Origin of the sequence: Crossiella sp. SN42, assembly GCF_023897065.1 — a bacterium.
Lineage (GTDB): Bacteria > Actinomycetota > Actinomycetes > Mycobacteriales > Pseudonocardiaceae > Crossiella.
This window is the reverse complement of the sequence record NZ_JAMHIV010000042.1, coordinates 1-57070: the sequence shown is the minus strand read 5'-3', so window position 1 is coordinate 57070 and position 57070 is coordinate 1. Positions and strand designations below refer to the sequence as shown.

General features: G+C 72.2%; 52 protein-coding genes (1 of these 52 cut by a window edge). 32 read left to right on the top strand and 20 right to left on the bottom strand.

The annotated features are described in order from the left end of the window. Together M8C13_RS38005 and M8C13_RS38000 are read right to left on the bottom strand one after the other, a co-directional pair. Window positions 1-81, bottom strand: the 5' end (the start) of a protein-coding gene (locus M8C13_RS38005; protein WP_252485647.1) for a putative quinol monooxygenase. It extends 204 nt beyond the left edge of the window; the window shows 81 of its 285 coding nt (coding positions 1-81); the start codon lies at window positions 79-81; its stop codon lies beyond the left edge, outside the window. A 12-nt stretch (window positions 82-93) separates the two neighbouring features. Next, on the bottom strand, window positions 94-675 hold the full coding sequence (locus M8C13_RS38000) for a macro domain-containing protein (protein WP_252485646.1): 582 nt from the start codon (window positions 673-675) through the stop codon (window positions 94-96). Window positions 676-816: 141 nt separating this feature from the next. Between M8C13_RS38000 and pheA the strand changes: the two genes are divergently transcribed. Both pheA and M8C13_RS37990 read left to right on the top strand, forming a co-directional pair. Continuing rightward, window positions 817-1737 (top strand): prephenate dehydratase, encoded by a 921-nt coding sequence (pheA, locus tag M8C13_RS37995; protein ID WP_252485645.1) that lies wholly within the window; start codon window positions 817-819, stop codon window positions 1735-1737. After that, on the top strand, window positions 1734-2360 hold the full coding sequence (locus M8C13_RS37990; protein WP_252485644.1) for a histidine phosphatase family protein: 627 nt from the start codon (window positions 1734-1736) through the stop codon (window positions 2358-2360). The genes pheA and M8C13_RS37990 overlap by 4 nt, the downstream gene beginning before the upstream one ends. Here the strand turns inward: M8C13_RS37990 and M8C13_RS37985 are convergent. Together M8C13_RS37985 and M8C13_RS37980 are read right to left on the bottom strand one after the other, a co-directional pair. Continuing rightward, on the bottom strand, window positions 2357-2707 hold the full coding sequence (locus tag M8C13_RS37985) for a metallopeptidase family protein (protein ID WP_252485643.1): 351 nt from the start codon (window positions 2705-2707) through the stop codon (window positions 2357-2359). The genes M8C13_RS37990 and M8C13_RS37985 overlap by 4 nt on opposite strands. A gap of 2 nt (window positions 2708-2709) precedes the next feature. After that, entirely contained in the window at window positions 2710-3777 is a 1068-nt protein-coding gene (locus M8C13_RS37980) for a septum formation family protein (RefSeq protein ID WP_252485642.1), read from the bottom strand. 200 nt (window positions 3778-3977) lie between these two features. Here M8C13_RS37980 and M8C13_RS37975 point away from each other — a divergent pair, with 200 nt between their 5' ends. The 6 genes from M8C13_RS37975 (at window position 3978) to M8C13_RS37950 (ending at window position 9700) form a co-directional block, all read left to right on the top strand. Continuing rightward, entirely contained in the window at window positions 3978-4514 is a 537-nt protein-coding gene (locus M8C13_RS37975; protein WP_308202904.1) for a hypothetical protein, read from the top strand. Between the two features lie 2 nt (window positions 4515-4516). Continuing rightward, a complete protein-coding gene (locus tag M8C13_RS37970; RefSeq protein WP_252485640.1) occupies window positions 4517-5686 on the top strand; it encodes a glutathionylspermidine synthase family protein in 1170 nt (389 codons plus the stop codon). Between the two features lie 64 nt (window positions 5687-5750). Next, the gene (locus M8C13_RS37965) at window positions 5751-6206 is read left to right on the top strand and encodes a DUF350 domain-containing protein (RefSeq protein ID WP_252485686.1); all 456 of its coding nucleotides are present in this window, start codon (window positions 5751-5753) and stop codon (window positions 6204-6206) included. Window positions 6207-6288: 82 nt separating this feature from the next. Beyond that, the gene (gene serS / locus M8C13_RS37960; protein WP_252485639.1) at window positions 6289-7557 is read left to right on the top strand and encodes a serine--tRNA ligase; all 1269 of its coding nucleotides are present in this window, start codon (window positions 6289-6291) and stop codon (window positions 7555-7557) included. A gap of 59 nt (window positions 7558-7616) precedes the next feature. Further along, on the top strand, window positions 7617-8168 hold the full coding sequence (locus M8C13_RS37955) for a TetR/AcrR family transcriptional regulator (RefSeq protein ID WP_252485638.1): 552 nt from the start codon (window positions 7617-7619) through the stop codon (window positions 8166-8168). Next, a complete protein-coding gene (locus tag M8C13_RS37950; RefSeq protein WP_252485637.1) occupies window positions 8165-9700 on the top strand; it encodes an MFS transporter in 1536 nt (511 codons plus the stop codon). Before M8C13_RS37955 ends, M8C13_RS37950 begins: the two co-directional genes overlap by 4 nt. On the opposite strand, the gene M8C13_RS37945 is transcribed toward M8C13_RS37950, so the two are convergent. After that, on the bottom strand, window positions 9697-10305 hold the full coding sequence (locus tag M8C13_RS37945; RefSeq protein WP_252485636.1) for an endonuclease: 609 nt from the start codon (window positions 10303-10305) through the stop codon (window positions 9697-9699). The two genes, M8C13_RS37950 and M8C13_RS37945, sit on opposite strands and share 4 nt — an antisense overlap. 28 nt (window positions 10306-10333) lie before the next feature. Next, window positions 10334-11209, bottom strand: a complete 876-nt coding sequence (locus M8C13_RS37940; RefSeq protein ID WP_252485635.1) for an LLM class flavin-dependent oxidoreductase — start codon at window positions 11207-11209, stop codon at window positions 10334-10336. A 24-nt stretch (window positions 11210-11233) separates the two neighbouring features. Here M8C13_RS37940 and M8C13_RS37935 point away from each other — a divergent pair, with 24 nt between their 5' ends. The 3 genes from M8C13_RS37935 to M8C13_RS37925 are packed head-to-tail and all read left to right on the top strand — an operon-like array spanning window position 11234 to window position 14306. Next, on the top strand, window positions 11234-12070 hold the full coding sequence (locus M8C13_RS37935; protein WP_256510387.1) for a Cof-type HAD-IIB family hydrolase: 837 nt from the start codon (window positions 11234-11236) through the stop codon (window positions 12068-12070). A gap of 34 nt (window positions 12071-12104) precedes the next feature. Further along, window positions 12105-12986 carry a glycosyltransferase family 2 protein gene (locus M8C13_RS37930; RefSeq protein ID WP_252485633.1) on the top strand — a complete coding sequence of 294 codons (882 nt, stop codon included), beginning with the start codon at window positions 12105-12107 and terminating at the stop codon, window positions 12984-12986. A gap of 15 nt (window positions 12987-13001) precedes the next feature. Continuing rightward, the gene (locus M8C13_RS37925) at window positions 13002-14306 is read left to right on the top strand and encodes a lipopolysaccharide biosynthesis protein (RefSeq protein ID WP_252485632.1); all 1305 of its coding nucleotides are present in this window, start codon (window positions 13002-13004) and stop codon (window positions 14304-14306) included. On the opposite strand, the gene M8C13_RS37920 is transcribed toward M8C13_RS37925, so the two are convergent. Next, entirely contained in the window at window positions 14299-15243 is a 945-nt protein-coding gene (locus M8C13_RS37920) for an NAD-dependent epimerase/dehydratase family protein (protein WP_252485631.1), read from the bottom strand. The genes M8C13_RS37925 and M8C13_RS37920 overlap by 8 nt on opposite strands. Window positions 15244-15327: 84 nt before the next feature. Here M8C13_RS37920 and M8C13_RS37915 point away from each other — a divergent pair, with 84 nt between their 5' ends. Together M8C13_RS37915 and M8C13_RS37910 are read left to right on the top strand one after the other, a co-directional pair. Beyond that, entirely contained in the window at window positions 15328-16014 is a 687-nt protein-coding gene (locus M8C13_RS37915) for a glycosyltransferase family 2 protein (protein ID WP_185001135.1), read from the top strand. 3 nt (window positions 16015-16017) lie between these two features. Further along, window positions 16018-16527, top strand: coding sequence for a DUF2304 domain-containing protein (locus M8C13_RS37910; protein ID WP_252485630.1), 510 nt, complete (start codon window positions 16018-16020; stop codon window positions 16525-16527). Window positions 16528-16533: 6 nt separating this feature from the next. Here M8C13_RS37910 and lhgO read toward each other — a convergent pair whose 3' ends face one another. Further along, complete coding sequence (gene lhgO, locus M8C13_RS37905; protein WP_252485629.1) at window positions 16534-17721, bottom strand: L-2-hydroxyglutarate oxidase; 1188 nt, start codon at window positions 17719-17721, stop codon at window positions 16534-16536. 105 nt (window positions 17722-17826) lie between these two features. Between lhgO and M8C13_RS37900 the strand changes: the two genes are divergently transcribed. Further along, window positions 17827-19791: a DUF6541 family protein gene (locus tag M8C13_RS37900; RefSeq protein ID WP_252485628.1), complete on the top strand. Its 1965-nt coding sequence runs from the start codon at window positions 17827-17829 to the stop codon at window positions 19789-19791. 78 nt (window positions 19792-19869) lie between these two features. Next, a complete protein-coding gene (locus M8C13_RS37895; RefSeq protein WP_252485627.1) occupies window positions 19870-21840 on the top strand; it encodes a DUF6541 family protein in 1971 nt (656 codons plus the stop codon). Here the strand turns inward: M8C13_RS37895 and M8C13_RS37890 are convergent. Then, entirely contained in the window at window positions 21738-23465 is a 1728-nt protein-coding gene (locus M8C13_RS37890) for a PIG-L family deacetylase (RefSeq protein ID WP_256510400.1), read from the bottom strand. The two genes, M8C13_RS37895 and M8C13_RS37890, sit on opposite strands and share 103 nt — an antisense overlap. Window positions 23466-23672: 207 nt before the next feature. On the opposite strand from M8C13_RS37890, the gene M8C13_RS37885 reads away from it, so the two are divergent. From M8C13_RS37885 to M8C13_RS37845, 9 genes are all read left to right on the top strand, one after another. Beyond that, window positions 23673-24704: a glycosyltransferase family 2 protein gene (locus M8C13_RS37885; RefSeq protein WP_252485626.1), complete on the top strand. Its 1032-nt coding sequence runs from the start codon at window positions 23673-23675 to the stop codon at window positions 24702-24704. After that, complete coding sequence (locus M8C13_RS37880; protein ID WP_252485625.1) at window positions 24701-25084, top strand: GtrA family protein; 384 nt, start codon at window positions 24701-24703, stop codon at window positions 25082-25084. Before M8C13_RS37885 ends, M8C13_RS37880 begins: the two co-directional genes overlap by 4 nt. Continuing rightward, window positions 25081-27354: a hypothetical protein gene (locus M8C13_RS37875; protein ID WP_252485624.1), complete on the top strand. Its 2274-nt coding sequence runs from the start codon at window positions 25081-25083 to the stop codon at window positions 27352-27354. The genes M8C13_RS37880 and M8C13_RS37875 overlap by 4 nt, the downstream gene beginning before the upstream one ends. Further along, window positions 27351-28562, top strand: coding sequence for a UDP-galactopyranose mutase (gene glf / locus M8C13_RS37870; protein WP_252485623.1), 1212 nt, complete (start codon window positions 27351-27353; stop codon window positions 28560-28562). The genes M8C13_RS37875 and glf overlap by 4 nt, the downstream gene beginning before the upstream one ends. Before the next feature lie 4 nt (window positions 28563-28566). Continuing rightward, on the top strand, window positions 28567-30543 hold the full coding sequence (locus M8C13_RS37865) for a glycosyltransferase (protein WP_308202903.1): 1977 nt from the start codon (window positions 28567-28569) through the stop codon (window positions 30541-30543). 181 nt (window positions 30544-30724) lie between these two features. Then, the gene (locus M8C13_RS37860) at window positions 30725-32629 is read left to right on the top strand and encodes a glycosyltransferase (protein WP_308202902.1); all 1905 of its coding nucleotides are present in this window, start codon (window positions 30725-30727) and stop codon (window positions 32627-32629) included. Then, entirely contained in the window at window positions 32626-33138 is a 513-nt protein-coding gene (locus tag M8C13_RS37855) for a phosphatase PAP2 family protein (protein ID WP_308202901.1), read from the top strand. The genes M8C13_RS37860 and M8C13_RS37855 overlap by 4 nt, the downstream gene beginning before the upstream one ends. After that, on the top strand, window positions 33135-34046 hold the full coding sequence (locus M8C13_RS37850) for a decaprenyl-phosphate phosphoribosyltransferase (protein ID WP_252485621.1): 912 nt from the start codon (window positions 33135-33137) through the stop codon (window positions 34044-34046). The genes M8C13_RS37855 and M8C13_RS37850 overlap by 4 nt, the downstream gene beginning before the upstream one ends. Window positions 34047-34130: 84 nt before the next feature. Continuing rightward, window positions 34131-35129, top strand: coding sequence for an ATP-binding protein (locus M8C13_RS37845; protein ID WP_252485620.1), 999 nt, complete (start codon window positions 34131-34133; stop codon window positions 35127-35129). Here the strand turns inward: M8C13_RS37845 and M8C13_RS37840 are convergent. The 10 genes from M8C13_RS37840 to M8C13_RS37795 form a co-directional block, all read right to left on the bottom strand. Then, window positions 35126-38032, bottom strand: coding sequence for an arabinosyltransferase domain-containing protein (locus M8C13_RS37840; protein ID WP_252485619.1), 2907 nt, complete (start codon window positions 38030-38032; stop codon window positions 35126-35128). The two genes, M8C13_RS37845 and M8C13_RS37840, sit on opposite strands and share 4 nt — an antisense overlap. Then, the gene (locus tag M8C13_RS37835; RefSeq protein ID WP_252485618.1) at window positions 38029-40896 is read right to left on the bottom strand and encodes an arabinosyltransferase domain-containing protein; all 2868 of its coding nucleotides are present in this window, start codon (window positions 40894-40896) and stop codon (window positions 38029-38031) included. Before M8C13_RS37835 ends, M8C13_RS37840 begins: the two co-directional genes overlap by 4 nt. After that, window positions 40896-41930 (bottom strand): NAD-dependent epimerase/dehydratase family protein, encoded by a 1035-nt coding sequence (locus M8C13_RS37830; protein ID WP_252485617.1) that lies wholly within the window; start codon window positions 41928-41930, stop codon window positions 40896-40898. Before M8C13_RS37830 ends, M8C13_RS37835 begins: the two co-directional genes overlap by 1 nt. A 172-nt stretch (window positions 41931-42102) precedes the next feature. After that, window positions 42103-43134, bottom strand: coding sequence for an NAD(P)-dependent oxidoreductase (locus M8C13_RS37825; RefSeq protein WP_252485616.1), 1032 nt, complete (start codon window positions 43132-43134; stop codon window positions 42103-42105). Then, on the bottom strand, window positions 43104-44573 hold the full coding sequence (locus M8C13_RS37820) for a GMC family oxidoreductase N-terminal domain-containing protein (protein WP_252485615.1): 1470 nt from the start codon (window positions 44571-44573) through the stop codon (window positions 43104-43106). The genes M8C13_RS37825 and M8C13_RS37820 overlap by 31 nt, the downstream gene beginning before the upstream one ends. After that, complete coding sequence (locus M8C13_RS37815; RefSeq protein ID WP_252485614.1) at window positions 44570-44908, bottom strand: hypothetical protein; 339 nt, start codon at window positions 44906-44908, stop codon at window positions 44570-44572. Before M8C13_RS37815 ends, M8C13_RS37820 begins: the two co-directional genes overlap by 4 nt. A gap of 48 nt (window positions 44909-44956) precedes the next feature. Further along, entirely contained in the window at window positions 44957-45232 is a 276-nt protein-coding gene (locus M8C13_RS37810; RefSeq protein WP_252485613.1) for a hypothetical protein, read from the bottom strand. Between the two features lie 96 nt (window positions 45233-45328). Next, window positions 45329-46252: a glycosyltransferase gene (locus M8C13_RS37805; protein ID WP_252485612.1), complete on the bottom strand. Its 924-nt coding sequence runs from the start codon at window positions 46250-46252 to the stop codon at window positions 45329-45331. Further along, complete coding sequence (locus M8C13_RS37800; protein ID WP_252485611.1) at window positions 46249-47040, bottom strand: ABC transporter ATP-binding protein; 792 nt, start codon at window positions 47038-47040, stop codon at window positions 46249-46251. The genes M8C13_RS37805 and M8C13_RS37800 overlap by 4 nt, the downstream gene beginning before the upstream one ends. A gap of 15 nt (window positions 47041-47055) precedes the next feature. Further along, window positions 47056-47916 carry an ABC transporter permease gene (locus M8C13_RS37795; RefSeq protein WP_252485610.1) on the bottom strand — a complete coding sequence of 287 codons (861 nt, stop codon included), beginning with the start codon at window positions 47914-47916 and terminating at the stop codon, window positions 47056-47058. Window positions 47917-48107: 191 nt separating this feature from the next. Here M8C13_RS37795 and M8C13_RS37790 point away from each other — a divergent pair, with 191 nt between their 5' ends. From M8C13_RS37790 to M8C13_RS37775, 4 genes are read left to right on the top strand one after another with little or no spacing between them, the layout of a single operon-like run. Further along, window positions 48108-49130 carry an ABC transporter substrate-binding protein gene (locus tag M8C13_RS37790; protein ID WP_252485609.1) on the top strand — a complete coding sequence of 341 codons (1023 nt, stop codon included), beginning with the start codon at window positions 48108-48110 and terminating at the stop codon, window positions 49128-49130. After that, complete coding sequence (locus M8C13_RS37785) at window positions 49127-50110, top strand: iron ABC transporter permease (RefSeq protein WP_252485608.1); 984 nt, start codon at window positions 49127-49129, stop codon at window positions 50108-50110. The genes M8C13_RS37790 and M8C13_RS37785 overlap by 4 nt, the downstream gene beginning before the upstream one ends. Further along, window positions 50107-51120, top strand: a complete 1014-nt coding sequence (locus M8C13_RS37780; protein ID WP_252485607.1) for an iron ABC transporter permease — start codon at window positions 50107-50109, stop codon at window positions 51118-51120. The genes M8C13_RS37785 and M8C13_RS37780 overlap by 4 nt, the downstream gene beginning before the upstream one ends. A gap of 1 nt (window position 51121) precedes the next feature. Next, the gene (locus tag M8C13_RS37775; RefSeq protein ID WP_252485606.1) at window positions 51122-51898 is read left to right on the top strand and encodes an ABC transporter ATP-binding protein; all 777 of its coding nucleotides are present in this window, start codon (window positions 51122-51124) and stop codon (window positions 51896-51898) included. On the opposite strand, the gene M8C13_RS37770 is transcribed toward M8C13_RS37775, so the two are convergent. Next, window positions 51880-53139, bottom strand: a complete 1260-nt coding sequence (locus tag M8C13_RS37770) for an MFS transporter (protein ID WP_252485605.1) — start codon at window positions 53137-53139, stop codon at window positions 51880-51882. The genes M8C13_RS37775 and M8C13_RS37770 overlap by 19 nt on opposite strands. Before the next feature lie 88 nt (window positions 53140-53227). Here M8C13_RS37770 and amiA point away from each other — a divergent pair, with 88 nt between their 5' ends. From amiA to M8C13_RS37750, 4 genes are all read left to right on the top strand, one after another. After that, window positions 53228-53332, top strand: coding sequence for a streptamidine family RiPP (gene amiA, locus M8C13_RS37765; RefSeq protein ID WP_252485604.1), 105 nt, complete (start codon window positions 53228-53230; stop codon window positions 53330-53332). A 74-nt stretch (window positions 53333-53406) separates the two neighbouring features. Then, entirely contained in the window at window positions 53407-54192 is a 786-nt protein-coding gene (locus M8C13_RS37760; RefSeq protein ID WP_252485603.1) for a hypothetical protein, read from the top strand. Then, window positions 54189-55655, top strand: coding sequence for a CocE/NonD family hydrolase (locus M8C13_RS37755; protein ID WP_308202900.1), 1467 nt, complete (start codon window positions 54189-54191; stop codon window positions 55653-55655). Before M8C13_RS37760 ends, M8C13_RS37755 begins: the two co-directional genes overlap by 4 nt. Beyond that, the gene (locus M8C13_RS37750) at window positions 55652-57019 is read left to right on the top strand and encodes a YcaO-like family protein (RefSeq protein WP_308202899.1); all 1368 of its coding nucleotides are present in this window, start codon (window positions 55652-55654) and stop codon (window positions 57017-57019) included. Before M8C13_RS37755 ends, M8C13_RS37750 begins: the two co-directional genes overlap by 4 nt. The last annotated feature ends 51 nt before the right edge of the window (window positions 57020-57070 follow it).

Sequence of the window (57070 nt, the reverse complement as noted above, 5' to 3'; positions counted from 1 at the left end):
CTCGATCGCGGGCAGGCAGTCCCGCAGGTAGGCGTCCCTGGTCTCCGGATCGACGTCCAGCCAGCCCGCGATGATGATCATGGGCCTAGCCTGTCAGTTCCGGGAGCCGAAGACCTCGTCCCACGCCGCGGTGACCTGGCGTCCGCAGGTCGAGGGGTCCACGCCGCCGACCCCGGTGCCCAGTCCGGGCAGCGCGATCGAGCGGACCGCCTGGCGCACCGGGGTGCCGTCCTCCAGCCTGCCCTCCCGCCAGAGCCGGAACACCGCGCGGGCGGCCAGGTACGGGTGCACGGTGTCCTTGGGCAGCAGCTCGCCGGGCACCCGCATGGTGGGCGCGCTGATCAGCCACTGCGGGGCCGCCTCGCCGGTGGGCACGATCAGCGCCTCGCCGACCGGCAGCTCACCGCCGTGCAGGGCCAGCACCGCGCTGCGCACGTACTGCTCGACCTGGGGGAAGGCGGTGGCGTAGACCGCGTCGATGCCGCCGCGCATCCAGCCGTAGGAGTTGGCCGGGCTGACCACCGCGTCCACGTCGAGGTCCAGCACCGAACCCTGGTGCACCTCGACCCCGGCGCGGCCGGCCGCCGCGCGCTCCCACTCCCAGCCGAGCGGCCCGGCCACGGCGCACAGCACCAGGCGTGGCACTGCCGCCTGTGGTTGCACTTTCCCGGTCACGCCCCAAGCATCGCCGGTCACGGGGAAAGCATTGCAGCAAACCAACACGGCCGGTCACCGGGTCTTCCACCAGTCGGGTGGGTGTTCTCACGGTTGAGAGCAAGGACACAGCGGCCTCCCGCTACCGCGTTAGGGTGAGGTATGCCGCGCATCGCCTACTTGGGGCCGGAACGAACCTTCACCGAACAGGCGACCCGGCGCCTGTTCGACCCGGCCACTCACGAGCTGGTCCCGGCCACCACGGTCGCCGCGGCACTGGAGAGCGTCCGGCTGGACAAGGTCGAGGCCGCGGTGGTGCCGGTGGAGAACTCGGTGGAGGGCTCGGTGCCGCCCACCCTGGACGGCCTGGCCCTGGGCAGCCCGCTGGTCGCGGTGGCCGAGACCGTGCTGCCGGTGCGCTTCACCGTGCTGGTCCGGCCCGGCACCACGGCCGCCGACATCCGCACCGTGACCAGCCACCCGCACGCGCTGGCCCAGGTCAGGGAGTGGCTGGCGGCCAATCTGCCGGATGCGGCCGAGCTGGCCACCACCTCCACCGCGGCCGCCGCGGTCGCGGTCGCGCAGGGCAGCGCGGACGCCGCGATCACCGCGCCGATCGCGGCCGAGGGTTCCGCGCTGACCGCGCTGGCCACCGACATCGGCGACGTGGCCGACGCGGTGACCCGGTTCCTGCTGGTCCGCAAGCCCGGCCCGCTGCCCGCGCCGACCGGCAACGACCGCACCTCGATCGTGGTGGTCACCGAGAACCGGCCGGGCTCGCTGTCGGCGGTGCTGGTCGAGCTGGCCCTGCGCGGGATCGACCTGTGCCGGATCGAGTCCCGGCCGACCAGGGAGAAGCTGGGCGTCTACCGGTTCTTCCTCGACTTCGCCGGGCACATCGCCGAGCCCAGGGTCGGCGACGCGCTGGCCGCCCTGCACCGGAGTTGCTCCGACGTGCGCTTCCTCGGCTCCTTCCCGCGCGCCGACGGCCAGTCGCCGCCGCCGGCGCCGGGCACCGGCGCGGCCGAGTTCACCGAGGCCGGCCAGTGGCTGGCCCAGGTGCGCGCGGGCGAGCAGGCATGAGCTCGTTACGACTGATGCTGGTCCGGCACGGCCAGACCCCGGCCAACGTCCGGCACGCGCTGGACTCCAAGCCGCCCGGCCCGCCGCTGACCGCCGAGGGCCGCCGCCAGGCCGACAAGCTGGCCGAGGAACTGGCCACCGAGCCGGTCACCGCGGTCTACGCCAGCGTCGCGGTGCGCGCCCAGATGACCGCGGCCCCGGTCGCGCTCCGGCACGGGGTGCCGGTGCGGGTGATCGAGGGCGTGCACGAGACCCAGGTCGGCCCCGAGCTGGAGGGCCGCAACGACGACGCGGCGATCAGGGAGTTCAGCCGGGTGGTGGACCGCTGGCTGGACGGCGACCTGGCCGGCTCCGCGCCCGGCGGCGAGACCGGGTTCCAGGTGGTCGAGCGGTTCGGCGCGGCCGTGCGCCAGATCGCCGCCGAGCACAGCGACGGGGTGGTGGTGCTGGTCAGCCACGGCGCGGCGATCCGGCTGATGGCGGTGCACCTGCTCGACGGCAGCACCGACGTGCTCGCCGGGCACCCGTACCTGCCCAACACCGGCCGGGTGGTGCTGGAGGCCGACCCGGACAGCTCGGGTGGGTGGCGGTTTGTGGAGTGGCTGGGGATCGAGCGGTTCTAGCCCCAGCCCAGCTCGTGCAGCTTGGCGTCGTCGATGCCGAAGTGGTGCGCGATCTCGTGCACCACGGTGATCGCCACCTCCTCGACCACGTCGTCCTCGGTCTCGCAGATGTCCAGGATGGCGTCCCGGTAGATGGTGATCCGGTCCGGCAGCACGCCGCCGTAGTCGGTGTTGCGCTCGGTCAGCGCGATGCCCTCGTACAGCCCCAGCAGCCCGGACTCCTCCGGGTGCCGGGGCTCGACGAAGACGGCCACGTTGTCCATCGCCCTGGCCAGCTCGGGCGGCACCTCGTCCAGCGCCTCGCCGACCAGCTCGTCGAACCGGCCGGGCGTCATGTCCACCGGCACGGCTAGCCGCCGGTGGAGGTCGGGGTGGCCGGCGCTTCGCCGCCGGGCGTGCCGCCGGGGTGCTCGGAGTTGGCGTTGGTGGGCACCACGGTCTCCTCCGCCTTCACCTCGGTGCCAGGGCTGCCCGCGGGGGCCGGGGCGCCTGGCGGCAGCTTGGACAGCAGCACCGGCGCCTGCTCCTTGCCGACCAGCACATCACCCTTGACGCTGCCGTGCACCGGGGCCAGCCCGCTCTTGTCCGGCAGCCGCGCGCCGACCTTGCACTCCACCCGGCGCGCGCCGGCCAGCCAGCTCTCCTGCTTGAGGGTGTCCCAGAAGACGATCAGGCCCTTGCGGCTGACCACGTCCTGGCCGCCGGCGAACTCGGCCGCGGTCTTCGGGCACTCCGCGGCCAGCAGCTCGTCCTGCTTGGCCTCGGCCGGGAACTCCTGCGGGAACCGGGCGCCCAGGTTGACCACGCCGACCACCTCGTAGGCGTGCGGCCGGTCGCACTGCACCGGGTCGTAGACCTGCTTGCCGCTGATGCCAAGGCACATGCCCTGCGGGTGCACGTTGGACGGGTCGGCGGTCTTCGCGCTGCCCGCCGTCGGGTACAGCAGCCCGGACGGGCCCGCGTCCTGCATGCCGCACCAGACCTTGCGCTCCCCGGAGTTCCAGCTCTTCTCCCCGGAGCGCAGCAGGTTCACCCCGAGCTTGCCGTTGGGGTCGAACCGGCCGTCCAGGTACTGCACGGACATCTCGGTGCAGCGGTCGGCGGCGATGCCCTCCCAGCGGATCGCGTCCGGGAACGGCGAGCCCGGCGGGAAGTCCGCGGAGAGGTCGACCGAGCCGGTGATCTCGAACAGGTGTGGTTTGTCGCATTCCACCCGGCGCGCGTCGCCCGCGTCCTGGCGGGTCCAGGTCAGGCAGGTGCCGGGCGGCGCGTCCCGGACCGCGCTGGCCGGCCCGTCGGTCTCCCCTGCGACCTCGGGACCGACGTGCCACCCTAGGACGGTGCTCAGCACCAGGACCATCAGCGCACCGGCGAACGCCCCTGCCATGACGCGGCGGGTGCTTGCCGTGTTGTTCATGAGGCGAATCCGATCAGCGGTCGACGTCCGGGGCTCTGGCATCCTCTCCATCATGCCGTGAGGTCCCCATTCATACGGCCATCCGGGTGACGTGTATTGCTATTCAGCCTTCTTGCTCCGTCACAGGGACGACGTAGGTACGGTGCCGCCGGGAGTGGTCGATGACTGAGAACGTGAATCCGGGTAACCAGCAGCCTCCTGTGCCTCCCAGGCGAGGACAGGTTAGCCACCAGGACCCGAGTACGACGAGGGCCCGTCCGCCGACCCTGGCCGAGCAACGTGCTCGCCAGGAGGCCGAGCAGGCGGAGCTGGCACGCCGTCAGGCGGAGATCGCCGAGGCCGAGCGCAAGGCCAAGCTGCGCAAACGGCTGCTCATCGGCGGCGGGGTGACTGTGGGCGTGGTCGCGCTGGTGGCCATCTGGTACGCCGCGCAGCAGCCCGATGACGTCACCGCGCGCTGCGTCGACCAGAACGGGGTGGTGGTCGACGACGACTACTGCGACGACGACTACGCGCGCTCGCACGGCGCCTCCGGCCACAGCGGCGGGGTGTTCATCTACAGCGGCGGCCGCCAGTACAGCTACAACTACGGTGGCACCGGCAGCTACGGGCAGAAGATCACCGGCGGCAGCTCGGTGCGGCCCAAGGACGCCAACATCACCACCGCCAGCGGCAAGTCCATCCAGCGCGGCGGCTTCGGCATCCGCGGTGGCGGCGGCTCCAGCGGAGGCAGCTGACCGTGCGTCGCGAGACCTCAGCGCCGCGTCCCGACTGGGAGTCGCGGATCGCCGGGCAGGGCCTGGTCTATGGCTCCCCGGCCACCTACGCCGACGGCAGCCGCCGCCCGTACTGGGACGAGTCGGTGCACTACGTCTTCGAGCTCGACGAGGTGCTGGCCATGGAGGCCGACGTCGAGCTGCTGCACTCGATGTGCCTGGACGCGGTGGACAACGTGGTGACCACCGAGCGGTTCAAGGACTTCGGCATCCCGGAGTGGGTGTGGCCTGCCATCGCCGAGTCCTGGCGGCGGCACGACCCGCACCTCTACGGCCGCTTCGACCTGCGCTACGACGGCTCCGGACCGGCCAAGCTGCTGGAGTACAACGCGGACACCCCGACCTCCCTGCTGGAGGCCGCGGTGGTGCAGTGGAACTGGCTGCAGGAGACGCACGAGGGCCACGACCAGTGGAACTCCATCCACGAGAAGCTGGTGGAGCGCTGGGGCGAGCTGGCCGACAAGCTGCCCTCGCCGCTGGTGCACTTCACCTTCTCCGGCGCGGACGCCAGCGGCGAGGACCACATCACCGCGGCCTACCTGCAGGAGACCGCGGCCGAGGCCGGGCTGGACACGGTGGGCCTGGCCATCGAGGAGATCGGCTGGGACCCGGTGCTGCACCGGTTCGTCGACCTCCGCGAGGACCCGATGGGCACGGTGGCCAAGCTCTACCCGTGGGAGTGGCTGGTCGACGACCCGTTCGGCAGGCACGCGGTGGAGACGCTGCCGGGCACGCTGTGGATCGAGCCGCTGTGGAAGATGCTGCTGTCCAACAAGGCGCTGCTCGCGGTGCTGTGGGAGATGTACCCGGGGCACCCGAACCTGCTGCCCGCCTACCTCAACGAACCCGGCTTCCTCACCGAGTATGTGAAGAAGCCGCTGCTCGGCCGGGAAGGCGCCAACATCGACATCGTGGCGCCCGGCATGGAGCAGCGCACCGGCGGCGTGTACGGCGCCGAGGGGTTCGTCTACCAGTTGTTCTCGCCGCTGCCGGAGTTCGACGGGATGCGGCCGGTGCTCGGCGCCTGGGTGGTCGGCGACCACGCCGCGGGGCTGGGCATCAGGGAGACGGTCGGTCTGGTGACCGACGACGGCGCGGCGTTCGTGCCGCACCGGATTCCGCAGTCGTCGTAGTCCACACTGGACCGTCCAACGCAGACGGTCGGGTAACTAGGAGGAACCCCAAGTGTCCAACCTGATGACCGTGTCCAGCCTCGCGCTGGAGCCCGGCTTCGGCGCCAACGTCGTCCGCGGCATCGGGGCCATCGCGCTGTACGCGGTGGTTGGCCTGCTGCTCATGCTGGTCGGCTTCTACGCCATCGACCTGACCACCCCCGGCAAGCTCAACCAGATGGTGCGGGCCGGCTCGCCGAACGCGGTGGTGATCACCGCCTCCGGACTGCTCAGCATGGCCTTCATCGTGGTGGTGGCCATCTACAACGCGGCTGGCAAGCTCACCGAGGGCCTGCTGCTGGCGCTGATCTTCGGCCTGGTCGGCATCGTCGTGCAGGTGCTCGCGGTGCGGCTGCTGGAGTGGGCCACCCGGATCGACATCGGCGCCATCCTGCGCGCGGACCAGTTCACCCCGGCCAGCCTGGTCGTCGCCTCGGCGCACCTGGGCCTCGGCCTGGTGGTCGCGGTCGCCATCAGCTGATCTCCACCGGCGCGGCGGGCGGGGTCCGGCTGGACCCGCCCGCCGCGTTGATCACCCTGGTCAGCCGCTAGGCTGACCGACTGTGATCGACCTCAAGACCCTCCGCGAGAACCCGGACCTGGTGCGCGCCTCGCAGCGTGCCAGGGGAGAAGACCCGGCGCTGGTGGACGCGCTGCTGAGTGCGGACGAGCGGCGGCGGTCCGTGGTCTCCAGGGCCGACACCCTGCGCGGTGAGCAGAAGGCCTTCGGCAAGCAGGTCGGCCGGGCCCAGGGCGAGGAGCGCGCGGCGCTGCTGGCCAAGGGCAAGGAGCTGGCCGCCGAGGTGAAGGCGGCCGAGGCCGAGCAGAACGAGGCGGAGGCCGAGTTCCTCGCCGCCCAGCGCCGGATCTCCAACATCATCGCCGACGGCATCCCGCACGGCGGCGAGGACGACTACGTCGTGCTCAAGCACGTGGGCCAGCCGCGCGAGTTCGACTTCACGCCCAAGGACCACCTGGAGCTGGCCGAGGGCCTCGGCGCGGTCGACATGGAGCGCGGGGCCAAGGTCTCCGGCTCGCGGTTCTACTTCCTCACCGGGGTGGGCGCGCAGCTCCAGCTGGCGATGCTCAACCTGGGCGCGCAGCAGGCCGTCGCGGCCGGTTTCAGCCTGATGATCCCGCCGGTGCTGGTGCGCCCGGAGATCATGGAGGGCACCGGTTTCCTGGGCGCGCACGCCAGCGAGGTCTACCGGCTGCGCGATGACGACCTGTACCTGGTGGGCACCTCCGAGGTGCCGATGGCCGGGTACCACGCGGACGAGATCATCGACCTCACCCACGGGCCCAAGCGGTACGCGGGCTGGTCGACCTGCTTCCGCCGCGAGGCGGGCTCCTACGGCAAGGACACCCGCGGCATCATCCGGGTGCACCAGTTCGACAAGATCGAGATGTTCTCCTACTGCCAGCCGCAGGACGCCGAGGCCGAGCACCAGCGCCTGCTGGCCTGGGAAGAGGAGATGCTGGCCAAGGTCGAGCTGCCGTACCGGGTGATCGACACCGCCGCGGGCGACCTGGGCGCCAGCGCGGCCCGCAAGTTCGACTGCGAGGCCTGGCTGCCCACCCAGCAGACCTACCGCGAGGTCACCTCGACCTCCAACTGCACCACCTTCCAGGCCCGCCGCCTCGGCGCCCGCTACCGGGACGCCGACGGCAAGCCGCAGGTCGCGGCCACGCTCAACGGCACGCTGGCCACCACCAGGTGGATCGCGTCCATCCTGGAGAACCACCAGCAGGAGGACGGTTCGGTGCGCCTGCCCGAGGCGCTGCGGCCGTTCTTCGGCGGGGCGGACGCGCTGAAGCCGGTCAGTCGCTAACAGTTTCGGGTTAGTCTCGGAATGAGACAGTGCTGTCTCACCGGTGGTAGCGTCGTCTCATGGTGGCAGACCGAGAACGGGTCCTGCGCGCGGCTGCCGCGCTGCTGGTGCGGCGGCCCAACGCGGCGATGGCCGAGGTCGCGCAAGCGGCGGGAATCAGCAGGGCGACACTGCACCGGCTGGTGCCCAGCCGGGACGCGCTGGTGGTCGAACTGGCCAAGCTGGCGCTGACCGAGGGCGAGGCCGCGCTGGAGGCGGCCAAGCCGGAGGACGGTGACGCGGCCGAGGCGGTGCGCCGGGTGGTGCGCGAGCTGATGCCCATCGCCGACCTGTACGCCTTCCTCACCGGCGAGCACCTGCTGATCACCCGCCCCGAGCTGGACGCCGGGTACGACCTGCTCGACCGCAGGCTCACCGCGCTGATCCGGCGCGGCCAGGAGTCCGGCCAGTTCCGGGTGGACCTGACCGCGGAGTGGCTGGTCGAGGCGCTGGTCGCGCTGCTCACCGGCGCCGGGTTCGCGGTGCTGGACGGCAAGCTGGCGCCCAGGGACGCGCCGCGCGCGGTGTCCGAGCTGCTCATCGGCGGCATGCTCAGGGGAGGGGTGCAGTGAGCGAGACCGCCGCAAGCCAGAACACCGAGGTGCCCTCGAGGGCCCGCTGGATCGCGTTATCCGCGCTGGTGCTGGCGGTGCTGCTGATCGCGGTGGACGGCACCGTGCTGCACCTGGCGCTGCCCATGATCACCGAGGAGCTCAAGCCCACCAGCCAGGAGCTGCTGTGGATCGGTGACATCTACTCCTTCGTGCTGGCCGGCCTGCTGGTCACCATGGGCACCCTCGGCGACCGGATCGGCCGGAAGAAGCTGCTGCTCATCGGCGCGGTGGCGTTCGGCCTGATCTCGGTGCTGGCCGCGCTGGCCACCACCTCGGCCATGCTCATCGCCGCCCGCGCGCTGCTCGGCCTGGCCGGTGCGACGATCATGCCGTCCACCCTGTCGATCATCCGGAACCTGTTCACCGACCCCAAAGAGCGGGTCATGGCGATCGGTATCTGGGGCGCGATGACCTCGGCTGGCGCCGCGGTCGGCCCGGTGGTCGGCGGCGTGCTGCTGCAGAACTTCCACTGGGGCTCGGTCTTCCTGATCAACGTGCCGGTGATGATCGTGCTGCTGATCGTCGGCTGGAAGGTGCTGCCGGAGTCCAAGGACCCCAAGCCGGGCGCCTGGGACCTGCCCAGCGCGGTCGCCTCGCTGGTCGGCATGATCGCGCTGGTCTACGGCATCAAGGAGATCGCCGCGGTCGGCTTCGGCCTGCCCGCCGCGATCGGCCTCGGCGTCGGCGTGGTGGTGCTGGCCTGGTTCGCCCGCCGCCAGCTGAAGCTGCCGGTGCCGCTGGTCGACGTCCGGCTGTTCCGCACCGGCAAGTTCAGCGGCGCGGTCTTCGCCGACCTGCTCGCGGTGCTCGCGCTCTCCGGCGTGGTGTTCTTCGGCGCCCAGTTCCTCCAGCTGGTGCAGGGCTACCAGCCCTTCGACGCCGGTATCCGGGAGCTGCCGGTCACCGTCGGCGCGGTCATCTCCGGCCTGCTGGCAGGCGCCTTCGCCGCCCGGCACTCGGCGCGGGCGGTGTGCGCCAGCGGCCTCGGCCTGACCGCGCTCGCCCTGGGCGCGATCGTGTTCATCCAGGGCGACACCCCGTACCTGTACTTCGGCCTGATCCTGCTGCTGGTCGGCTTCGGCTGCGGCGCCTCGTTCACCATCTCGGCGAACGTGGTGCTCTCCGCGGTGCCCAAGGAGAAGGCAGGCGCCGCGGCCGCGGTCGCGGAGACCGCCTACGAGCTCGGCACCGCACTGGGCATCGCGCTGATCGGCTCGATCATGACCGCGGTCTACCGGGCCAACGTGATCCCGCCGCCCGGCCTGCCCGCCGAGGCGGTGGCCGTGGCCAAGGACTCCCTCGGCGGCGCCACCGACGTCGCCAGGAGCCTGGGCGAGCTCGGCCAGCAGCTGGTCACGGTGGCCCAGCAGGCCTTCGTCGACGGCATGCACTGGGCCAGCGTCGCCTCCGCGGTGGTGATCGGCGCCGCCGCGGTGTCCGCCTGGTTCATGCTCAAGGGCGTCTCGGCCGACTCCACCGTCCAGCACTAGAGGTCAGCCAGCTCGGCCCGGACCAGGGCGGCCGCGAGCCGCGCCTGGTCCGGGCCACTGACCAGCTCGCCCAGCTTCGCCGGATCCTTCGGCAGCCCGGCTTTCTCCGCGCCCTGCAACGCTTTCCGGTCGAAGTAGGGCCGCAGCTCCGGCCACACCGCCTGCGCCTCGCGGCAGAAGATGTCCGCGCCCACCGGCCCGATCCGCGGGAACTCGGTGAGCAGCCCGGTCAGCTTCCCGGTGTCCCCGTCCGCCTCGGCGCGCAGCTCGCGCAGGTCGCCGTGCCAGCGATCCAGCAGCAACTGGGCGCCCTCGCCGAGCGCGGTCGCGGTGCTCTCGTCGTAGCGGACGTAGTGCGCGCGGCCCAGCGCGTCCACCCGCTTCTGCCAGCTCGCCGCCAGCATCTTCTCCGGGGTGCCGAAGACCTTCAGCTCGCGGGCGGCGTCCACCGCGATGTCCGCGCGGATCCGGGTGGAGAGCAGGGTGGCCAGCACCAGCAGCCGGTACAGCGGGGCCGGCTTGTCCGCCAGCGTGATCCCCGCCTGCTCGGCATAGGTCCGGCCGCCCCGCTCGAGCAGGTCGCGCACGGTGTCCTGGGCACTCATGCCCTTCGGGTGCCCGGCGGCACCGGGTTCATGCCCGCGGCGTGAGGAACTTCCCGGCGACCTCGAACAGCGTCTCCTCCCGGCCCGCGTACCAGTCGTCCGGCCGCGGCCAGTGCGTCACCAGATCGGTGAAGCCCAGCTCAGCGGCCCGCCCTGCCGCGTCGGCGAAGGCTTCGGGACTGGACAGGGAGAACACCGGTCCCGCGTCCAGCTGGAGGTAGCGGTCGATGGAGGCGGGATCCCGGTCGCTGGCGGCCAGCGTCTCGTTGAACTTCTCGGTCACCACCCGCAGGTTCCGCCACCACTCCTCCAGGGTCTCCCCGCCGGTGCCCGTGGTCGACCAGCCCGCCCCGTGCTCGATCGCCACTCCCATCGCCTTGGGCCCGTTGCCCGCCACCAGGAACGGCAGCCGCGCGGACCCCAGGCAACCCGGCAACGTCCGCGCGTCCACCGCGGTGAAGAACTCGCCCCGGTAGGTCACGTGGTCCTCGGTGAGCAGCAGGTCGAGCAGCTCCACGAACTCCTTGAACCGCCGGAACCGCGCCATCGGCGGCAGCACCGAACCCCCGAGCACGGTCGCGTCGAACCCGATCCCGCCCGCCCCCAGCCCGAGCGTGAACCGCCCACCGGAGATGTCGTCGAGGGACAGCAGCTCCCGGACGAAGCTGGCCGGGTGCCGGAAGTTCGGCGAGGCCACGAAGGTGCCCAGCCGGGCCTCGGTGGTCACGGTCGCGGCCGCGGTCAGCGTGGGCACGGTGCCGAACCACGGCCCGTCCGCCAGCGACCGCCAGGCCAGGTGGTCATAGGTCCACAGGTGGTCGAAGCCGAGCTCCTCCGCCGTCCGCCACCGCCGGGCCGCCTCGGACCAGCGGAATTCGGGCAGGATCACAATGCCGAAGCGCATATCCACCGAGCCTAGTCGGGCAGGATGAACGGCGTGCGCAAACCGTTGCTGGTGGCATCTGACGTGGACGGAACCCTGATCGACCCGCTGGACCGCATCAGTGATCGCACCCGGCGGGCGGTGGCCGCGGTGCGTGCGGACGGGGTGCCGTTCGTGCTGGCCACCGGCAGGCCGCCGCGGTGGGTGCACCTGATCAGCGATGAGCTGGAGCTGGACGGGTACGCGGTGACCGCCAACGGCGCCCTGGTCTACGACGTGGGGGAGCGGCGGGTGGTGCGGAGCTGGCTGCTCGAGCCGCCGCTGCTCGGGGATGTGGCCTCGGCGCTGCTCAAGGCGATCCCGGGTTGTGCGTTCGCGGTGGAGCGGGCGCCAGATGGGGCGGCGCCGACCTTTGTGCCCGACCAGCCCTACGGGGCCTTCCTGGCCGAGAACGGGTACACGCACGCGTGGCCGGAGTCGCGGTCGGTGGAGGTCAGCCGGGCCGAGGTGCTCGGGCAGCCGGCGATCAAGCTGCTGGTCCGGCACGAGGGGATGACCAGCGAGGAGATGAGCGCGGCGGCCGAGGCGGTGCTGGCCGGGGCGGTGGGGATCACCTTCTCCACCTCGGCCGGGCTGATCGAGCTGGCCTCGCCCGGCATCACCAAGGCGACCGGGCTGGCCTGGGTGGCCGAGCAGCTCGGGGTGGCGCAGGCCGATGTGCTCGCCTTCGGTGACATGGCCAACGACCTGGAGATGATCAAGTGGGCCGGTTGCGGGGTGGCCATGGCCAACGGGCTGCCGGAGCTGGTCGCGCTGGCCGACGAGGTGACCGCGAGCAACGCCGAGGACGGGGTGGCCGCGGTGCTGGAACGCTGGTTCTGACCGAGCCGGGCTTACCACTAGCATCTGCCCGGTGATGGCGCTCGACGTTCTCATTCCGTACTACGGCGATCCGGACTACCTGATGAGGGCGGTGCACAGCGTCCGCGCGCTGGTGGACACCGACTGGCGGCTGGTCATCGTCGAGGACTGCTACCCCGACGGGCCCGCGGTGGAGAAGCGGATCGCCGAGCTCGGCGACGACCGCATCGTCTACCACCGCAACGAGACCAACCTGGGCACCGCGGGCAACCACTTCCGCTGCGTGCAGCTGGCCGAGCGCGAGCGGTTCGTGGTGATGGGCGCGGACGACCTGCTGCTGCCCAACTACGGCACCCAGCTCGCCGAGCTGCTGGCGCGGTATCCGGACGCCGCGCTGGTGCAGCCGGGCGTGCAGGTCATCGACGAGGCCGACCAGCCGTTCCTGCCGCTGCCGGACCGGGTCAAGGCGCTGGCCGGTCCGGGCAAGAAGGAGACCGAGCTGCTCGGCGAGGCGGCCGCGGTCAGCCTGCTGCGCGGGAACTGGCTCTACACCCCGGCCATCGCCTACTGCCGCGACCTCACCGCGCACCTGCCGTTCCGGGAGGGCACTGACGCGGTGCACGACCTGGGACTGGTCATCGACGTGCTGCTGCAGGGTGGTTCCCTGGTCGTCGGCGAGGAGCCCGCGTTCCAGTACCGGCGGCACCGGGCCGGGCACTCCAGCTCCGCGGCCAAGACCGGGCAGCGGTTCGAGCAGGAGCGGGACTACTTCGCCCAGATCGAGGCCGAGCTGCGCGAGCGCGGCTGGCACCAGGCGGCCAAGGCCGCGAAGCGCCGGTTGTTCTCCCGGTTGAACGCGCTCACCCAGCTGCCCGGCGCGGTGGCTTCGGGGCAGGCAGCGGCAGTGCGGACCCTCCTCGGGCACGCCCTGCGCTGACCCTAGGGTTGGGGCGTGGCTAACTCCTCCGCGCGCACCGCGGTGCTCATGGGACTCGGGCTCGCGGTGCTCGGCGCGTCCGGGTTCGGTTTCCTCGCCGTGGTCGGCGCGACCCTGACCCCGAGCGACCAGGCCGGGGTGCTCGGCCTGTACCTGATCATCAACATCATCGGGCCGGGCCTGTTCGTGGCGCTGGAGCAGGAGACCAACCGGGTGCTCAGCAGCGGGACCGCGGCCGGGGTGGACCCTCGGCCGGGGATCCGGCGGGCCGCGCTGCTCGGCGCCGGGCTGGCCGGGGTGACGGTGCTGGTGGTGCTGGCCATCTCGCCGATCCTGGTGGAGCGCAACCTCGGCGGGCACCCCTCGCTGCTGCTGTGGATTGTGCTGGGCACGCTGGCCTCGGCCGCGATCTTCTTCGCCCGTGGACTGCTGGCCGCCGGTGCGCAGTTCACCGGCTACGCGGCCAGCCTGGCCACCGAGGGGCTCACCCGGTTGCTGCCCTGCCTGGCGCTGGCCCTGCTCGGTTACGCCACGGTCGACGGCTACGGACTGATCTTCGCCCTCGGTGGCGCCTTCGCGCTGCTGGTCGCGCTGCCCTGGCTGCGCCGGGCGCTGGCCGCGACCAAGATCACCGGCGAACCCGCCGACCCGGCCAACGCGGGTGCTGTGCTCGCCGGGCACAGCACCCGGACCATCGCGCACGGGCTGGTGCTGCTCGGCCTGGCCACCCTGCTCGCCCAGCTGGTGGCCAACCTGGCCCCACTGGTGGTCACCGGCCGGATGCCGGAGGCGCCCGAGGTGGCCGTCGCCTTCGGCTTCGCCTTTGTGCTCACCCGGGTGCCGTTGCTGCTGTTCGGACCGGTGCAGGCGATGATGCTGCCCGGGCTGACCGCGGCCGCGGTGCGCGGCGACCTGGCCGAGCTGCGCCGCCGGGTCGGGCTCATCCTGCTCGCCGTGGCCGGGGTCGGGCTGCCCGGCGCACTGCTGTCCGCGCTGGTCGGGCCCTGGCTGGTAGTCACCTTCTTCAGGGCGACAGTGTGGCCGTCTCCGCTGGTCATGGGCCTGCTCGGGCTCTCGACCGTGCTGCTGATGATCGCCCAGGTGCTCCAGCCGGCGCTGGTGGCCGTCGGCAGGCACCGGGTGGTCACGATCGGCTGGGTGATCGGCACCGCGGTGCTGGTCGCGATCATGCTGCTGCCGGGCGAGCCGATCGGCACCGCGGTGGTGGCCCAGCTGGCCGGGCCGCTGCTGGTGGCGCTGGTGACCGCGGGCGGGCTGTGGCGCGCGGTCCGGGACCGCGCGCCGGTCCAGGTCAGCTGACCGCGGCCCGCTGCCGCGCCCAGGCCACCACGTTGGCCACGCCGGTGGCCAGGTCGGTGGCCGGCTGCCAGCCCAGTTCGGCGTGCGCGGCCGAGGAGTCCAGCACCATCGCGGCCAGGTCGCCCGGCCGGGCGGGGGCGAACTCCGGCTCGCGGTCCACGCCCGCGGCCCTGGCCACCACGCGATGCAGCTCCAGGTCGGAGGTCTCCACCCCGGTGCCCAGGTTGAACCGGCGGCCGCCGCCCGCCTCACCACTGGCCTTGACCAGCGCGTCCACGATGTCGCCGACGTAGATGTAGTCGCGGGTGTTGTCGCCCTTGCCGAAGACCTTGGTGGGCCCGCCGCTGGTCAGCGCGCCCGCGAAGATCGCCACCACGCCTGCCTCGCCGTGCGGGTCCTGGCGCGGGCCGTAGACGTTGCCGAAGGCCAGCGCGGTGTAGTCCAGGCCGTGCAGCTGCCGGTACTGGCGCAGGTAGGTCTCGCCGGTGAGCTTGCTGCTGGCGTAGGGCGAGAGCGGGTTGGTCGGCGCGGTCTCGGCCACCGGCAGGTCGGTGGTCGGCCCGTAGATGGCCACCGAGGAGGCGAAGAGCACCTTGCGGGTGCCTGCCGCGCGGGCGGCCTCCAGCACGGCGACCGTGCCCAGCACGTTGACCTTGGCGTCGTGCAGCGGGTCGGCCACGCTGGCCCGCACGTCCACCTGGGCGGCCAGGTGGAAGATCGCCTCGGGCGCGGCCTCGGCGACCGCGGCGGCCAGGCCGGGGCCGGTCACGTCCAGCTCGACGAACCGGAACCGCTCGTTGCCCATCGCCCCGTCCAGGTTGGCCAGGCGGCCGTTGGACAGGTCGTCGAACACGGTCACCTGGTGACCCTCGGTCAGCAGCCGATCGCTCAGATTGGAGCCGATGAAACCGGCGCCCCCCGTGACCAGAACTCGCATAGAACGCCCCTTGTGAACCGTGTCAAGCAGGTTGAACTACCATAGCCCGGTCGTGTCGTCCGCCTGATTTGGAGCCTTACGGCAATGTCTGACCACGACGACGTCTGGGTGGTCGTACCCGTCTACAACGAAGACAAGGTCATCGCCGAGGTAGTCGAGAACACCAGGAAGACCTTTCCCAACATCGTCTGCGTGGACGACGGGAGCGCCGACCGGTCCGCCGAGGAGATCGCCCGCACGGGCGCGCACCTCGTCCGGCACCCGGTGAACCTCGGCCAGGGCGCGGCCCTGCAGACCGGGCTGTCGTACGCGCTGGGCAGGCCGGGGGCGAAGTACTTCATCACCTTCGACGCCGACGGTCAGCACCGCGTGGAAGACGCGCTGGCCATGATCGCCGAGGTCAAGTCGGGCAGCTGCGATGTCGCGCTCGGTTCCCGCTTCCTCAACAAGGCGGTCACCGTCCCGTGGATCAAGCGGGTGGTGCTGCGCACGGTGGTCGCGCTGAGCCCCAAGGCACGCAAGCTGCAGCTCACCGACGCGCACAACGGCCTGCGGGTGTTCAGCCGCCCGGTGGTCGAGCGCCTGCGCATCTCCATGAACGGCATGGCGCACGCCTCGGAGATCGTCTCGTTCCTCTCCGTGGCCAACGTCCGGGTCAAGGAGGTGCCGGTGACGATCCTCTACACCGAGTACTCCATGTCCAAGGGACAGTCCCTGGTCAATGGGGTCAACATCCTGTTCGACCTCTCGGTCAAGCAGCGGGGGAACTAGGCAATGCTCATCATCCAGCTCGTCCTCCTCTTCTCCGTGGTCATCCTGCTGTTCTTCTTCACCCGGCGCAGGCACAGCGTGCGGATGCAGGCGGGCAAGCGGATCGCGTTCTTCGGCTTCATCGCCTTCTGCGTGTACGCGGTGGCCCGGCCGGACGACCTCACCGTGATCGCCAGGCTGGTCGGGGTCGGCCGGGGCGCCGACCTGCTGCTGTACCTGCTGGCGGTGGCGTTCATCTTCCTGGCGTTCAACACCTACCTGCGTTTCCGCGGGATCGACCAGCGCTTCACCGACCTGGCCCGCGCCATCGCCATCCGCGAGGCCGAGCTGGTCAACCGGGAGCGCGGGCTGAACGTGTTCACCGCCGCGGTCGCCCCGCAGCCGGTGCACGAGCCGGAGGACACCGACCCGACGGTCGCCGAGACCGAGGCCGCCGAGTCCACCGCCGCGGAGAAGCCCGCCGCGTCCACGACGGCCAAGTCCGAAGCCAAGATCAGCTCGGTCACCGCGTAACTCACCTCACGGGAGCACGGCCGCCACCTCGTCCGCGACGTGGCGGCCGATCTCCAGCGCGCTGGTCGCGGCCGGGGACGGCGCGTTCAGCACGTGCACCTGCCGGGGCGCGCGGTCGATCAGGAAGTCCTCGACCAGCCCGCCGTCCGGGCGCAGCGCCTGCGCGCGTACCCCTGCCTCGGCGGGCACCAGGTCGGCGGCGGTCACCCCGGGCACCAGCCGGGCCAGGCCGGCCGCGAAACGGCGCTTGGAGAACGAGCGCAGCATCTCCTGCGCGCCGGTGCCCGTGTGCTTGCGGGCCAGCCGCCAGAAACCGGGAAACCGCAGCGTGTCGGCCAGGTCCCTGGGGGAGAGGTCCCGCCACCGGTAGCCCTCCCTGCGCAGCGCGAGCACCGCGTTGGGGCCTGCGTGCACGCTGCCGTCGAGCATCCGGGTCAGGTGCACGCCCAGGAACGGGAACCGGGGGTCGGGCACCGGGTAGATCAGGCCGCGCACCAGGTGGCGGGCCTGCGGCCGCAGCTCGTGGTACTCGCCGCGGAAGGGCACGATCCGGGCTGACGGGCGCCGTCCGGCCAGCCGGGCGATCCGGTCGCTGTGCAGGCCTGCGCAGTTGACCACCGCGTCCGCGCGCACCTCGCCGCCACTGGTCACCAGCAGCACGCCTTCCGGCCTCGGGTACACCGCGCGCACCTCGGCCCCGGTGCGTAGGTCGGCCCCGCGCTCGCCGAGCAGCCGGACCAGCGCCGCGCACACCCCCGGGTAGTCGATGATCCCGGTGGACTCCACCCGCAGCGCGGCCACGCAGCGCGCCGCCGGCTCGTACTCCGCGGCCTCGGCCGGACTCAGCAGCCGGGCGGGCACCCCGTTCGCGGCCGCCCGCTCGTGCAGCACGCGCAACCGGGGCAGCTCCGCCTCCTCGGTGGCCAGCACCAGCTTGCCGCACACCTGCACCGCCACCCCGTGCTCCTTGGCGAAGGCGACCATGGAGGTGTTGCCCGCCACGCACATCCGGGCCTTGAAGCTGCCGGGGGCGTAGTACAGCCCGGCGTGCACCACTCCGCTGTTGTGCCCGGTCTGGTGCCGGGCGAAGCCGTTCTCCTTCTCCAGCAAGGTGATCCGCTGTCCTCGGACGGCCAGTTCGTGCGCCACGGCCAGCCCCACGATGCCGCCGCCGACCACCGCGATGTGTGCCATACCGGACACCGTACGGCCCCAGTCCGGCCTGGTGCGCGGGCCGAACAGGCGGATCCGTAGGCTCTCGGATGACTGTGGCCGGGGGGACGAGACCAGGGACCAAGGGTGCTTTCACTGACGGGCGCGGATATCGCGCTGCTGCTTAGCTACGCGCTGTTGTTGTTCGGGCCCGGCCTGGCCATCGCGGCGGCCGGTGGGCTGCGCGGCTGGCGGCTGGTGGCGGTGGCGCCGCTGCTGACCTACGGCATCGGCGGCGCGGTCGGCCCGATCGCCAAGCAGTTCGGGTTGTCCTGGGGGCCGATGACCCTGCTCGGCGCCGCGCTCCTGGTGTTCGTGCTGGTGCTGGTGATCCAACTGGTCACGGCCTGGCTGCGCGGCCGCCGCCCGCAGCGGCCGGAGACCGATCCGCTGCCGGTCTGGTCCCGGCGCGCGCAGTGGGGCGTGATCGGCGCGACCGCGTTCGCGGTGCTGCTCGGCGGGCTGGTGATCCTGCTCGGCCTGAAGAACCTGCAGGCCATCCACCAGGACTGGGACGCGGTCTTCCACGGCGCGGCGGTCCGGTTCATCGCCGACTCCGGCGACGGCACCCCGGCCGCGCTCAAGGCGATCAACAACTACAACCTGGACAGCTTCTTCTACCCCAACGGCTACCACCTGATCGCCGCGGCGGTCTACCAGCTCACCGACGCGACCGTGCCCGCGGTGCTCAACGCCCAGCTGTTCCTGGTGCCGCTGTTCCTGAGCACCGGCCTGGTCGCGCTGCTGCGCTCGATGCGCGCGCCCGCGCTGCTCACCGCGGTGACCGCGGGGCTGAGCGCGGCGTTCTCCGCGGTGCCGTGGGACATCCTGTGGCGCGGTCCGCTGCTGCCCTACGCCACCGGCCTGGTGCTGGTGCCCGCGTTCCTGGTGCTGCTCGGCCAGGTGCTGGCCACCCGGCGGATCACCCTGCTGCTGCTCACCGCGATCGCCGCGGTCGGCCTGGTGGCCCTGCACCCGAGCGCGGCCTTCATCGCGATCGGTTTCGCCGTCTTCCAGGTCGCCCAGTTCTGGTACCGGCACCGCAGGGACGTCGTGCCCGGCCTGGTCGGGCTGGCCGGGGTCGGCGTGCTGGCCGCGGTGATCGGCCTGCCGCACCTGCTCGGCGCGCTCGGCGCGGCAGGCGCGGACGAGCCGGTGAACTGGGCCTCGGTCGGCTCGCCGCCGGCCGCGATCGCCGAGCTGATCACGCTCAACCACGGCTCGCCGTTCCCGCAGTGGTTCCTGGTGCCGTTCGTGCTGATCGGCCTGGCCGGGATCAAGCGGTTGCGCCGGTTCACCTGGTTCCTGCTGGGCTGTGCGTTCTTCGGCTTCCTGACCATGCTGGCCTTCTCCTACGACCACCCGATCGTCTCCGCGCTGACCAGGCCCTGGTGGGACGACCGGTTCCGGCTGGCCGCGATCGCCACCATCGGCCTGATCCTCGTCGCCGCGAACGGCGTGCTGATCAGCCGGGACTGGCTGCTGCACCAGCTGCGCACCAGGGACCGGCTGACCAGGCTGCGCGTGCTGGCCAAGCCGATGGTGCTGTTGCTGGTGATCCTGAGCGTGGTGGGCGTGGCCAGCCGCGGTTTCTACCTCACCCGCAACGCGACCCGGATGAGCTGGGGCTGGTACAACGGCAAGACGGTGACCCCCGGCGAGGTGGCCGCGTTGCAGCGGATCAAGCCGATCGTCGGCCCTGGGCACGTGGTGATGAACGACCCGTTCGACGGTTCGGCCTGGATGCGCGCGCTGGCCGGCCTGACCCCGGTGTTCGGGCATGTGGTGGCGCCGGAGAGCTACGAGGCGCTGGACCAGCCGCGCAAGCTGCTGCTGGAGAAGTTCAACGAGTTCGACACCAACGCCGAGGTCCGCAAGGCGGCCAAGCAGCTCAAGGTCGAGTACGTCTACGTCAGCGCAGGCTTCATCCGGGCGGCCAACCGGCGGGCCAACGGCCTGCGCGGCCTGGACATGGTGAAGTCGTTGGAGATCGTCGACGACAGCCCGGACGACCGGCTCTACCGGATCAAGCCGGGCGCATACGACCGCTGAGACCCGGCTCACAGCAAGGCAACGATCTTTTCCTTTCCAACGTGACTCATCGGGGATGGGTTCTTTGGGGGGAAACAGATGTCTGTTGTGTTGTTGGCGCTGTCCGCGTCACTGTTGTTCTTGCCCGGTCTGGTGATCGGGCTGGCGGCCGGGTTGCGCGGCTGGCTGCTGGCGGCCGGTGCGCCGGTGCTGACCTACGGGATGACCGGGGTGCTCGGGCCGCTGGCGCCCGCGCTGGGGCTGCGCTGGTCGCCGTGGGTGCTGCTGGGCGGCACCGCGCTGTTCGCCTTGGCACTGGCCGTGATCCGCGGCCGCCTGGCCGAGCCGGAGCGGGTGTGGACCCGGTCGAAGCACCTGGTGGTGGCCGGCTCGGTGACGCTGGCCGCGGGGGTCGGCGTGGGGCTGTTGTTCTTCGCCAGCAAGGGGTTCAGCGCGATCCCGCAGTTCTGGGACGCGATCTTCCACGGCAACGCGGTCCGGTTCATCGCCGACTCCGGTGACAGCGCGCCCAGCGGGCTCAACGTGATCGCCCAGCCCGCGGCGCAGAACTACTTCTACCCCAACGGTTATCACCTGCTGGTGGCCACCGTGCACCAGTTCGGCGCCGGCACCGTGGTGCAGGCGCTCAACGCGATGAACGCGCTGCTGATCGGGGTGTTCGCGCTGTCCATGACCGCCCTGCTGCGCACGCTGCGGGTGCGCGCGGCGATCGTGGCGGTGGCCGCGGTGCTGTGCTGCGCCTTCACCGGTTTCCCCTACGACCTGCTGACCTGGGGCCCGCTCTACCCGTACGCCACCGGGGTGGCGCTGCTGCCCGCCGCGCTCGCGCTGGTGGTCCGCGCACTGGACGCGCCGCGGCCCGCGCTGGTCGCGGTGACCGCGCTGGCGCTGGTCGGCCTGACCGCGATCCACCCGAGCGTGTCCATCGCGGCCGCGGTGTTCGGCCTCGGCCTGCTGGCCCAGCGCTGGCTGACCGCCCGCCGGGTCCCGCCCGGTGAGCTGCTGACCCTGGCCCTGCTGGCCGCGGGCGCGCTGGCGCTGGGCATCGCGCACGTGCTGGGCACGCTGAGCGCGGCAGGCGGCCCCGCCTACGACTGGGCGGTGCAGCGCGGTGTGCCGGAGGCCCTTGGCCGCCTGGTGTTCTTCACCCGCTCCTTCGACGAGCCGCAGTGGTGGCTGATCCTGCCGTTCGTGATCGGCGTGCTGGCCTTCCGCCGCCTGCTGCCGCTGCTGTGGCTGCTGGTCGCCTCGCTGGGCTTCGGGCTGCTGTCGGTGGGGGCCGCGGCCTACGAGGGCCCGTGGGTGGCCCTGCTGACCGCGCCCTGGTGGAACGACGAGTGGCGGCTGGCCGCGCTGTACCTGCTCGCGGTGGTGCCGGTGACCGCGCTGGGCCTGGTCACCGTGCTGGACCTGGTGCGCCGGCCGCTGCCGCGCCGGATCGGGCTGGTGGCCGCCGCGCTGAGCGTGCTGCTGTTCGGCTACCTGAGCAACGGGCTCTACCACCAGCGCAACGGCAACCGGCTGGCGATCACCTTCGGCGGCGGCCCCACGGTCACCGAGCTGGAGCAGCAGGCGATGAACCACCTGGCCGGGCTGGTCCGGCCGGGCGAGATCGTGTTCAACGACGCCCAGGACGGCTCGCCGTGGATGTGGGCGCTCACCGGTGTCCGCCCGGCCTTCGGGCACGCGCTGGCCGGCACCGAGGGCGACGGCCTCGGCAAGGAGCGTCCGCTGCTGCGCGAGCGCTTCCACGCCTACGACACCGATCCCGAGGTGCGCGCCGCGGCCAAGGCGCTGGGCGTGCGGTTCGTCTTCATCGGCCAGGGTTTTGTCACCGGCAGCCAGAAACGCGCGCCCGGCCTGGTCGAGCTGGACAAGGTGCGCTCGCTGCGGGTGGTCTACCAGAACCCGGACGCCAAGATCTACCAGCTGACCGAGCCGGACGGTCAGCGCCCGGCGGACCAGCCGGGGAAGACGCCGCCGGGCGGGCCGGTCGTGGTCAGCAGCTCGCCGGTCAAGCCGAAGCCGACCAGCTCCACCCCGTCCTGACCGGTGATCGCGGCCGCCTGGTCGGCCAGCTCGCCGCGCAGCTCCGACCAGGCCAGGCTCGCGGGTTTGCCGGTGCCCACCACCAGCGAGCCGTCCACCCGCCTGCCGTGCAGCACCACCGAGTCCCCGGTCACCGCCAGGCCCAGTCCGGACAGGCCCTCGGTGCCCGGCCGCACCACCGCCTCGCCGTCGGTGGCGATGGCCAGCGCGCCGCTGTCCTCGACCGGGTAGGCCAGCAGTCCGCCGCCGACCACCGGGGGCCCGGCCGGTCGCGGTCCGCGCACCGGTGGCTCGGCGGCGAAGCCCTCGCCCTGCTGCCGCCAGCGCAGCACGCCGGTGCGAGTGCTCGCCGCCACGGTCAGCCCAGGACCGACCGCGAGGCCATCCTGCACGTCCGTGCCACCCAGATCCAGCCAGCCGGTCGGCCAGGTGTCCGAAGTGGACTGCCGGAGCGCGCTCACCCCGCCGCCGCCGTTCTTCACCAGCACCACCAGCGCGCCACCGGCATCCCGCGCGGCCACCGGCACGCCGACCGAGCCGCGCCTGCCGGGCAGGACGCGCTCGTTCGGGCTGCCCAGCCTGGTCCAGGTCCAGGAGCCCGGCGTGGTCACCACCACCTCGTCGGAGTCGCGGTCGCGGGCGAAGACGTGCAGGCGGCCGTGCCGGTCCGCGGCCACGCTCACCCCGGGGTTCAGCGTGGCCCCGCCCACCGGCGTCGGGCCGGACCAGGTGCCGCCGGTGCGGCGCCAGTAGGTCAGCTCGCCCGCGCGCACCGCGAAGGCGTACCGCGAGCCGTCCGCGTCCAGACCCGCCCAGGTCGAGCCAGTGGGCCAGCGCGGGTACTGGCGGCGCAGCCAGCCGTCGTAGGGCTCGCCGAGGCTGACCTCGGAGTCGTGCGGGACGTAGGCGCCGAAGGTGTCCAGCTTGTCCCGCTGCTCGGCCCCGGACAGGTTCACCGGGGCCTCGGCGACGTTGTAGTTGCGGTAGTTCAGCTCCACCGCCGAGCCGCCGGCCTTCCGGTACTCGCGCACCGCCGCCGCGGCCAGCCGGGCCGCGATCACGTGGTCGGGGTGGTCGTTGAACCGGACCCAGTTCTTGGCGTACCTGGGGTCGGGACTGGGATCCTGCGCGCGCAGCACGGTCGGCTGGAACCGGGCCAGCAGGTCGACCAGCAGCTGGATCACCTGGCCCCTGGTGTACTCGTACGGCCTGGGCAGCTTGCCGCCCGCCGGGGTGAGCGTGCGCAGTTTCAGCGCCTCCGCCTGGTCCAGCCAGAGCCGGGTCAGCGCGTGCTTGCCGCCGTTGGCCCTCGGGTCGTTGTCCTCCGGCAGGTTCACGAACACCAGCTGGACCTCGGGCCTGGCCGCCAGCGTGTACAGCTCCACGCCGTGATCAGGATCACTGTCCAGCCGCTCGGCCCGCCACTCATCCGGCACCCCGGCCATCCGCGCGTATGCGGACCGGGTGCCAGCTTGCCGTCGCGCTGCGTAACCATTCGCGTCTGGCTTGTCTGTTTCGCCTGCGGTGAGATAGACGCCCACAGTCGGCTTCTTTGCCCTGATTCCGGCCGCCAAGTCCGGGTTCATGAAAATGATGTCGTCATCGGCGTGCGCGATGATCTGCATGAACCTTGCTTCCCGCGCGCCGGGTGGCAGAGTGGGCTGCGCAGGCGGGCTCGCGCAGGAAATCAGCGCGACGGTCAGCGCGCCGGCGAGCAGCAGAGTTCCCCAATGGCGGAACGGGACGCGGTGCATGACACCGAACGTAGTCATTTATCGGACTCGTTCCCCATAACGGTGCAACCTGAAGAGGACCTGAAGCGTCCCCGGAGCGTGACACCAACCAGAAGTCGGCGCCTGTCCGTCGTGGTGCCCTGCTTCAACGAGGAGCAGGGCCTGGCCCAGCTGCACGCCACCCTCCTTGAGGTGCTGCCCACGGTGGCCGACGACTTCGAGGTGCTGCTCGTCGACGATGGCAGCAGTGACGGCACGCTGGCTGAGATGCGCCGGCTCAGCGCGCTCAGCCCGCAGTTCCGCTACCTCGCGCTGAGCCGCAACTTCGGCAAGGAAGCCGCCATGCTGGCCGGGCTCAGCGAGGCCTCCGGGCACGCGGTGGCGATCATGGACGCCGACCTCCAGCACCCGCCGCAGCTGCTCGGCGCGATGCTGGCCAAGCTGGAGGAGGGCCACGACCAGGTGGTGGCCCGGCGCACCAGGGACGGCGACGGGCGGGCCCGCACCCTGGTCTCCCGGCTGTACTACCGGCTGATCAACCGGATGGTCGAGGTCGACCTCAAGGACGGGGTCGGCGACTTCCGGGTGCTCAGCCACCGCGCGGTGCGCGCGCTGCTCTCCCTCGGCGAGTACAACCGGTTCTCCAAGGGCCTGTTCTCCTGGATCGGCTTCGACACCGCGATCGTGGACTACGACAACGTGGCGCGGCAGCACGGCAGCTCCAAGTGGAGCTTCGGCTCGCTGCTCAACTACGGCATCGACGGGGTCGTCTCGTTCAACAACCGGCCGCTGCGGATCGCCATCTACCTCGGCGTGCTGGTCACCCTGCTGGCCTTCCTCTACGCCGGGTACGTGGCCGTGGACGTGATCTTCACCGGGGTGGACGCGCCGGGCTACGCCACGCTGATGGTGGGCATCGCCGGGCTCGGCGGCATCCAGCTGCTCTTCCTCGGCGTGATCGGGGAGTACCTGGGCCGCATCTACTACGAGACCAAGCGCCGCCCGCACTTCCTGGTCAAGGAGGCCAGCGAGCCGCAGCCGCCCGCGCTCACCGTGCTGGGCCCCAAGGCGGTCGAGCACTCCGAGGAGCTGCACCAGCGGGCCACCGCGCCGTGGGCGGTCCGGCGGTGATCCCCGGGCGGGTGCTGCGCTTCGCACTGGTGGGCGCGGTCAACACCGGCGTCTACTACGGCCTCTACCTGGCCCTGCACCTGGCGCTGCCGTACCTGGCCGCGCACGTGCTGGCCTTCCTGCTGGCCATGGTCGGCTCCTACTTCCTCAACTGCCACTTCACCTTCCGCACCAAGCCGACGCTGCGGAAGTTCCTGCTCTTCCCGCTGTCCAACGCGGCCAACTTCGCCATCACCTCGCTCGGGCTCTACCTGCTGGTGGACCTGGGCGGCCTGAACTCCACCTTCGCGCCGCTGCTGGTGGCCGCGCTGGCCATCCCGGTGACCTTCGTGGTCTCGCAGCTGGTGTTGGTGGGCAAGGAAAAGGCAGCCGTCCGGTGAAGTCCTGGCTCCACCGCGCCGCCGTGCCGCTCGGGCTGGCCGCCTTCGTCGCGCTGCTCGCCCAGGTGCCCTTGCTGCGCAACCCGAACTTCTACTTCACCGACGACAGCGCGGCCCAGTTCCTGCCGATGTGGCACCGCTTGGGTGAACAGCTGCTGGCCGGGAACTGGCCGCCGCTGCTGGACAACGACTCCTGGATGGGCGGCAACCTGGCCGCCGAGGCGCTCTTCGGCGTGTGGAACCCGGTCAACCTGGCCAACTACCTGCTGGTGGCCGGACTCGACGACCTGGCGCTGTCGGCCGCCGTGGTCAAGACCGAGTTCCTGGTGCTGCTCGCGCTCGGCGTCTACCTGCTCTGCCGGGAGTACGGCGCGGCCCGCTGGGCCAGTGCCGCGCTCGCCGCCGCGCTGCCCTTCGGCGGCTTCACCCTCTACTTCCAGGCGAGCACCTGGGTGGCCGGGCTGATGGCCTTCGCCTGGGTGCCCTACGTCTGGTGGTCGGCCCGGCGCAGCGCGCGTGGCGAGCTGTACCCGTTGTGGCCCTTCGTCTTCGGCGCGCTGTGCGTGACCAACGGCAATCCCTACGGCGTGCTCGGCGTGTGCGCGGTCCTGTTCGGACTGCTGGTGGAGTTCTGGCTGCGCAAGGACAAAACCGCGCTGCGCCGGGTGCTGCTGGTCGGCGTCTGCGTGGCCGCGGTGGTGCCACTGGTGTTCCTGCCGCTGCTGGGCGCCTCCGCGGTGGGCCTGCGCACCGGCAAGGAGCTGTTCAACGTCGGCCAGCTGGTGCCCTCCCTCACCGACCTGCTGAACCTGAGCCTGCCCAGCCACCTGCCCGGCATCCGCGCCTTCAACCCCAGCGCCTACCGGATGACCGTGCCCGCCACCTACTTCGCCTGGTTCGTGCTGCCGCTGCTGGCCTGGCTGGACTTCGGCGTGCTCAAGCGCCGCTGGCGGGAGCTGGCCGCGGTGTTCACCGTGGCGGCCGGCTACCTGCTGCTCAGCCTCGGGCCGTCCAACCTGTGGATGTTCCGCTGGCCGCTGCGGCACGTGGAGTCGCTGTTCCTGGCCCTGGCCGTGCTCACCGCGGTGCTGCTGACCGCGGGCCTGCGCACCGACCGGCTGCGCGGGCGGGTACTGGCCACCGGCGGCATCCTGCTGCTCAGCGGCTACCTGGCCTTCTCGGCCTGGCCCAAGATCTCCGCGCGGCACCTGCTGTCGCTGGCCCTGCTCGCCGGGCTGACCGCGCTGGTGGTGCTGGCCGCTCGCCGCGGGGGCCGGTGGACCGGGCGGCTGAGCGCGGCCGTGCTGTGCGGCGGCACCGCGCTGGTGCTGGTGCTGCAAACCGGCTGGCAGCCGGCCAACGCCGACGTGGCCGCCTACAAGTTCCCCGCCTCCACCGCGCAGCTGCACGAGCAGTTCGCCAAGCGCTACCGCGGCACCACGGTGCAGATCGCCGACCGCGGCCTGCCGGGGCCCAACGGGGAGAACCGGGACGTGCTCTTCGGCAACATGTACGCCGCCGCCGGGGTGGGCACGCCCACCGCCTACACCGGCATGGGCTTCAAGCCGCTGCACCAGGCGCTGTGCCTGACCTTCTACGGCGGCACCTGCCGCAAGGCCTACCCGGCGCTGTTCCAGCCCACCGAGTCGGGAGCGTCACTCGCAGACCTGCTGCGGGTCGAGACCGTGGTGGTGCAGCGCAGCTTGTTCACCACCCCGGAGCAGAAACCGCCCCCGATCCCCGGCGCGAAGGTCGAGCCGGATCTGCTGGCCGGGCTGCCCGAGCCCGCCTACCCGCCGGTCGTGTACCCCGGCTGGCGCGTGCAGGAAAGTAACGATGCGGTCACAGTGCTCCGGCGGGTGCGTCCGCTGGACTGGCCGGAGGGGCGGCTCAGCCACGTCTCCGGCGGGGTCCGGGTGCTCGCCGACCGGCAGCGCGGGCAGCGCACTGAGCTGGTGCGTTTCACCAGATCGGAGCAGTCCGGCGGCAAGGCGGAGCTGACCTTCGCGCGGCTGAGCTGGCCGGGCTACACCGCGACGGTGAACGACCAACCGGTTGCGGTGCGTAATGGGCCGGGAGGCACGGTGGTGGTGGAGCTGCCCGAGGGAGCGCGCTCCGGTGAGCTGCGCCTGCACTGGGACCCGCCCGGCTACAAGATCGGGATTGGTTCGGCGCTGGCCGGTCTGCTCGCCGCGCTCGCGCTGTGCGTGATCCGGTTCCGTAGTCGCCGGGGTACGGCGGGCGACGGCCGATTCGGAGCTTTCAGATGACGTCGGTACCCTGGCTTGCCGTGAGCTTCGCGGGTTACGACCTGATTGTCGTCGGTTCCGGATTCTATGGCCTTACTGTCGCTGAACAGACAGCCAGCAAGCTGAACAAGCGCGTGCTGGTGATCGATCGGCGCGACCACATCGGCGGCAACGCCTACTCGGAGGCCGAGCCCGAAACGGGTATCGAGGTGCACAAGTACGGTGCGCACCTCTTCCACACCTCCAACAAGCGCGTGTGGGACTACGTGAGCCAGTTCACTGAGTTCACCGACTACCAGCACCGCGTCTTCGCCATGCACAACGGGCAGGCCTACCAGTTCCCGATGGGGCTTGGCCTGATCTCCCAGTTCGTCGGCAAGTACATGTCGCCGGAGGACGCGAAGGCCTGGGTGGCCGAGCACGCCGCCGAGTTCGACACCAAGGAAGCGAAGAACCTCGAGGAGAAGGCGATCTCCCTGATCGGCCGCCCGCTCTACGAGGCGTTCGTCAAGGACTACACCGCGAAGCAGTGGCAGACCGACCCCAAGGAACTGCCCGCCGCGGTCATCAGCCGCCTGCCGGTTCGCTACAACTTCAACAACCGGTACTTCAACGACACCTACGAGGGCCTGCCGGTCAACGGCTACACCGCGTGGCTGGAGAAGATGGCCGAGCACCCGAACATCGAGGTGCGGCTGTCCACGGACTACTTCGACATCAAGGACCAGATCCCGGCGGAGACCCCGATCGTCTACACCGGACCGCTGGACCGGTACTTCGACTACGCTGAGGGCTGGCTCGGCTGGCGCACTGTCGACCTGGTGCCCGAGGTCCTGCCGATCGGCGACTTCCAGGGCACCGCGGTGATGAACTACAACGACGCGGACGCCCCGTACACCCGGATCCACGAGTTCCGCCACTTCCACCCGGAGCGGGACTACCCGACCGACAAGACGGTCATCGTCCGCGAGTACTCCCGTGCGGCGGAGAAGGACGACGAGCCGTACTACCCGATCAACACCGCTGAGGACCGGCAGAAGCTGGAGCGCTACCGCGAGCTGGCCAGGGCCGAGGCCAAGGAGCGCAAGGTGATCTTCGGCGGTCGCCTCGGCACCTACAAGTACCTCGACATGCACATGGCCATCGGCTCGGCGCTGTCGGCGTTCGACAACAAGATCGCCCCATACTTCACCGAGGGTCGTCCATTCGACGGCTCCCTGGAGGACTGAGAACGTGACGGAGCAGCAGGTTGGCGGCACCCCAGCCGTCGCAGAACACGCCCAGGACACCAAGCTCAGCGACGTGACCTCCTCGCGCGTGGCGCCCAAGGCCAACGAGGTGCCCGCGAGCCAGATCCTGTGGCGGATCATCCTTCCCCGCGAAGATGACCCGCTGGATGTGCGGCCGCTGTACCTGGACGAGCCGGAGACGGCCGCCAACCGCTGCCACGTCACCTCGCGCCGGTCGGTCCACATCCCGGCCTCGGCCAAGGTGTCCTTCTCCACCTACTTCAACGCGCTGCCCGCCTCCTACTGGAAGCGCTGGACCACGATCACCGAGACCGTGCTGCGCATGACGGTCAAGGGTGTCGGGCGCCTGGACGTCTACCGCTCCAAGCCCAACGGCGACATCGTGCACCTGCAGGGCCGCCCGGTGCGCAGCACCAAGGCGTGGACCCAGCTGGAGTTCCGGATCTCCCTGCAGCCGTTCGAGGACGGCGGCTGGCTCTGGTTCGACGTCTTCACCGACGAGGGCGCGCTGGAGATCAAGGACGCGGCCTGGACCACCGACCAGGAGCTGCCCACGCAGCGCACCGCGGTCGGCATCACCACCATCCGCCCGGCCGACGCGGTGATCGCGCTGCAGGCCCTCGGCGAGGACCCGGCCGTGCTGGACGTGGTCGGCAAGGTCATCGTGGTGGACCAGGGCCCGGCCCAGAAGGTCAAGGACACCCCCGGCTACGACCAGGCCGTCAAGCTGCTCGGCGACAAGCTCGAGGTCATCGAGCAGGCCAACCTGGGCGGCTCCGGCGGTTTCGCCCGCGTGTTCTACGAGTTCCTGGAGAACACCGGCTGCGAGCAGGTCATGCTGCTCGACGACGACGTGCGCCTGGAACCGGACAGCGTGCTGCGCGCCAACGCGTTCACCCGCTCGCTGATCAACCCGGTGGTCGTCGGCTCGCACATGATGAACCTGCAGGCCCGTACCCGCCTGCACACCACGGGCGAGGTGGTCGACCTCAAGGAGTGCTTCTGGCGGCCCGCGCCCGGCGCGCTCACCGACCACGACTTCGCCACCGACTCGCTGCGCGAGACCAAGGAACTGCACCCGCGCATCCACGGCACCTACAACGGGTGGTGGATGTGCACCTTCCCGCGGCAGATCGTGGAGGAGATCGGCCTGCCGCTCCCGCTGTTCATCAAGTGGGACGACGCCGAGTACTCGCTGCGCGCGCTGGAGCACGGCTACCCGACGGTCAGCCTGCCCGGCTCGGCGATCTGGCACATGCCGTGGACGGACAAGGACGACGCCACCGACTGGACGGCGTACTTCCACGTGCGCAACCGGCTGATCATGGCCGCGCTGCACTCGCCGTACGACGTGCGCGGCACGCTGCTCAAGCAGGGCCTGAAGTCCTCGCTGCGGCACCTGTTCTCCATGGAGTACTCCACGGTCGTGCTGCACCAGAAGGCGATCGAGGACTTCCTGGCCGGACCGGACCGGCTGTTCGCGAACCTGCCCACCTCGCTGGCCGAGGTGCGGGAGCTGCGCAAGGGCTACACCGACGCGCAGATCCTGCCGTCGGCCGGTGAGTTCCCGGCCCCGACCTTCGACCCGGTGAAGGCCGAGCGGCTGCTCAAGCCGCCGGTGAACCCGGTGGTGATCGCGGCCCGCGCGGCGCTCTCGCTGGCCCACCACCTGCAGGAGCCCAGCCAGGACGCGCTGGACCGCCCGCAGATCAACGTGCCCGCCCAGGGCGCGCGGTGGTTCCTGCTCGGCGCGCTGGACAGCGCCACCGTGTCCAACGCCGACGGCAGCGGCGTCGCCTTCCGGCGGCGTGACCCGAAGGTCTTCCGCCAGCTGATGGCCCGCGCGGCGGCCAACCACCGCCGCCTGGTGCAGGAGTGGCCGCGGCTCAAGCGCGCCTACCGCAAGGCGCTGCCCGAGCTGACCAGCAAGGAAGCCTGGAAGCAGACCTTCCACGGCTGAGAACCACCCGATGGGCTGATCTTCAGGCCTTGAGGTTCGTCCGAAGTGGACCGATGCCCAAGAGGGGGCGGCGAATGCGCCGTCCCCTCTTGGGTTTTTCTGTGCCGCGCGAGGAAACTGCCCGCGCCCCCGCTCCCAGACGAGGTCCCCCACGATGTCCAGCTCGACCACGGAGCAGTCCGTGAGCCTGCCCCAGCAGCCGACCGCGCCCCAGGCAACGTTGCTGCAGCGGATCATCCTGCCCCGGCCCGGCGACCCGCTGGACGTGCGCGCGCTCTACGTCGATGAGGACCGGACCAACCAGCGCCGGGCGAAACCGTTGTCCCGCACCGCGTTGCGCATCCCCGAGCAGTCCGAGGTCTCCTTCGCCACCTACTTCAACGCCTTCCCGGCCAGCTACTGGCGGCGGTGGACCACGCTGGAGCAGGTCGAGCTGCGGCTGAGCGTGGACGGCGACTGCCGGGTGGACCTGTACCGCTCCAAGGCCGACGGCACCCAGATCCACGTGGGCGGCGAGGTCAGGGAAGGTGGCAAGCGCTCTGACCTGTGCTTCACGTTGGACCTGGCCCCGTTCGAGGACGGCGGCTGGTACTGGTTCGACATCACCACCGAGGAGGAGCACGAGGTCACCCTGCTCGCGGCGAGCTGGCACGCGGCCGCCGCGCCGCTGCGGCCCGGCTCGGTGGCCATCGGCATCTGCACCTTCAACCGGCCGGACGACTGCGTCGGCGCGCTGGCCGCGATCGGCGCCGACCCGCTGGTACTGGCCGCGGTGCAGGCGGTCATCGTGGCCGACCAGGGCAACCGGAAAGTCAGTGACGCCAACGGTTTTGAGGTCGCGGCGGCCCGTCTGGGCGAGCGGCTGCGGGTGCACGACCAGCCGAACCTCGGCGGCTCCGGCGGGTTCGCCAGGGTGATGCACGAGGCGGTGCGCGGCACCGACTGCGAGCAGATCCTGCTGATGGACGACGACATCGTGATCGAGCCGGACTCGATCCTGCGCGCGCTGGCCTTCGCCCGCTACGCCGAGCGCCCGACCCTGGTCGGCGGGCAGATGCTCAACCTGCAGGCCCGCTCGCACCTGCACTCCATGGGCGAGGTGGTGGACCGGCGCAAGTTCATGTGGCGGGCCGCGCCGAACGTGACCTACGACCACGACTTCGCCAAGGAGTCGCTGCGCGAGGCGCCCATCCTGCACCGGCGCATCGACGTGGACTACAACGGCTGGTGGATGTGCCTGATCCCGCGGCAGGTGGTGGAGAAGATCGGGCTGCCGCTGCCGCTGTTCATCAAGTGGGACGACGCGGAGTTCGGGCTGCGCGCCGGGCGGGCCGGCTATCCGACCGCGACCCTGCCCGGGGTGGCGATCTGGCACATGCCGTGGTCGGACAAGGACGACTCCACCGACTGGCAGGCCTACTTCCACCTGCGCAACCGGCTGGTCGCGGCCGCGCTGTACAGCCCGCACCCGCGCGGCGGCGAGCTGGTCCGGCACAGCCTGCGCAGCACGCTCAAGCACCTGCTGTCCCTGGAGTACTCCACGGTCGCCTTGCAGGACATGGCGATCCGGGACTTCCTGGACGGGCCGAAGTCGCTGTTCCGCAAGCTGCCCACCGCGCTCGGCGAGATCCGCGAGCAGCGCGCCGAGTACGACGACGGCCGGGTGCTGCCCTCGGCCAGGCGGCTGCCGCTGCCCTCGATGGACGCGGTGAAGGCCGAGCGGTTCCTGCGCCCGCCGGGCAACCCGCTCACCATCGCGCGCACCCTGCTCTCCGCGCTGGTGCACAACGTGTTGCCCACCAACACCAAACACCTGCTCCGCCCGCAGCTCAACATCCCGGCCCAGGACGCCCGCTGGTTCCTGCTGGCCAGGCTGGACGGCGCGACCGTGGCCACCGCGGACGGCCGGGGAGTGGCCTTCCGCAAGCGCGACCCCAGGGTCTTCTGGCGGCTGCTCAGCCGCGCGCTGGCCAACCACCTGCGGCTGCTGCGCGAGTTCCCGCGCAGCCGCAAGGACTTCCGCCGCGCGCTGCCGGACCTGACCGCGCACGAGGCGTGGCAGCGGGCCTTCGGCGGCCAGCGATGAGGCTGGAACTCCTTGCCCTGCAAAGCATCCAGCGCGTCATGGCGGACCGGCGGGCGATCGGCTCGGCCAAGGCGCTCTCGCTCTTCGGCGAGCACGCCGCGGGCTGGCTGGCGCTCGGCGCGGCGGGCGCGGCGCTGGACCGCGGCCGCAGGCGGCAGTGGCTGGCCGCCACCGCCGGGGTGGCGCTGGCGCACGCGGCCTCCATCGCGGTCAAGCGCGCGGTCCGCCGCCCGCGCCCGGACCACCCGGACGTCGAGGTCCGCGCCGCCACCCCCAGCACGCTGAGCTTCCCGTCCGCGCACGCCACCAGCTCCACCGCCGCTGCGGTCCTGCTCGGCGGCCTGGCGGGCAGGCACGCCACTCCGGTGCTGCTCTCCGCGGTGGTGCCGCCGATGGCGCTGAGCAGGCTGGTGCTCGGCGTGCACTACCCGAGCGACGTGCTGGCCGGCGCCGCCCTCGGCGCCGCGGTCGGCGCAGGCGTGCGCTCGGCCATGGGACTGCTCCGGTGACCGCCTCGGCGATCGCTCCGGCGCCCAGCCTCGGCGTCGGCGTCCAGCTGCGCGGCCTGGCCCGCGCGGTGCGCCCGCGCCAGTGGGTGAAGAACGTGCTGGTGCTGGCCGCCCCGTTCGCCAGCGGCACGGTCGGCGACCCCAGGGTGCTGGCCGCCGCGGGTATCGCCTTCGCCGCCTTCTGCCTGGCCGGCTCGACGATCTACCTGGTCAACGACGTCCGGGACGTGGAAGCCGACCGCGCCCACCCGGTGAAGTGCCACCGCCCGATCGCCGCCGGCATCGTGCCGCCCCGGCTGGCCCTCGCCCTGGCCGCGGTGCTGCTCACCGGCGCGCTGGCCACCGCAACCGTGGCCAGCCTGGACCTGGCCGCCGTGGTCGCGGTCTACCTGGCCGTGCAGTTCGGCTACTGCCTCGCGCTCAAGCACCAGCCGGTGATCGACCTGTGCATCGTCGCCTCCGGCTTCCTGCTGCGCGCCATCGCGGGCGGCGCCGCGGCAGGCATCGTGCTGTCCCAGTGGTTCCTGCTGGCCGCGGCCTTCGGTTCGCTGTTCATGGTCGCGGGCAAGCGCTACGCCGAGCTCCGCTACACCGAACGCACCGGCGCCCGCATCCGCCGCAGCCTGGACCGCTACTCCACGTCCTACCTGCGCTTCGTCTGGGGCAGCTCGGCCACCGTCCTGATCATGACCTACGGCCTGTGGGCCTTCGAGATCCGCGAACGCTCGCACTCGGTCTGGGCCGTGCTCTCCATGATCCCGTTCGTGATGGCCGTGCTCCGCTACGCCGTCGACGTGGACAGCGCCAACGCCGGCGCCCCAGAACACCTGATCCTCTCCGACCGCCCCCTGCAAGCCCTCGGCCTGTGCTGGCTGGCCACCCTCTCGATCGCGGTCTACCTGAGCTGACCCCGCATGAGAACAGCACCCACCCATGCGTGAAAGCGGTACTGGCAGCTGCATAGAACCGGTACTGACCCCTGCGTAGAAGTGGTGCTGGGTGCGGTCAAACGGGCGGTCGACACCGAACGCAGGCCCGGCCGGTTCATCGTCACCGGCTCGGTGCACGCCGACCTGGAACAGCAGACCTGGCCGGGCACCGGCCGCCTGCTGCGGGTCGACATGTCCGGCCTGACCATCCGGGAACTGCTCGGCGCGGATCTGACCAGGCCCCCGTTCATCGACCGCGTCGCCGCCGAGGGCGCGGCCGGGCTGAGCACCCCGGCCACCCGGGTCGACCTGCGCGCCTACCTGCGAGTGGCGTTGCAGGGCGGGTTCCCGGAGGCCGCCCTGCACCTGAGCGAACGAGGCCGCAGACGGTGGGCCCGCAGCTATCTCGACCAGCTGTTCACCAGGGACCTGGCCCAGGTCGACGTGCTGCGCGACCCGGCCCGGCTCAGCCGGTACTTCGAGGCCTACGCGCTGAACACCGCCGGTCTGGTCACCGAGCAGACGCTGCTGGACACCGCGGGGCTGAACCGGAAGACCGGCGAGGCGTACGAGCGTTTGCTGACCAACCTGTTCGTGGTCACGGCTCTGCCGGCCTGGCACTCCAACCGCCTGAAGCGACTGGTCCGCGGACCCAAGCGGTACGTGCTCGACCCCGGCCTGCTCGCCGCGGCGCTGGGCCTGGACGAGGAAGGCCTGCTCCGGGACGGCGACCTGCTCGGCCGGTTCCTGGACACCTTCGTCTTCGCCCAGCTCCGCGCCGAGCTACCGCTGAGCGAGCACGACCCGAAGCTCTACCACCTCCGGGACCAGGGCGGCAGGCACGAGGTGGACCTGCTCGTGGAGCTGGGCGCACACCGGGTGATCGGCATCGAGATCAAGGCCACCGCGGCGCCGAAGACCGACGACGCCCAGCACCTGACCTGGCTGCGCGACCAGCTCGGCGAGAAGTTCGTGCACGGCGTCGTCCTGCACACCGGCCCGCACATCTTCCCCATGGGCGACCGCATCACCGCCGCCCCCATCAGCACCATCTGGAGCTAACGGTTCGCGTGCTCCTCACGCTGCTTCTCCACCGACGGCACGATCGGCTGCCGCCACCCCCACTCCCACCCGCCCATCGACCGTTCCCGCAGCTCCAGCCGGTACCCATCCCCGCCGAACGGGTACTCGTACCGGATCAACGCCCCCCAGTCATCGCCCATCCGCCTGCTCCGCTCCGGCAGCCCGGCGAACCGGGTGGGCAGCTCCGGACGGGCCGCGGCGGCCTGGTGGGCCGGTAGGAACGAGCCGCCCTGGGGTTCCTCGCGGGCGATGCCGGGGACGCCGAAGGGTAGGCAGGCGGCGCCGTAGCGCTTGCAGCGGTCGCGGATGCGGGGGACCAGCACGTACTCCGGGGCTTCGGTGAGGCCGTGGCTGATCTTGGCCGCGCGCAGGCAGGGGAAGGCCAGGGACAGCTGCCAGTCGATCATCACCGGGCGGTCCTGGCCGAGCAGGGCCAGCAGCGGGTGTGCGCTGCGCAGGCGGGGGGCGGTGCCGGCCAGCCAGCCGCCCGCGCCGACCGAGCCGTCCCGCAGCCGGACCCGGACCTGGGTGGCGCCCGGCGGCGGGTTCAGGCCGGACTCGCGCCAGTCCGGGCTGTCCAGCACGTCGGTGAGGGTCTGTTCGGCGAGCACCTGGCCCTGGTGTCCGAAGTGGACGGACGCGTTGTTGCCGCCGGTGAGCTTGCCTGCCAGCTGCACCGAGATGTCCTGGCCCGGCCCGAGTGCGGGCAGCGCGAACCAGGGGGTGATGACCTCGCCGGTGAACCACTCGTGGCCCGGACCGCCCAGCCTGCCGAAGGTGCCCCACACCGGCTGGTCCTCCGGCGGCGGGTTCGGCGCGCCGCCAGGGGAGGGGGCCGTGCCCTGCGGGACCAGCCGCTGGTAGGCCAGGGTGCTGACCTCGTCGGCCATCCCGCAGCTGCGGCCGATCACGTGCCGGACGTTCTCCCCGGCCATGGACCAGGAGTCGCGCAGCCGCCAGGTCGACAGCGCCACCGTGCCGATGGTGAGCAGCAGGCTGGTGGCCAGGCCCAGCACCAGGACCAGCCGTGGCGCGGGCAGCAGGTCGCGCCAGAGCCAGGCCAGGCCGAGGCCGATCGCCAGCCACAGCAACGGGTTCGCCAGGATCGAGGGCAGCTTGGGGTCCACCCCGAACTGCGAGTAGCCGTACCAGGTGTTCGGCCCGGCCAGCGCCAGCGCGACCAGCACCGCGCTGGCCGCGGTCAGTGCCAGCCCGCCGCGCCAGGTGTACCCGGCCAGCCGCAGCGCGGCGGGCAGCTCGGCCAGCACCAGCGCGGTGACCAGGGTGGCCAGTGCGGTCAGCGAGCCGAAGTGGTGCGTCCACTTCGACGGCGCCAGCCACAGCAGGCCGATCCCGGCGGCCAGCGCGATCGCCGGGCCGACCGCGGCGGTCAGCGGCGGCAGCCCCTCGCCCCGGTTGCGGATGCGCAGCCGCAGCACCGGCAGCAGCAGGAGCAGCCCGAGCGCCAGCAGCACCGGCAGCCGCCGGGCGAAGGACCCCATGCTGCCCTCGTCCAGCAGGAAGAAGTACCGGACGATCTCCTCGTACCAGTGCAGCGCGGGGCCGATCTCGCTGTGCACCCTGGTCGCCTCCAGCACCGCGCCCAGGCTGGTGTCGGCGAACACCGCGGTCAGCCCGGTGCTCGCGCAGGCCAGCACCAGCAGCGCGCCCCGCTTGGCGCGCAGCAACCGGCTCAACGGCCGGGCCAGTCCCAGGAACGGGGTGAACGCGATCAGCCCGCTCGGCGTGATCGCCGCGCACAGCCCGGCCAGCGCGGCGGCCACGCCCAGCGGGAACACCCGGCCGTGCGCCAGCCCGCGCAGCACCAGCGCGAGCACCGAGGCCGAACCCAGCGCCACCCACGGCTCCGGCCGCACGCCGATGCCAAACGGCAGCAGCCAGCACAGCAGCACCGCCGCGGTCAGGATCCGCGGCTGCGCCCCGGTCAGCCTGGGCAGCACCCCGCGGCTGAGCACCAGCCAGGTGCCGAAGCAGGCCAGCAGCGAGGGCAGCCGCAGCCACAGCGGCGCCTGGCTGATCAGCACCCACGGCGTGAGCAGCTGTTGCAGCAGGCTGAACGGGGCCTCGGTGACGTTGAACCAGTGGTAGTAGTTGCCCACGTACCCGGTGTCCGCCGCGGCCCGCGCCATCGCCGCGTAGAAGCCGTCGTCGTCGGTCATCGGCCCGGCCACCGCCCAACCGCCGAGCACGGCGAGCATCACCCCGTCCAGCCAGCCCGGCCGCCGGGGCAGCCAGCGCCTGCGCCGCCGGGAGTCATTGCGCCACAACAGGAACAGACAACCGCCGAGCAGTAGCACCTGGGTGCCCAGCAGCAGCGTCTTCAGCAGCGCCGGGCTGCTCTCGAACCGGGCGTCGGTGTGCGCCACCGCGGTCATCCCGCGTGCGGCGGCCGGGGTCAGCGTGGTGGCGAACGCGCTGAGCTGCGGCGGGTCCCGGTGCGCGGCGGCCAGCCGGTCGCCGTCGAGCTCCACCACGGTCTCGCCGGTGCCGGCCCTGATCCGCAGCACGCAGTCCCCAGCGGGGGCCGCGCCCTGGTGCAGCGCCAGCCCGTCCGAGCTGATCCGCACCGACCCGGCCCCGGCCAGCACGGTCAGCCCGCGCGCCGCCCCGTGCGCGTCATCGGGCCGGTGGCTGGCGAAGACCACGGTGTCCGGCTTGGGCTGGCGCAGCGTCGCGCAGGGCAGCCGGACGTCCAGGCTCAGCGGCCGGTACGGCACCAGCAGGGCGAGGCTGGACTCCGGCCGGTCCGGCTCCTTGGGCCAGCTGAGCACCGGATCGTTCACCACCACCGGCGCGAACGGCAGCGCGAGTCCACAAAGGACAGTGCTGAGGGCAAGGGCGAGCACGGCACGGGTGTTCATCTCGGGGCCCTGTTCGGGTCGGTGCGGCCGGAGTAGTCCTCGTTCGCGATGCCCGGCCCGCGCCACCAGCCGGGCCGCATCCGGTGCTCGACGCGCACCGCGTGCCCGTCCAGCCGGTAGTCGTAGGCCAGGTCGGCGAACCGCCCCCACGGCCGCCCCGGCAGGTGGGTGGACACCCCTCGGTACCCGGCGACGGAGAGCAGGTTCGCATACGCCCCGCCCCACCGCGGGTCCCTGGTGATCGCGGCCATGTCCGCGTAGTCCTGCTCCGCCAGCAGGACCCTGGCCGGCGGCTCGGCCAGGCCGTTGGCCAGCACCGGCGGCCGGGCGCAGGGCAGGGCGAAGGAGATCGGCCAGTCCACCAGCGTCGGCCCGTCGTCCGCGCCGGTGTCGGCGGCCAGCGGGTGGGTGTGCTCCCGGCCGGGCGCGGACACCGCGAGCCAACCGCCCCGGCCCACGCTGCCGTCCACCGCCAGCACCCGCACCCTGGCCGTGCCGGGACTGTTCGCGGTGCCCAGCACGAAGTCCCGCCACTCCGGGCGGTCCAGCTCGTCGTCCAGCCGCACCGAGACCGGCGCCGAGCCAGGCAGCTCGACCTCGGCGCGCAGCTCGTTGCCCCGCCCGGTCAGCCCGGCCGCGGACACCACCAGCACGTCACCCGGCGCGACCTCGGCGGTGTGCCAGCCGGTGCTCAGCCGCCCGGTGCCGCGGTCCAGGTCGGCGAAGCTGCCCCACACCGGCCCGGTCCTGGGCGGCGGCGAAGACTCGCCGGGAAACCCGGAACCGGGCAGAAATCCTTGCACCGCGGGCTTTTCCTCCGCGCGCATCGGCTCCCGGTCGGTGCGCACCCTGATCGCGTCCCCGATGCCGCAGGCCGAGCGCAGCGACCACGGCTCGCGCACCGCGGTGAAGGTGAACAGCCCGATCGCCAGCAGCACCGCGAACACCATCGACACCTGGGCCAGCCCGGCGGCCGCCCAGCCGAGCGCGGCCCGCCACCGCCGGGCCATCAGCAGCCCGGCCAGCAGCCCGACCGCCAGCAGCAGCACCGGACTGCCCAGCACCCCGCCGAAGAGCTCCACGTGCCGGAACGGCATGCCGCGGTCGGAGTAGGACCACCACCAGTTCGGCCCGTGCCAGGCCACCCCGAGCAGCAGCACCACCAGCGCCAGCGAGCCCAGCCGCAGCAGCCAGCCCGCACGGGCCTCGGCTAGCAGCCGGGGCAGGCTGCCGAACGCGCAGGCCAGCGCGAGCGCGCCGAAGACCGCGAGCGCGCCGAAGTGCTGGGTCCACTTCGACGGCGAGAGCGCCAGCACGCCAAAACCCAGTGCCAGCCAGACGTAGGGCCAGGTGGCCGCCCCGGCCAGCGCGCTGCCGCGGTACCGGGTGCGCAGCACCGCGATGAGCACCAGCGCGGCGATGCCGAGCAGCACCGGCACCCGGCGCAGCACACCGCCCTGCTCGCCGAGCCCGCCAAGCAGCGCCTGGTACCGCTGGATCTCCAGGTACCAGGGCGAATGCGCGCCGTACCAGCCGTGCACCGCGGTGGCCTCCAGCAACCCGCCCAGGCTGAGGTCGGCGAACACCAGCGGCAGCGCGATCGACCCCGCGCCCACCAGCAGCGCGCACAGCGTGACCCGCTCGGCGGTCCCGGGCAGCCCGCGCAGCACCGAGGGCAGCGCCAGCAGCGGCGGCACCAGCGCCAGCAGCCCACTCGGCGTGATGGTCACCGCGACCCCGCCGACCAGCGCCGCACCGGCCAGCCAGGCGGGCGCCTGGTCCAGCCGGGCGCGCACCGCGGCATAGCCGGTGAGCGCGGTGGCCAGCGCGATCTGCGGCTCCGGCCGCACCCCCAGGTCCAGCGGCAGCCACCAGCACAGGAAGGCCGCGGCCAGCAGCCAGCCGGGCGCGTGCACCGCGGGCGCGGCGACCCTGATCCGGCGCAGGATCCCGCGCAGCAGCCAGAAGCTCAGCACCCCGGCCAGCACCGAGGGCGCGCGCAGCCACAGCGGGTGCGTCGAGATCGCGCTCCACTCCGCGAAGAACCGTTGCAGCGTGCCGAAAGGCGCCTCGGGCACGTTGAACCAGTGGTAGTAGTTGCCGACGTAGCCCAGGTTGGCGGTGTTGCGCGCCATCCACACGTAGAAGCCGTCGTCGGTGGTCATCGGCCCGACCATCGCCCAGCCCGCGAGCACCGCCGGCACCACCAGGTCCGGCAGGCGGGGCTTCGGCCAGGACCTCGGCCGCCGCTGCCGGAACCGCAGCGCCAGCAGCGCCGCGCAGCCCAGCGCGAGCAGCGCGGACAGCCCGAGCAGCAGGTACTTCACCAGCGTCGGACTGGCCTGGAACCGGGCGTCGGCGTGCGCGATGACCTCGATCCGCCCGGTGGCCAGCGCGGGCGGCAGCTCGGTGGCGAACGCGGCCACCTGCGGCACCGGCCCGGCCACCGCGGCCAGCTCCAGACCGTCCCGGCGCACCGCGATCCGCCCGTCCGCCGCGCTCACCCGGTACTGGCACCCGGACCCGCCGACCGGCCCGCCGAAGACCTCGCGCCCGTTGGCCGACACCTGCACCCAACCGTCCACAGTGGACACATACAGGCCGGTCAACCTGGCATCCGCGTCCTGGGGCCGGGAGGTGGCGAACACGGTGGTCTGCTTCGGCTGGTTGAGCACCGCGCAGGACACGGTCAGCTCCACCCGCAGCGGCCGGTACGGCAGGAACAGCGCCACCGTGGACTCCGCAGGCGCGCCCGGCTTCGGCCAGCTCACCACCGGATCGGCCACCCGCACCGGCAGCAGCGGCAGCGCCAGCCCGGTCAGCACCGCGAGCAGAGCCAGCAGCAGCGGCCAGCGCCGGGCCATCACCGCATGATCTTCTTGAGCAGGGTCAGCGCGCCCTGCTTGGCCGGGGACCGGTGGTGCGAGGCTTGTGTCCCGGCCAGCGCGCCCCGGTTGGCCAGGAACCAGTCGTAGGAGTCGGCGAACATCGCGTCCGTGGAGTACTCGGCCCGCCAGCCCAGGTCCCGCTCGGCCGCCGAGGTGTCGAACCACAGCGACTTGGAGTACATGATCCAGTGGTACGGCCCGAACGGGGTCAGCCCCAGCTTGGCCGAGGCCCGCATGCCCAGCGCCGCCGGACCCACCGGCAGCGAGCGCACCTTCGAGCCGGTGCCCGCGTGCGCGCACAGGTTCTCCAGCGCCGCCCGCATGGTGCCGAACTCCCGCGCGCCGATGTTGTAGGTAGCCGGACCGGCCCGCTTCCCGGCCAGCGCACAAGCTTCGGCCAGGTCGTTGGCGTGCACGAACTGGTAGACGTTGTCGCCGCTGCCGAAGACGAAGACGTCCGCGCCGTCGGCGATCCAGTCGAACAGGATGCCGAAGATGCCCAGCCGCCCGTGTCCGAGGATGGTCCGCGGCCGCACGATCGAGACGTCCAGGCCCCTGCTCACCGCGGCCCGGCACAGCAGCTCACCGGCGTGCTTGGCCCGCCCGTACTCCTCCGCCGGCCGCGGCTGGGTGTCCGGGAACACCGGATTCTCTTGCGGCACACCAAAAACCGCCGAGGAGGAGGTGTAGACGACCTTGCGCACCCCGGCGTCCGCGCAGCCGCGCAGCAGGGTCTCGGTGCCGCCCACGTTCACCGACTCGAACAGCCCGGCGTCGCGAGCCAGCGGGACCTGGGCCACGTTGTGGTAGACCACGTCCACGTCCTCGCAGGCGTGCTCCACCGCGTTGGCGTCGCGGATGTCCCCGCGCACGAAGTCCACCTCGGCCGGCCGGTCGTCCGCGTCGTTGAGGTCGAGCACCCGCACGTCATCGCCGCGCTCGCGCAGCCTGCGCACCAGCAGCGAGCCGAAGTACCCCGACCCGCCGGTCACCAGGGCGGTCTGTGCCACGGAAGTTCTCCTAGGGGCTGTGTCGGACGTGTTGCGCGTGAGAGTCGTGATCGAGGCGGCCCTTGGCGGTGCGGCCGGGCCGCCCTCATACCGGGCGTATTCGGGTGGTCCGGCCGTGCCGCCAAGGGCCGCCTCGGCGCGGCTATCGCGTGCGACACGTCCGACACAGCCCCTACAGGTCGATGCCGCGAGAACGGCACCAGCGGATGCTGCGCCGCATGCCCTCGGCCAGCGCGACCGAGGGCCGGTAGCCCAGGTCGGCGGTGGTGGTGGCGATGTCGCAGGCGATGGTCTTGTCCAGCTCGCCGAGCACGTGCAGCTCCTGGCTGTACCGGCCACGGCCCTGCAACAGCCGGTCCGCGCGCTCGGCCAGCTCGCCGAGCACGAGCGGGAAACGCAGCTGCCGCTTGGAGATCGCGTAGCCCTCCTCGCGCAGCACCCGCCGCACGGTGTCCACCACCTCGCGCATGGTGTAGGGCCGCTCATCGGCCACCCAGTAGCCGTTGCCGGGCGCCTTCACGTGCCGGGAGGCCAGCTCAACACCCTGGATCAGGTTGCCCACGTAGGTCATCGAGCGGCGCATCGACCCGTCGCCGAGCAGTGGGAACCGGCCGTGCCTGCACAGGCTGAAGAAGGTGCTCTGCCGCGCGGGCTGCCACTCGCCGTAGAACCACGGCGGCCGCACCACGGTGGTCTCCAGGCCGTCGCCGTTGGCGCTGAGCACCGCGATCTCGGCGTGCATCTTGGACTCGCCGTAGCCCAGGTAGGGCCGGTACGGCTCGGTGTGCCGGAACACCTCGTCGGTGCGCGGGTTCACCCCGAACGGCGAGTTCGAGGAGATGTGCGTCAGCCTGCGCACCCCGGCGCCGCGCGCCGCGGCCAGCAGCGCCTGGGTGCCGAGCACGTTGACCCTGGTGAACTCGCTGGTGCGGCGCGGGTGGATCACCCCGGCCGCGTGCACCACGTCGGCGCCCTCGGCCCCGGCGAGCAGGCGACGGGTCACCTCCGCGTCGGCGATGTCCCCGACGTGCACCGCCGCCCCGGGGTGCACGTCGAGCACGCCCGGCACGTCGGCCGCGACGGGGACCAGCACCCGCACCCGGCGGTCGGTGGTGTCCTTGAGGTGGGCCAGGTAGGCGCGGCCGAACCAGCCGCTGGCCCCGGTCAGCACGGTCAGCTCAGCTGGTGGAACGAGGTCGGACATAGAGGCCTTCTGGAGTCGAGGCGGCCGGCGAGGAAGTGCTGCACGTTCCGCGCGGCGACCGCCATGATGGTGCCCTGAGGGTTGACGCCGGGCGCTGACGGCAGCAGCGAGGCGTCGTTGACGTGCACGTTCACCGTGCCGTGCAGCCGGCCGAAGGAGTCGGCGCCGCAGCGGGCGAGGTCCTCGCCCATCGGCACCGTCCCGCACAGGTGCACGGTCATCAGGCTGGCGCGGGCCGGGGTCATGGCCGCGGTCGCGGCGGCGATGCCCGCGGGGTTGGCCACCACCGGCGCGCCCCGGAAGGACGGGTACAGCACGCTGGCGCCCGCGGCCAGCAGCAGGTGCATCAGCCGGGCCAGCCCGGTGCGCAACAGCTCGTGGTCCCCGCGGGTGAGCCGGTAGGTGACCAGCGGGTCGGTGAAGCCGGGCACGGCCAGCACCCGCCCGCGCCCGATGCTCTGGATCGCCGCGTAGTAGACGAACAGCCGCTCCCAGCGGGTCAGCGCCGGACCGAAGGCCGGCCAGTTCTCGCTCAGCGCCAGCGCCAGCAGCGAGGGCCGGGAGGCCGAGCCGCCGAAGGACAGCGCCGAGCCGAACTCCTTGACCTGGTAGACCGGCACGTCACCGTCGTTGACCGGCTCGTCGAACTCGGCGGTCACCTTCACCGTGGGGTGCACGGACAGGTTGCCGCCGATGTTGCGCCGCAGCCCCGAACGCTGCAAGAGCGCGGGCGTCTGGATCGCGCCCGCGCACACGAAAACGTGCTCGAAGACCACCCGCTCGGTGCGCCCGCTGGCCAAGTCCTGCACCACCGCGGCCACCGCACGCGGCCCGGCCAGCTCCAGCCGCAGCACCCTGCTCTGCTGCCGCAGCTCGGCCCCGGCCGCGATGGCCCTCGGCCAGTAGGTGACCGACATGGTCTGCCTGCGCACCCGCCGCTGCCCGTCGCGCTGCTCGCAGACCGCCCACCTGGGCACCTCGAAACCCCGCCAGCCCAACGCGTCCGCCCCTCGGGCGAGCACCTGGGAGGAGGCGGGCAGCGCCCACGGCAGGGTCGAGACGGAGAGCTCCTTCTCCACCAGGTCGCTGTGCGGGGACAGCTCGGGCACGTCCAGCCCGTCGATCCGCCAGTCCCGCGACCAGCCGGCCAGCAGGTCAGCCGACGGCCGGTGGTACAGCCCCGAGTTCACCTCGGACCCGCCGCCGACCCCGCGCCCCTCGGTGTAGGCCACCGACGGCCGCCCCAGCGCCGCGGTCAGCCCGCCACCCCGGTACTGCCGCCGCATCTGCTCCAGCGAGAACGGCGGCACCGAGCCCGGCTCGGTCCACTCACCCTCCTCGACCGCGAGCACCCGCAACCCGGCCTCGGCCAGCGCCCGCGCGGTGACCGCCCCACCCGGCCCGGTCCCGATGACCAGGGCATCCCACACCCGGCTCACCGGCGCTCCCGCTCAACCGCCCCGGCCAGCCCCAGCCCCCTGGTCAGCCGCACGAACTCGGCCACCACCGGCAGGTTCAACCGGTCCACCCGAGGCCCCAGCACCCGCCGCGCCACCAGGTAGCCCACCGCCGCCACAGCCACCCCGCAGCGGAGCAGATCCGGCATGCCCAGCACCGCCCCACGCACGTGCGCCACGGCCGCCGCGCGCTGCTCCGCACTGGCCTCCGGCAGGTCCACCCGGAGCAACGCCTCGGTGACCTTCGGCGCAAGCGCCACCGCCACCCGGCTCAACAGGCCGGGCAACTGGCGGTGCGGAGATCGGCGAACGGACATCGGGCCGGAGATTACACTCCGCGCCGAAGCGGTTACGCACAGACCCGATCAGGGCGTCAGCGCGGTCTCCTTGGCCCCGGCCGCCGGCGCCTTTCCGTACAACCCACCCGGCGCGTTCACCGGTCCGATATGCGCCGTCGCCACATGCGCGAAGTTGATGACGAACTCCCCGCCGTCCTCGGTCGCCACCACCTGGGTGCTCGCGGTCTCCAGATGACGCCGCAACCGCGGCCCGAGGTCCTCGGCCACCTCGTCGGTCAGCGCGACCCTGACCGGCTCACCAACGCCGGCGATGTGCAGGATGAGTGCTCGTTTCTGTGCCATGGCCCCAAGGTCATCAGCAAAACCCTTGCGCCACAACGCAAGTTCGCCCGTAGCGGATCCGCTACGGGCGAACGAGAGACTTCGGACTGGGAGCGTCTACTTGCGGAAGAACTTCTCCCTGCGCCCCTGCAGCACGAGCTTCACCCACTCCGCGAACGCCTTCGGGTCCTTCTTCTGGCCCAGGAAGTACAGCCCGAAGCGGATCGCCTCCAGCAGCCCCAGCTTGCGCATGCCCGGCTGGGACAACAGGTAGCCGCGGTTGCGGTAGGTGTAGTAGCGCTTGATCGGGTCGCCGGGGTCCTGGGCGTGGAAGCGGCCGCCCAGCATCGGCTTGAACTCCGCGGAGCCGTCCGGGTGCGCATAGGCCACCCTCAGCGTGGTGCCGAAGCGCAGGCCGCTGCGCACCACCCTGCGGTGGATCTCCACCTCGTCGCCGCGGAAGAACAGCCGGTAGTCCGGCACGCCCACCACGTCCAGGGTGGAGGCGCGGAACAGCGCGCCGTTGAAGAAGGAGGCGATGCCGGGCAGGAAGTCCGGGCTGTCCGGGGTGCTCAGCTCCTCGCGGCGGCGCTTCCAGGTCAGGCCGCGGCGCAGCGGGAAGGCCAGGGTGTCCGGGCGCTCGATGTTGACCACGACCGGGCTGACCGCGGCCAGCTTGCGGCGCTTGGCCTCATCCAGCAGCACCTCCAGCACGGTGTCGTCGGCAGGCCTGCCGTCGTCGTCGCCCAGCCACACCCAGTCCGCGCCCATGGCCAGCGCGTGCAGCATGCCCAGCGCGAAGCCGCCCGCGCCGCCGAGGTTGCGCTCGGAGAGCAGGTAGGTGGTGGGCAGCGGGCAGGCCTCGACCACGTCCCGCGCCGGCTGGTCCAGCCCGTTGTCCACGACCACCAGGTGGTCCGGCTGCCGGGTCTGGGCCGCGATCACCTTCAGCGAGTCCGCGAGCAGTTCGCGCCTGCGGCAGGTGACCACCACCGCGATGACCTTGCCCTCTGGTGCCTTCGACCCAGCCCGATCAGTCATGGCGTGCCACCAGCTCCCACCGAAGCGTGCTCGTCGTCATTGGCGAACGGGTCCCTGCCCTTGTACTGCGTCAGCACCTCGCGCAGCGCGCCGTGCGCCTTGACCTGCCCGTGGTCCACCCAGATCGCGGTGCTGCACAGGCTCTTGAGGAACTCGTCGGAGTGCGAGGCGAACACCAGCATGCCGGACCGCTTGACCAGGTCGTTGAGCCGGTCCCGCGCCTTGTCCAGGAAGGCCGCGTCGACCGCGCCGATGCCCTCGTCCAGCAGCAGGATCTCCGGGTCGATCGAGGTCACCACGCCGAGCGCGAGGCGCACCCGCATACCGGTGGAGTAGGTCCGCAGCGGCATCGACAGGTAGTTGCCCAGCTCGCTGAACTCGGCGATGTCGTCGATGCGGGCTTCCATCTGCTTGCGGGTCATGCCCAGGAACAGCCCGCGGATGATGATGTTGTCGTAGCCGGAGATCTCCGGGTCCATGCCGACGCCGAGGTCGAACACGGGCGCGACCTTGCCGATGATCCTGGAGGTGCCCCTGGTCGGCTCGTAGATGCCGGAGAGCAGCCGCAGCAGGGTGGACTTGCCCGCGCCGTTGTGTCCGACCAGCGCGACCCGGTCACCGTGCTGGAGCGAGATGGAGACATCCCGCAGCGCCTCGATCACCGGCACCTTGCTCTCGGTGCCGATCTTGCCGCCTGCCTTGCCGAGCACGGCCTTCTTCAGCGAGCGCGTCTTGGCGTCGAAGATGGGGAACTCGACCCAGGCGTTCTGTACCTCGATGCTGACCATGGGAATTCAGCCCCCTTACACCCAGTAGGACACGCGGGCACGGTAGTTGCGCAGCATGACGAGCGCCGCGCCCCAGCCGACCACGGTGATGATGCCGACGACCAGCCAGTGGTGGAAGAGCTGGTCCTGGCCCAGCAGCGGCCGCCGGATGATCTCGATGAAGTGCAGGAACGGGTTGAACTCGGCCAGGTAGGCGCGCTCCCTGACCAGCTGGTTCTGGTGGTTGGCCAGGATGTTGAAGTCCCACACGATCGGGGTCATGTAGAACAGCAGCAGCACGACACTGCCGATGATCGGCGGGATGTCCCGGAACCGGGTGCTGATGATGCCGGTGAGCAGTGCGACCCAGCCGCCGTTGAGCACGATCAGCGCGAAGGCCGGGATCGCGTACAGCACGGTCCACTTCAGGTCCTGCGGGAAGATCGCCAGCATGATGAAGTAGATCAGGAAGTTGTGCGCGAACAGCAGCACCTGGCGCCACACCAGCCGGAACACGTGGGTGGTCAGCGGCGAGGGCAGCTGCTTGATCAGGCCCTCGTTGGCGATGAAGACGTTCGCGCCCTCGTTCACGCAGTTCGCGATGAACGTCCAGCAGACCAGGCCGACGGTGACGTACGGCAGGAAGAACTGGATCGGCGCGTTCTGGATGGCCGAGAACAGGATGCCCATCGCCAGCGCCATCACGCCGGTGCTGATGGTGATCCACAGTGGACCGAGCACCGAGCGCCGGTAGCCCTGCTTGATGTCCTGCCAGCCGAGATGGCCCCAGAGCGAACGCTGGTTCCATCCGGCGCGCAGGTCTGCGAAGGCCCGGCCCCAGCTGCGGTACGCGCGGGCAGTGGACACCGCTGGATTTTCGACAGTGCTGCTGGACACGAAAGTGAGGGTACCGGCGCGACATTCCGTGCTTGGCCTCCGGTCGGTCATAGCGCGGTCGCGGTGCGCGATTTCACCATGCGTGGCGTTAGGCGATCGTGACGGTCCCCACGGCTTCCAGGTGACCTGCTCCAGGCAAGATGAAAACCGTTATCGTCTTCTTCGGTCCCATCCCCACCCGGAGGTGTCCTGTGCGTCCGTCGCGCACCAAGATCGGCCTGCTCAGCCTGGTCACGGCCTCGGCAGCCGTAGTTTCCGCGTGCACCGCGGCGCCACCCGCAACCGCTCCCACGACCCCCGCCGCGGCCACCGGGGCGGCCGTCGAGGTCAACGCCGCACCGCTGGCGCCCTCGCTCAGCGTGACCGATCCGGCCGGACAGAACGTGACCCTGCCCAAGGTCCCGGAGCGGATCGTCTGCCTCACCGGATTGTGTGACGACGCGCTCACCGAACTCGGACTGAAACCGGCGGGCACCTCCAACGCGGTGCTGCTGACCCTGCCCCAGCTGGCCGGTGAGGCGGGCAAGCAGGTGCCGGTCGTGCCCGGCAGCTTCGGCCAGGAGGACGCCGAGGCGATCGGCGCGCTCAAGCCGGACCTGGTGATCGGACTTTCCGGTGTGCACGACGGACTCCGGCCCGCGGTGCAGAAGTTCAACGCTCCACTGTGGACGGTCAACCCGAGCAGCTGGGAGCAGTCCGTCGGCTACCTGCGCAACCTGGGCGCGCTCACCGGCCGCACCGAGCAGGCCGTGGCCGCGGAGAAGAAGTTCCGCACCAAGCTCGCGCAGGCGATCGAGACCAGCGAGCAGAAGGGCCTGAACAAGCAGACCGTGCTGCTGATGTTCGGCAGCGCCGACTCCATCGGCGTGGACACCGCCGACTCGATCAACGGCAAGCTGCTCGGCCAGCTCTTCGGCTACCCGTTCCCGGCCAAGGGCGGCAACGTGGAGACCGCGAACATCTACAGCGTGGAGGAGATCCTGGCGAAGCAGCCGACCGTGGTCTTCGTCTACTCCTTGATCTTCGCCTCCACTGACAAGAAGCTGTCCGAACAGCTCGCCGCGAACCCGGTGTGGAAGCAGGTGAAGGCCGTGCAGTCCGGTCAGGTGCACGAGGTCGTGCCCAAGCTCTGGGGCTCCGGCCGGGGCACCCGCAGCCTCGGCGCGATCATCGACGAGGCGATGGCCAAGGTGTCCGCGGCGCCCGCGGCGTGAGCAGGCAGCTCGCGCCCCTGCTCGCGGTGCTGGCCTTGCTGGTGGCGGCCACGGCCACGCTGTGCCTGGGCACCCCGCTGGTCGGGGTCAACCGGCTGCCCGCGGCCTTCGCCGCCGAGACCGGACTGGAACACGCGGTGGTCGTGCTGCTGCGCGCGCCCAGGCTGCTGCTCGCGCTGTGCGCGGGCGCGGCGCTGGGCGCGGCCGGGCTGCTGTTGCAGGAGTCGCTGCGTAACCCGCTGGCCGTGCCGGAGCTGCTCGGTGTCTCCAGCGGGGCCTCGGCCGCGGTGGCCATCACCGTGGTCTGGGCGGTGCCGGTGCCGGGCGCGCCGCTGGTCCCCGCGCTGCTCGGCGCGGTGACCGGCGGCCTGCTCACCCTGCTCGCCGCACGCAGGGCGGTCGGCCCGGCCGCGGTGCTGCTGATCGGGGCCGCGGTGAGCGCGGCGCTGCAAGCGGTCCTGTTCACCGGGCTGTCCCTGTCGGACTCCCGCGAGCAGGGCGTGTTGTTCCGCTACCTGCTGGGCTCGCTGACCGGCACCACCTGGGACACGGTGGCCTTCGCCGCGCCCGGCCTGCTCGCCGCGCTGCCGCTGGCGCTGCTCGCGGTGCCCGCGCTCGGCCTGCTCCGGCTGGGCGATGACACCGCCTCCGCGCTCGGCCTGCGCGCGGGCCGGGCCCGGCTGGCGGTGCTGGTGCTGGCCTGCGCGCTGGTCGCGGTGGCGGTCGGCCCGGCTGGCCCGATCGCCTGGGTCGGCTTCCTCGGCCCGCAGCTGGCCAGGCGACTGCGGCCGACCGCGGGCGCCAGGGTGTGGCTGGCCTGGTCGGCGGTCTTCGGTGCGTTGCTGGTGGTGCTGGCCGACCTGCTGGCGCGCACCGTGCTCTACCCGGTCGAGCTGCCGGTGGGCGGCCTGACCGCGGTGGTCGCGGTGGTGCTGGGCACGCTGCTGCTGTTCCGTCGTCGCGCGGAGGTGCTCGGATGACCCGGCGACTGGCCGTCCCACTGCTGCTGCTCGCGCTCGCGGTCGCCGCGGTGGCCCAGCTCTCCGTGGGCACCTCGGTCGGCCCGCTGGACGCGCTGTTCGCCCTCTTCGGCGCGGGCAGCGAGCTGAACCTGACCATCGTCGGCGAGCTCCGCCTGCCCCGGATGCTGGTCGCCCTGGGCACCGGCGCCTGCCTGGGCCTGGGCGGCGTGGTGCTGCAGGCCGTGCTGCGCAACCCGATGGCCTCGCCCGAGGTCACCGGGGTCGGTTCCGGCGCGGTGCTCGGCGCGGTGGCCGCCACCGTGTTCGGCCTGGCAGGCACCGCGGCCGGGCTCACCGCGGCGGCCATCATGGGCGGCGTGCTCGGCGGCGCCGCGCTGTGGCTGATCGCCTCGCGGGCCGGGGCCGACCCGCTGCGGCTGGTGGTGCTCGGCGTGCTGGTCTCCGCGGTGCTGGCCGGGCTGTCCCTGGTGCTGCTCACCGCCCGGCCGCAGCTGGCCGGCGCGGCCGCGCGCTGGCTGGTCGGCTCGCTCAACGGGCGGACCTGGGAGCACTGGCACGCGCTGTGGCCGTGGCTGCTGCTGGTCACGCTGGTGCTCGCGCTGGTGGCGCCCGCGCTGGACCTGCTCGCGGTGGACGACGACCACGCCAAGGCGGTCGGCCTCGCGGTGCCGCCGTGGCGGATGCTCGCGCTGCTCGGCGCGGTGCTGGCCACCGCGGCCTCGGTGGCCGCGGTGGGCGCGGTGGCCTTCGTCGGACTGCTCGCCCCGCACGCCGCGCGGCTGCTCACCGGGGCCGAGCACCGGCTGCTGCTGCCCTCGGCCGGGATCGCCGGCGCGGCCTGCGTGTGCGGGGCGGACTTCCTGGCCCAGGCGGTGACCCTGCTGGTCCCGGCCTCGGGCAGCCAGCGGATCGGGGTGCCGGTGGGTGCGGTGACCGCGCTGGCCGGCGCGGTGGTGTTGATCGTGGTCGCGCGCCGGTTCTCCAGCGCGCTGGCGGGGAGGGACTGAAATGATCACTGGCACCGGCATCACCGTCCGGTTCGGGCCGCGCACTGTTCTGTCCACTGTGGACATACAGGTGGCGGAAGGGGAGTGGCTCGCGCTGGTGGGCCGCAATGGCTGCGGCAAGAGCACCCTGCTGCGCGTGCTGGCCGGGCTGCACACCCCGGACGCGGGCACGGTGCGCCTGGGCGCGGACGGGCTGGACTCCTTGTCCCGCAGGGAGATCGCCCGCCGGATCGCGGTGCTGCCGCAGGCCATGCCCTCGGTGCCGGGACTGACCGTGCGCCAGCTGGTCCGGCAGGGCCGCTACGCCGTGCGCGGCCCGCTGGGCATGCTGCGCACCGGCGATGACGAGCAGGTGCGCAGGGCGCTGGCCGAGACCGGGGTGACCGAGTACGCCGACGCCGCGGTGGACCGGCTCTCCGGCGGCGAGCGCCAGCGGGTCCGGCTGGCCCTGGCACTGGCCCAGGACGCGCCGGTGCTGCTGCTGGACGAGCCGACCACCTACCTGGACGTCCGGCACCAGCTGGAGGTGCTGGAGCTGGTGGCCAGGCTGCGCGCCGAACGCGGGCTGACCGTGGTCACCGTGCTGCACGACCTGGCCCAGGCGGCCCGCTTCGCCGACCGGGTGGTCGCACTGCGGGACGGGGCGGTGCACGCCGACGGCCCGGCCGCCGAGGTGGTCGACGCCGGACTGCTGGCCGAGGTCTTCGGCGTGCGCGGGCGGGTCTGGCGGGACGAGCGGACCGGCCGCCCGGCCTGCGCCTACGACACGGTGCTGTAGATCCGCTCCGGCCTGGCCTCGGCGCGCAGCGGCGAGCACCAGGCCAGCACCACGCCCACGGCGAGCACGCCGACCGCGGCGGCGAGTCCGGCACTCGGGCTCGCCGCCACCGCGACCACCCCGGCCAGCGTCGCGCCCAGCGGCTGGCCGAGGCCGTAGGAGAGCATCCGCGCCGTGGTGTTCACCCGGCCCTGCAGCTCATCCGGGGTGACCTGCTGCCGGAAGGTGATCGCGTTGATCACCACCGTGGTGTAGGCGGTGCCCCAGGCGACCGCGGCCACCGCGCCGAGCAGCCAGTGCGAGCTGAACACCACCAGCAGCCCGCACAGCAGCGAGGCGGGCAGCGCGCGCAGGGCCAGCCGTGCCGGGCCGAGCCTGCGGCTGAGTGTCGGCACCAGCTTGGCCGCCAGCAGCGCGCCCACGCCCCAGCAGCTGGTCAGCACGGCCAGCCGGGGATCCCCGCTGGGCGGCACGCCGAGCGAGCGGTCCGCCCACGGCAGCAGCATCGCCACCCAGGCCCCGCCCGCGGCCGAATGGGTGGCGCCGACCAGGGTCAGCGTGCGCACGGTCGGGTGACGCCACAGGAAGGTCAGCCCGCCGCGCACGTCGGTCCGGATGTCGGCCAGCGAGCGCGGCCGCCCGGCCCGGTCCGGCGCGGACAGCGGGCGCACGATGGCGCGCAGCAACAGGGCCGAGATGGCGTAGCTGAGCACGTCCACGGTCAGCATGGGCGCGGGGGAGAGCAGCGTGACGGCCAGCGTGGCCAGCGGCGGCACCACCATCTCCACCACCGTGGTCATCCCGGACACGGTGGCGTAGGCCGAGGTGGTCCGGTCCTTGCCGACCAGGGTGGGCAGCGCGCCGAAGTTGGCCGCGTCGAAGACCACGAACAGCGTCTGGGACAGGAACCCGGCCACCACCACGTGCTCCACGGTGAGGCCGCCGAGTGCCCAGGTGACCGGGATGCTGACCAGCAGGGCCGCGTTGAGCAGGTCCGCGGCCACCATCAGCCCGCGCCGGTCCAGCCGGTCCGCCAGCACGCCCGCGAACAGGCCGAACAGCAGGTAGGGCAGCGTCTCCGCGGCCGCCATGGCCGCGCTCCAGGCCGCCGAACCGGTCAGCTGGTACACCAAGATCGGCAGCGCGACCAGGGTCACCCGCGAACCGGCCACGGAAATCACCCGGGCGGCGAGGTACCGGCGGAAGTCCGGGTCCCGCCGAAGGGCTACGACGTTCGTCACCCGAGCACACTAACACTATTGGTAATGACTTTCATTTGTGATAGGCATGAGGAGGTTGAAGGTCAACCGTCATCTGAGGAGGTACGAGATGGACAAGGTGTTCGTGCGCGTCGAGACCGAGCGCGAGCTGCCGCACAACTCGGCTAGCCACAGCAACGCCCTGGTCGAGAACCCGTTCGCCGACCAGGACTGATTTCGGTCTGACCTGACAAGGTGGCCCGCCGTGCCCCGGGGTGCGGCGGGCCACCGTCTGTCCCGGAGGTGCGCATGAGTCAGCTGACACCGGGTGCCGTGCTGTTCGGCCTGCCCGAGGACCGGACCGCGCTGCGCTCGCCAGAGGGCGAGGTGCTCGACATCGCGCTGCCGCCGGAGACCCTCACCGCCGTCCGCGCCACCCTGACCACCGGTGCGCAGGCCCCGCCAGAGCTCTCCGCCTTCGCCGAGGCCGGGTTCCTCGGCCGCCGCCGCGCCTGGCCCGCAGAACGCGCCGCGGTCGGCGTGCTGGCCACCGAAGAGCTGGCCAAGCCCTACCTCGACCTGCTCCGCGCGCACGGCGCCGACCCGCGCCTGGTCACCGCGGACGCGCTGGACGGCCTGGCCGCGGTCTGCGCCCTGCACGACGGCCCGGCCCCGCAGTGGTGGACCGAGCTGGACGAGCTGCCGGCCCGTGGCATCGCCTGGCAGCGGATCAGCCGCGAGGGCAGGCACGCGATCCTGGAACCGGTGGCCGCCGGCCCGGCCGACGTCCGCCACCGCGACGTCCGGCTGCGCCGCCTGGCCGCCGCCGGCTCCGGCCACCAGCACCTGGCCGCCTACTGGGCGCAACACGAGGCGATCACCGGCGCGGAACACTTCGACGTGGCCGACCTGACCCTGGTGCTCTCCGCCGCCGCCCTCGACCTCCGCGGCTGGGCCTGCGCGCAGCCAACCCGCCCGGCCGGCTCCCTGGTGACCACCGAACTGCCCGCCAACCGACGGCTGCGCGTGCTCGACCTGGACACCGCCGCGATCACCGACCACCCGGTGCTTCGCGTCCCGGACTGCGCGTCGTGAGCGCAGAAGTAGAGGGGTACCTCGTCCCCGCCGCGGACGAGGTACCCCTCGCTGCCACCGTCTTCCGCTCTCCCGAGCGTGAACGGTCGCCGGTGGTACTTCTTCGTTCCCCCTACGACCAGCGGCTAAACCACGCCGAGGCGAAAAGTTGGGCGAAACGAGGTTTCGCCTGCGTAACCGTGGATACCCGGGGCAGATTCGCCTCCGGCGGCCAGTTCCGCCCGTACGTGCACGAGGCGTCCGACGGCGCCGCGGTCCTCGACTGGGTGCACGCCCAGGACTTCTGCGACGGCCGGGTCATCCTCACCGGCGCGTCCTACGGCGCGTACTGCGCACTGGCCACCGCCGCGGCCGGCACCGCCCCGGTGGCCGCGGTGATCGCCGCCGTCCCCGCCATGGGGCCCGGCGAAACCGCCCGCGACCCCGGCGGCGCGGCCCGCCTGGCCTGCCGCGCCGGTTGGTGGTCCGAACACGGCGGCACCCCGCAACCCCGCCCCCCAGCCCAGCTCGACCTCACCCACCTCCCCATCCGCGACCTGGTCGACCAACCAGGCTGGTCCGACCTCTGGGCCGCCCCCCGCCGCGGCGCGCTCTGGCCCGCCCTCCGTGAATGTCAGGTCCCCCTGCTCGCGGTAGGCGGCGTGCACGACCCCTTCGCCGCCGACACCGCCGAGCTGGCTGCCACCTGGGGCGGCCCCTCCCGCCTGGTCCTGGGCCCCTGGGGCCACCTGCTGGACGCCCACGCCCCCGGAGCGGCCCTGGCAGGCAAACGCATCGGCGCTCTGTACCTGGCCTTCGCCCAAGCCGCCCTCGCCGCGCTCGCCGCCCCCGCTCTCACCGGTGCCACTCGCCCCGCTCTCACCGGTGCCGCGGCCTGGATCGCCACCGGCGACCACTGGTCCCGCTGGCCCGCCGACACCGGCCCCGCCTGCCCCCTCTCCGTGGTCCGCGGCGTCTTCACCGCCGACCCGGCCCACCCGTTCCCCTCCCGCGAGCCCGCCGCCGACCTCGCCCCCGACGCCAACCGCCCCGACCGCGCCCTGCTGCACTCCGCCCCCCTGCCCGGCGGCGTGCTGCGCGGTCGGATCGGCGTCCGCCTGCGGCTGCGCGCGGACACCCCCGACAACGACTGGCTGCTCCGACTGTCCACAGTGGACGATCAACGTCAGCTCGCGCACACGATCTTCCGCGACACCGCCCCACCCGGCCATCCGGTCGAGCGCACCGCCGAACTGGGCCCACTCGGCGTCGAACTGCCGCCAGGAACCCGGCTGCGCCTGGAGATCGCCGGGCACCACTGGCCCCGGCACGCCCGCAACCCGCACACCGGGGCAGACCCGGTCGACGCGGTCGAGCTGCACCCCAGCCGCCGCGAGGTGCTGCACGCCGAACTCACCCTGCCCTGGGCCGCGGCCGCCGACGCGGTGCCCGCGGCGAACCTGATCGAGGAGGTGGTCCGGTGAGCCTGTCGCCGGAGACCATGGTCGACCCGCTGACCGGCATCGTCCGCCGGTTCGTCGACGTGACCCCGGTGCCCGGCCTGCCGCACCGGTACCGCGGCGTCACCGCCGAGGTGTCCGACGCCCGCAGGCTCGGCGCCTGGCCCGCCGACCGGGTCAGCCTGGGCACCACCTTCGGCGACGTCGAGGGCGCCAGGGTCGCGGCCCTCGGCGAGGCGGTCGAACGCTACTGCGGCAACCGCCTGCCCCCGCTGGACGACCCCCGCCTCCGCCGCACCACCGCGGCTGTCCTGGCCGCCGAGGGCCACCGCCACTTCGGCCCGGCCGACCTGCCCTTCTTCGCCCCGTGGCAGCACCGCGAACCCGGCTTCCCGTACCAGGAGTTCACCGCCGACACGGAGCTGTTGTGGACCAGGGGCGAGGAGGACGGCGAACCCTGCTGGCTGCCCGCCTCCTGGGTCTACCTGAACTACTTCACCGGCGAGCGCAAGCGCGAACCCCGCCTGCACCACCTCAACTACGCGGGCATCGCCACCGGCGCGGACGCCCCCGACGCCTTCCGCCGGGGCCTGCTGGAACTGCTGGAACGCGACGCCCTGGAACTCTGGTGGCACCTGGGCGCCCCCAGCCGCGGCATCGCGCTGGACTCGGTCCCCGGCCTGCGCGCCGACCTCACCGGCACCCGCCTGAAGATCCACCTGGTCGAACTGCCCACCGAACATCCGGTCGCCTGCGTCGCCGCGGTCGCCATCGACGAGGAGACCGGCATCGTGGCCGGCGGCGGCGCGGCGCGGCTAGACCCAGCCGAGGCCTGCGCCAAGGCCGCCATGGAAGCCATCCACACCTGGGTCTTCACCCTGGGCCTGCTGGAGCCCGACGGCTGGGTCTTCGACACGATCAAAGCGGGCATCCTGGCCAAGGGCCTCTACCTGGACCACCGCCCCGACCGCAGCTACCGCGACGCAGCGGGCCCCCACTTCGCCCGAGTCCGCGACCTGGGCGCCCAACCCCAGATCTGGCTGGACCCCAGAACCCAGGAGTCCCTGCTCCCGCGCTTCACCAACCCCACCACCGAGATCGCCGCCGCGGACCTCCCCACCGGCACCCTCCCCGATCTCCAGCAAAGCCTGCGCGCCCAAGGCTGCCGAGTGGCCACCGTCGACCTCACCACCCCCGACGTGGCGGAAACCCCCTGGCGAGTCCTGCGCGTAGCGGCAACCGGCCTGGTCCCCAACGCCCCAGCCGCCTTCCGCTACCTGGGCCTGCCCCGCTGGCGCGAAGCCCAGCAATCCCGCGCCTGGGCCCCCGCAGCCAACCCCCTGACCGGTCCGGAGGGCCTGGTCCTGGACCCACCCCCCTTCCTGTGACCGCCATCGAAGCGGCCCTGACCGCCGCCTGGACCGGCGCCGACCCCGGCC

Coding starts and splice junctions, on each gene's coding strand:
- M8C13_RS37940 (WP_252485635.1), bottom strand. CDS start 11,209: ATGCGCTTCGGCATTGTGATCCTGCCCGAATTCCGCTGGTCCGAGGCG.
- M8C13_RS37780 (WP_252485607.1), top strand. CDS start 50,107: ATGACCCGGCGACTGGCCGTCCCACTGCTGCTGCTCGCGCTCGCGGTC.
- M8C13_RS37825 (WP_252485616.1), bottom strand. CDS start 43,134: ATGTCCGACCTCGTTCCACCAGCTGAGCTGACCGTGCTGACCGGGGCC.
- M8C13_RS37800 (WP_252485611.1), bottom strand. CDS start 47,040: ATGGTCAGCATCGAGGTACAGAACGCCTGGGTCGAGTTCCCCATCTTC.
- pheA (WP_252485645.1), top strand. CDS start 817: ATGCCGCGCATCGCCTACTTGGGGCCGGAACGAACCTTCACCGAACAG.
- M8C13_RS37890 (WP_256510400.1), bottom strand. CDS start 23,465: ATGCAGATCATCGCGCACGCCGATGACGACATCATTTTCATGAACCCG.
- M8C13_RS37990 (WP_252485644.1), top strand. CDS start 1,734: ATGAGCTCGTTACGACTGATGCTGGTCCGGCACGGCCAGACCCCGGCC.
- M8C13_RS37855 (WP_308202901.1), top strand. CDS start 32,626: ATGAGGCTGGAACTCCTTGCCCTGCAAAGCATCCAGCGCGTCATGGCG.
- glf (WP_252485623.1), top strand. CDS start 27,351: ATGACGTCGGTACCCTGGCTTGCCGTGAGCTTCGCGGGTTACGACCTG.
- M8C13_RS37805 (WP_252485612.1), bottom strand. CDS start 46,252: ATGACTGATCGGGCTGGGTCGAAGGCACCAGAGGGCAAGGTCATCGCG.
- M8C13_RS37760 (WP_252485603.1), top strand. CDS start 53,407: ATGAGTCAGCTGACACCGGGTGCCGTGCTGTTCGGCCTGCCCGAGGAC.
- M8C13_RS37930 (WP_252485633.1), top strand. CDS start 12,105: ATGGCGCTCGACGTTCTCATTCCGTACTACGGCGATCCGGACTACCTG.
- M8C13_RS37945 (WP_252485636.1), bottom strand. CDS start 10,305: ATGAGTGCCCAGGACACCGTGCGCGACCTGCTCGAGCGGGGCGGCCGG.
- M8C13_RS37980 (WP_252485642.1), bottom strand. CDS start 3,777: ATGAACAACACGGCAAGCACCCGCCGCGTCATGGCAGGGGCGTTCGCC.
- amiA (WP_252485604.1), top strand. CDS start 53,228: ATGGACAAGGTGTTCGTGCGCGTCGAGACCGAGCGCGAGCTGCCGCAC.
- M8C13_RS37910 (WP_252485630.1), top strand. CDS start 16,018: ATGCTCATCATCCAGCTCGTCCTCCTCTTCTCCGTGGTCATCCTGCTG.
- M8C13_RS37955 (WP_252485638.1), top strand. CDS start 7,617: ATGGTGGCAGACCGAGAACGGGTCCTGCGCGCGGCTGCCGCGCTGCTG.
- M8C13_RS37920 (WP_252485631.1), bottom strand. CDS start 15,243: ATGCGAGTTCTGGTCACGGGGGGCGCCGGTTTCATCGGCTCCAATCTG.
- M8C13_RS37815 (WP_252485614.1), bottom strand. CDS start 44,908: ATGTCCGTTCGCCGATCTCCGCACCGCCAGTTGCCCGGCCTGTTGAGC.
- M8C13_RS37810 (WP_252485613.1), bottom strand. CDS start 45,232: ATGGCACAGAAACGAGCACTCATCCTGCACATCGCCGGCGTTGGTGAG.
- lhgO (WP_252485629.1), bottom strand. CDS start 17,721: ATGGCACACATCGCGGTGGTCGGCGGCGGCATCGTGGGGCTGGCCGTG.
- M8C13_RS37895 (WP_252485627.1), top strand. CDS start 19,870: ATGTCTGTTGTGTTGTTGGCGCTGTCCGCGTCACTGTTGTTCTTGCCC.
- M8C13_RS37965 (WP_252485686.1), top strand. CDS start 5,751: ATGACCGTGTCCAGCCTCGCGCTGGAGCCCGGCTTCGGCGCCAACGTC.
- M8C13_RS37835 (WP_252485618.1), bottom strand. CDS start 40,896: ATGGCCCGGCGCTGGCCGCTGCTGCTGGCTCTGCTCGCGGTGCTGACC.
- M8C13_RS37840 (WP_252485619.1), bottom strand. CDS start 38,032: ATGAACACCCGTGCCGTGCTCGCCCTTGCCCTCAGCACTGTCCTTTGT.
- M8C13_RS37775 (WP_252485606.1), top strand. CDS start 51,122: ATGATCACTGGCACCGGCATCACCGTCCGGTTCGGGCCGCGCACTGTT.
- M8C13_RS37935 (WP_256510387.1), top strand. CDS start 11,234: ATGAACGGCGTGCGCAAACCGTTGCTGGTGGCATCTGACGTGGACGGA.
- M8C13_RS37915 (WP_185001135.1), top strand. CDS start 15,328: ATGTCTGACCACGACGACGTCTGGGTGGTCGTACCCGTCTACAACGAA.